This window comes from Bacteroidales bacterium (assembly GCA_012517825.1).
GTDB lineage: Bacteria > Bacteroidota > Bacteroidia > Bacteroidales > JAAYUG01 > JAAYUG01.
This window is the reverse complement of record JAAYUG010000008.1, coordinates 1-40,978: the sequence shown is the minus strand read 5'-3', so window position 1 is coordinate 40,978 and position 40,978 is coordinate 1. Positions and strand designations below refer to the sequence as shown.

The 40,978-nt window shown below is 47.8% G+C and carries 37 protein-coding genes and 3 tRNA genes; 10 read left to right on the top strand and 30 right to left on the bottom strand.

The genetic code is table 11. The features are described 5' to 3' along the window. Positions 1–622 (top strand): universal stress protein (locus GX419_00775; protein NLI23224.1); only part of this gene is annotated, 622 nt, incomplete at its 5' end. A 25-nt stretch (positions 623–647) separates the two neighbouring features. Here GX419_00775 and GX419_00770 read toward each other — a convergent pair. Beyond that, positions 648–1,226, bottom strand: coding sequence for a VTT domain-containing protein (locus GX419_00770; GenBank protein ID NLI23223.1), 579 nt, complete (start codon positions 1,224–1,226; stop codon positions 648–650). Between the two features lie 84 nt (positions 1,227–1,310). Here GX419_00770 and GX419_00765 point away from each other — a divergent pair. Next, a tRNA-Thr gene (locus tag GX419_00765) sits at positions 1,311–1,384 on the top strand. Positions 1,385–1,390: 6 nt separating this feature from the next. Next, positions 1,391–1,463: transfer RNA gene (locus GX419_00760), tRNA-Gly, on the top strand. Between the two features lie 65 nt (positions 1,464–1,528). On the opposite strand, the gene GX419_00755 is transcribed toward GX419_00760, so the two are convergent. Both GX419_00755 and GX419_00750 read right to left on the bottom strand, forming a co-directional pair. Next, on the bottom strand, positions 1,529–2,962 hold the full coding sequence (locus GX419_00755) for an aminotransferase class V-fold PLP-dependent enzyme (GenBank protein ID NLI23222.1): 1,434 nt from the start codon (positions 2,960–2,962) through the stop codon (positions 1,529–1,531). Then, positions 2,959–4,095, bottom strand: a complete 1,137-nt coding sequence (locus GX419_00750) for a VCBS repeat-containing protein (GenBank protein NLI23221.1) — start codon at positions 4,093–4,095, stop codon at positions 2,959–2,961. Before GX419_00750 ends, GX419_00755 begins: the two co-directional genes overlap by 4 nt. Positions 4,096–4,217: 122 nt before the next feature. On the opposite strand from GX419_00750, the gene GX419_00745 reads away from it, so the two are divergent. After that, on the top strand, positions 4,218–5,408 hold the full coding sequence (locus tag GX419_00745) for a Gfo/Idh/MocA family oxidoreductase (protein NLI23220.1): 1,191 nt from the start codon (positions 4,218–4,220) through the stop codon (positions 5,406–5,408). Positions 5,409–5,647: 239 nt separating this feature from the next. On the opposite strand, the gene GX419_00740 is transcribed toward GX419_00745, so the two are convergent. Beyond that, entirely contained in the window at positions 5,648–6,982 is a 1,335-nt protein-coding gene (locus tag GX419_00740; protein NLI23219.1) for a tetratricopeptide repeat protein, read from the bottom strand. Positions 6,983–7,084: 102 nt separating this feature from the next. Further along, positions 7,085–9,577, bottom strand: coding sequence for a DNA gyrase subunit A (gyrA, locus tag GX419_00735; protein ID NLI23218.1), 2,493 nt, complete (start codon positions 9,575–9,577; stop codon positions 7,085–7,087). A gap of 301 nt (positions 9,578–9,878) precedes the next feature. Between gyrA and GX419_00730 the strand changes: the two genes are divergently transcribed. Continuing rightward, positions 9,879–12,428 (top strand): ATP-dependent Clp protease ATP-binding subunit, encoded by a 2,550-nt coding sequence (locus GX419_00730; protein ID NLI23217.1) that lies wholly within the window; start codon positions 9,879–9,881, stop codon positions 12,426–12,428. 14 nt (positions 12,429–12,442) lie between these two features. On the opposite strand, the gene rimO is transcribed toward GX419_00730, so the two are convergent. From rimO to GX419_00635, 19 genes are all read right to left on the bottom strand, one after another. After that, complete coding sequence (rimO, locus tag GX419_00725) at positions 12,443–13,789, bottom strand: 30S ribosomal protein S12 methylthiotransferase RimO (protein NLI23216.1); 1,347 nt, start codon at positions 13,787–13,789, stop codon at positions 12,443–12,445. Beyond that, positions 13,789–14,739, bottom strand: coding sequence for a signal recognition particle-docking protein FtsY (ftsY, locus tag GX419_00720; GenBank protein ID NLI23215.1), 951 nt, complete (start codon positions 14,737–14,739; stop codon positions 13,789–13,791). Before ftsY ends, rimO begins: the two co-directional genes overlap by 1 nt. Before the next feature lie 69 nt (positions 14,740–14,808). After that, a complete protein-coding gene (locus GX419_00715; protein ID NLI23214.1) occupies positions 14,809–14,961 on the bottom strand; it encodes a DUF4295 domain-containing protein in 153 nt (50 codons plus the stop codon). A gap of 10 nt (positions 14,962–14,971) precedes the next feature. Next, entirely contained in the window at positions 14,972–15,154 is a 183-nt protein-coding gene (gene rpmG / locus GX419_00710) for a 50S ribosomal protein L33 (GenBank protein NLI23213.1), read from the bottom strand. Positions 15,155–15,166: 12 nt separating this feature from the next. Continuing rightward, positions 15,167–15,409: a 50S ribosomal protein L28 gene (locus tag GX419_00705; GenBank protein ID NLI23212.1), complete on the bottom strand. Its 243-nt coding sequence runs from the start codon at positions 15,407–15,409 to the stop codon at positions 15,167–15,169. Between the two features lie 165 nt (positions 15,410–15,574). Next, positions 15,575–15,907, bottom strand: a complete 333-nt coding sequence (locus GX419_00700) for a 4a-hydroxytetrahydrobiopterin dehydratase (GenBank protein ID NLI23211.1) — start codon at positions 15,905–15,907, stop codon at positions 15,575–15,577. After that, entirely contained in the window at positions 15,894–16,715 is an 822-nt protein-coding gene (gene larE, locus GX419_00695) for an ATP-dependent sacrificial sulfur transferase LarE (GenBank protein NLI23210.1), read from the bottom strand. Before larE ends, GX419_00700 begins: the two co-directional genes overlap by 14 nt. A gap of 56 nt (positions 16,716–16,771) precedes the next feature. Next, a complete protein-coding gene (locus tag GX419_00690; GenBank protein ID NLI23209.1) occupies positions 16,772–17,944 on the bottom strand; it encodes an iron-containing alcohol dehydrogenase in 1,173 nt (390 codons plus the stop codon). Beyond that, entirely contained in the window at positions 17,938–18,246 is a 309-nt protein-coding gene (locus GX419_00685) for an antibiotic biosynthesis monooxygenase (protein ID NLI23208.1), read from the bottom strand. The genes GX419_00690 and GX419_00685 overlap by 7 nt, the downstream gene beginning before the upstream one ends. 51 nt (positions 18,247–18,297) lie before the next feature. Then, a complete protein-coding gene (locus GX419_00680) occupies positions 18,298–18,936 on the bottom strand; it encodes a hypothetical protein (protein NLI23207.1) in 639 nt (212 codons plus the stop codon). Further along, on the bottom strand, positions 18,908–19,426 hold the full coding sequence (locus tag GX419_00675) for a hypothetical protein (GenBank protein ID NLI23206.1): 519 nt from the start codon (positions 19,424–19,426) through the stop codon (positions 18,908–18,910). Before GX419_00675 ends, GX419_00680 begins: the two co-directional genes overlap by 29 nt. A gap of 10 nt (positions 19,427–19,436) precedes the next feature. After that, a complete protein-coding gene (locus GX419_00670) occupies positions 19,437–20,471 on the bottom strand; it encodes a low specificity L-threonine aldolase (GenBank protein ID NLI23205.1) in 1,035 nt (344 codons plus the stop codon). Positions 20,472–20,634: 163 nt separating this feature from the next. After that, positions 20,635–21,105 carry a V-type ATP synthase subunit K gene (locus GX419_00665; GenBank protein ID NLI23204.1) on the bottom strand — a complete coding sequence of 157 codons (471 nt, stop codon included), beginning with the start codon at positions 21,103–21,105 and terminating at the stop codon, positions 20,635–20,637. A gap of 4 nt (positions 21,106–21,109) precedes the next feature. Next, the gene (locus tag GX419_00660; protein ID NLI23203.1) at positions 21,110–23,104 is read right to left on the bottom strand and encodes a hypothetical protein; all 1,995 of its coding nucleotides are present in this window, start codon (positions 23,102–23,104) and stop codon (positions 21,110–21,112) included. An 8-nt stretch (positions 23,105–23,112) separates the two neighbouring features. After that, on the bottom strand, positions 23,113–23,715 hold the full coding sequence (locus GX419_00655) for a V-type ATP synthase subunit D (protein NLI23202.1): 603 nt from the start codon (positions 23,713–23,715) through the stop codon (positions 23,113–23,115). Between the two features lie 15 nt (positions 23,716–23,730). Continuing rightward, positions 23,731–25,053, bottom strand: a complete 1,323-nt coding sequence (locus tag GX419_00650; protein NLI23201.1) for a V-type ATP synthase subunit B — start codon at positions 25,051–25,053, stop codon at positions 23,731–23,733. Beyond that, positions 25,053–26,807, bottom strand: a complete 1,755-nt coding sequence (locus GX419_00645) for a V-type ATP synthase subunit A (GenBank protein NLI23200.1) — start codon at positions 26,805–26,807, stop codon at positions 25,053–25,055. Before GX419_00645 ends, GX419_00650 begins: the two co-directional genes overlap by 1 nt. An 18-nt stretch (positions 26,808–26,825) precedes the next feature. Then, entirely contained in the window at positions 26,826–27,680 is an 855-nt protein-coding gene (locus tag GX419_00640; GenBank protein ID NLI23199.1) for a DUF2764 family protein, read from the bottom strand. A 3-nt stretch (positions 27,681–27,683) separates the two neighbouring features. After that, positions 27,684–28,298, bottom strand: coding sequence for a hypothetical protein (locus tag GX419_00635; protein ID NLI23198.1), 615 nt, complete (start codon positions 28,296–28,298; stop codon positions 27,684–27,686). A 157-nt stretch (positions 28,299–28,455) separates the two neighbouring features. Here GX419_00635 and GX419_00630 point away from each other — a divergent pair. From GX419_00630 to phoU, 4 genes are all read left to right on the top strand, one after another. Further along, positions 28,456–28,528: transfer RNA gene (locus tag GX419_00630), tRNA-Lys, on the top strand. A gap of 950 nt (positions 28,529–29,478) precedes the next feature. Beyond that, on the top strand, positions 29,479–30,816 hold the full coding sequence (locus GX419_00625) for a hypothetical protein (protein ID NLI23197.1): 1,338 nt from the start codon (positions 29,479–29,481) through the stop codon (positions 30,814–30,816). A 144-nt stretch (positions 30,817–30,960) separates the two neighbouring features. After that, the gene (locus GX419_00620) at positions 30,961–31,773 is read left to right on the top strand and encodes a phosphate ABC transporter ATP-binding protein (GenBank protein NLI23196.1); all 813 of its coding nucleotides are present in this window, start codon (positions 30,961–30,963) and stop codon (positions 31,771–31,773) included. Positions 31,774–31,816: 43 nt separating this feature from the next. Next, positions 31,817–32,545 carry a phosphate signaling complex protein PhoU gene (gene phoU / locus GX419_00615; GenBank protein ID NLI23195.1) on the top strand — a complete coding sequence of 243 codons (729 nt, stop codon included), beginning with the start codon at positions 31,817–31,819 and terminating at the stop codon, positions 32,543–32,545. Between the two features lie 14 nt (positions 32,546–32,559). Here the strand turns inward: phoU and GX419_00610 are convergent, their stop codons facing one another. Genes GX419_00610 through GX419_00585 form a run of 6 tightly spaced genes read right to left on the bottom strand, consistent with a single transcriptional unit; the run spans position 32,560 to position 38,206 of the window. Then, positions 32,560–33,303, bottom strand: coding sequence for an outer membrane lipoprotein-sorting protein (locus tag GX419_00610; protein NLI23194.1), 744 nt, complete (start codon positions 33,301–33,303; stop codon positions 32,560–32,562). Between the two features lie 3 nt (positions 33,304–33,306). Beyond that, positions 33,307–34,584, bottom strand: coding sequence for an FtsX-like permease family protein (locus tag GX419_00605; GenBank protein NLI23193.1), 1,278 nt, complete (start codon positions 34,582–34,584; stop codon positions 33,307–33,309). After that, the gene (locus tag GX419_00600) at positions 34,581–35,753 is read right to left on the bottom strand and encodes an ABC transporter permease (GenBank protein NLI23192.1); all 1,173 of its coding nucleotides are present in this window, start codon (positions 35,751–35,753) and stop codon (positions 34,581–34,583) included. The genes GX419_00605 and GX419_00600 overlap by 4 nt, the downstream gene beginning before the upstream one ends. A gap of 12 nt (positions 35,754–35,765) precedes the next feature. Then, positions 35,766–36,461 carry an ABC transporter ATP-binding protein gene (locus tag GX419_00595; GenBank protein NLI23191.1) on the bottom strand — a complete coding sequence of 232 codons (696 nt, stop codon included), beginning with the start codon at positions 36,459–36,461 and terminating at the stop codon, positions 35,766–35,768. Between the two features lie 5 nt (positions 36,462–36,466). Then, a complete protein-coding gene (locus tag GX419_00590; protein ID NLI23190.1) occupies positions 36,467–37,612 on the bottom strand; it encodes a hypothetical protein in 1,146 nt (381 codons plus the stop codon). Positions 37,613–37,615: 3 nt separating this feature from the next. After that, positions 37,616–38,206 carry a TetR/AcrR family transcriptional regulator gene (locus GX419_00585; GenBank protein NLI23189.1) on the bottom strand — a complete coding sequence of 197 codons (591 nt, stop codon included), beginning with the start codon at positions 38,204–38,206 and terminating at the stop codon, positions 37,616–37,618. Between the two features lie 235 nt (positions 38,207–38,441). Here GX419_00585 and GX419_00580 point away from each other — a divergent pair. Then, positions 38,442–40,978: carbohydrate binding family 9 domain-containing protein (locus GX419_00580; GenBank protein ID NLI23188.1), on the top strand; the 2,537-nt coding region annotated here is incomplete at its 3' end.

The following is a 40,978-nucleotide window of genomic DNA, read 5'->3' as shown; positions in this document are numbered from 1 at the left end:
GGAAGCCGGACCGGTAAACATTCCGGTCAAAAAGTTCGTCCTCCCGGGTATTCCGGAAGATGAAATCACTGATTACGCCCAGGAAAATGAGTATGATCTCGTTGTGATGGGTACCCGCGGGAAAAGTGCCCAGAAAGTTGCCATTTTTGGAAGCGTTACCATTTCGGTAATGGAACATATCCGGATTCCCCTTCTGGTTGTTCCGGAAAATTTCCTTCCCATACAACGGGAAATTCCTAATAATCTTCTGTTTGTAACAACCTTTGAAAAACGCGATCCTCATACACTGGAGCACCTGATGCGCTTTCTTACTCCTGTTTCCAACCTGAAGATCTTCCTGGGGCATATTGAAACCGAAGAATCCGATGAATGGGACGATATCCGTCTGAAAGGCCTGGCTGACCTGATCCGTACTAAATACAACCGTCCCGATGTGGAGGTTTGCCGTTTCAAAGAAAAGGATCTGCTGAAAGAACTCGATGACTATATTTCGCGTAACAAAATCAATGCCATCGCCATGACTTCACAGCGCAGAAGCCTCATTGCCAAGCTTTTTACCTCCGATCTGACGAGAAAAATCCTCTATCATTCCACTGTGCCTCTGCTGATTTTCCACTCGTGAAACAGTTCAGCTTCCACCGGGACATTTACAATATATTGGCCTGCCATATAACAGGCGCATAGGCCGCAAAACGCAGGATACGAAAAAGGGTATATAGAAAAAATTTTCCGGGAGGAAAATGAACCGACCCGACGAGCATGCAGGTGCCTGAATAGGGGAGAGGCGTCAGTGCGGCTACAACGATCAGCAGGGGTCCGAATCGGTGAAGTTTCTCGTCCAGCCCTTTCCAGAGCCGATGGAACAAAAAATGGTAGAGTCTGGTTCCGTGCAGGTACTTCCCGATATAATAGGCCACCACACCGGCAAAATAGGAAATCACCGTCAGATAGAAAACGGTCAAAACAAATTCCCAAACATCGCCGTTGCGCAATCCCCAGATCATAAAGATTTCAGGCGGTATCAGGCCAAATATCTGTTCCGAAGCGTAAAACAAAAGGTACATCAGAGCAGGGCGCGCTGCCAGAGGATCAATCCATGCCAGATAATGCTTGTCAACCTGCTTTTTTATCAGAAGGAAGGCGACCACTATAACGCCCAGCCATACCAGCCCTCGGAGCAAATTGGTGACCAGAAAACGGGTTTTATCCTGCCGGAACAGTTTCATTAAATGCGGGTTCAGAAAAGAGAAATTCGTCGGTCTGTCAAATATAAAAAAAGAATTTTTATATCTTTGTGCGCCGGAATTTGTGCCTCTTTAGCTCAGCTGGTTAGAGCGGCGGTTTCGTAAACCGCAGGTCGGGGGTTCAAATCCCCTGAGAGGCTCAGTATGCGGGAGTAGCTCAGTTGGTAGAGCATCAGCTTCCCAAGCTGAGGGTCGCGGGTCCGAGTCCCGTTTCCCGCTCTTAAAAATCAAGGACTTACAGTTTTATAACCGTAAGTCCTTTTTTCTTTTTTCCGACAGGCCTGCTATTCGGTTAATTGCTCTGCAAGGCTTCGAATGACCTCCCAGGCTTCTTCAACATGCCGTTGTTCTGTGTAGGTCTGCCCGACAACCAGCCGCAATGTATACCGGCCCTTCAGTTTGGTATGGGATAGGTAGATTTTCCCTGTTTTGTTGATTTGCTGGAGCAGACGTTCATTCAGACTGTTCATTTCTTCATCCTGGAGGGCTTTTTTCGGAAGAACCCTGAAGCATACCAGATTGATGGTGCGCGGGGCCATTATTTCAAACCGGGCATCATTCCTCAGTTTATTTTCAAACCATGCCGCCATGGATATATGTTCCCGCAGACGCTGCTGAAGGCCTTCCAGACCATAATACCGCAAAACAAACCAGAGTTTTAAAGCCCGGAATCTTCGTCCCAGGGGTATGCCCCAGTCGCTGTAATCATTTACCTTCCCCTGAACCCGTGTACGGAGGTATTCCGGCAGAATGGCAAAAGTATTCACCAGGGCTGACCTGTCCTTTATAAAATAGGCGGAACAATCGAAATTGGTAAAAAGCCATTTGTGCGGATTGAATACGATGCTGTCGGCTTTTTCAATGCCCTGTATCATCCAGCGGTATTCAGGAAGGATCAGGGCAGAACCGGCCATGGCTGCATCCACATGAAGCCAGACGTTCTCAGAATGGCAGATTTCAGCAATTTCAGGAAGGGGATCAATGGCAGTTGAACCGGTTGTTCCCAGGGCGGCTACTACACAAAGGGGTGTATATCCCATGGCCCTGTCTTTTGCAATGGCTTCCTGCAGGGCAGCCGGATCCAGCCGGTAGGCTTCATCCACCGGCAACCTGACCAGGTTTTCCCTGCCGATTCCGGCTATCTTAACGGCTTTCTCAACCGAAGAATGGGCTTCCCCGGAACAATACACCCTGAAAACCGTCTTGCCCGAAAACCCCGATGCATTGATCTTCCAGTCGGAATATTTTTCCCGTGCGGTGAGAATGGCACATAATGTAGACGAAGAGGCGCTGTCCTGGATGACACCTTCAAAGGAGGAGGGAATCCCTGCAAGATCCCGGAGCCATTCCATCATGCGCTGTTCCAGTTCAGCCGCGGCAGGCGAGGTTTCCCATTTCATGCACTGGGCACCGAGAGCGGCGGTCAGCATTTCTCCCAGAAAGGACGGTAGGCTCGAATTAGCCGGGAAATAGGCAAAAAACTTCGGGCTTTGCCAATGTGTAATACCCGGCAGAATCATTCTGTCAAAGTCCTCCAGAATCTGCTCCAGGGATTCTCCCTGTAAGGGAGCCTCCACCGGCAGCCGGTTCAGAAGATCGCCCGGTTCAACCTGTGACCTCACAGGGTATTCTTCTATGTGTTCATAGTAATCTGCTATCCGGTCAACAATTCTGTATCCCCAGTTGCGGATTTCTTCCGGAAGATTTGTTGTTTTCATTTGTCCTGCTTTGATTCCATCAGCATGTTTCTCAGATAATAATTGGTAGTGCCGTGCCAGGGTTTTCCGACAATATCGATGTCGCCATCGCCGTCAACGTCGCCTGCACGTGCATCAAAGGATTCCTGATCGACCAGGATTTCGTGCTTTTTCCATTGTTTCCCAAATCCGTCAAGATTCTCATAGATGAACGATCGTTTGTGGAAATCTTTAGTACGTGAGCTTCCTCCGACGAATATATCGGGATCGCCGTCATTGTCGAAATCGGCAACTGCAAGCGACTGTATTTCCTGTTGGGTCGATAGGTCTACATTGTTGACATACCATGTGTTGCCCCGTTTGTCCATTTTGGCGCTCCAGATTACTTTGCCATCAGGTACATACGACTCAGCCTGCACTATGTCGGGATCCCCGTCTTTATCCATATCAATTACCCATGCTTTTGAGGAATTCGGAAAGGTGAGGTCCTTAACCACCATTTTCAGACTGAGGTGGGGAACCCAGCGGGAACCATGATCCTGGTTTTCGAACCACATGTTGGTGCGTGCAATATCCAGATCTCCGTCTTCATCAAAATCTCCGCACCCAAGCGGGCCAATACCACTCCGCACCCCGTCACCAATCCTGGTTCCCTTCCACGATTTAGTGGGAGCCGATGAAAAATCATACCAGTAAATCCCTTTGGTATCGTTCATCATCACTACATCGGGTTTGCCGTCGTTGTTGATATCAGCGCTGATGCATTCGTGGGCGGGTATAGCTTTGCTGGAATATTTGACCCACGTTTTATTGGGATCTCCGGGATTTTTATACCAGGTTCCGCCCGAAATCTGGTCCACAAGACCATCCCCGTCAACATCCAGGGCAAGGCCGCCTGTTTCGGTAGCAGGTGCAAGGCCAATTACGTGCTTTATCCAGTGGTCGGGTCCCTGGTACTCAAACCACCAGACGGTATCGGCCGTACCAACAATCCAATCCAGGTCTCCGTCTTTATCTGCATCGGCCAGCGAAGTCTGCGCCGACAGTTCATCCGTTGTTCCAAGGGTATAAAACTTAAATTCAGGAAACTGACAAAATACTGAATATGTGTTTATTACAATATTCAATATAATGTAATAGATTAATTTTTTCATGGTACTTTAGATTGAAAAAATTTCTGGAACTGGATATTTTGCCTGTACAAGTTTAGGAAAAAATCTGCTTATCTATACCTGTTATTTTGGTATGATTCTTTATCTTGCTAAAAAAAAGTCCTATGGCAAACGTTGCAATGTTAGGCACCGGATTTATCGGTGATTTTTATACGTATTCGCTTCACGGAAAGCGGAACCGCGACCGGGTTGTAACCGTATGGTCGAGAGATGAAGAACGGGGAAAGGCCTTCGCGCGTAAACATGGGATACCCAGATGGACCACCAGCATGGAAAAAGCCGTAGGGGATTCCTCCGTTGACTTAGTGGTGGTTGCCTTGCCGAATCATCTGCACAAGGAAGCGGTGCTGCAGGCGGTGCGCGCAGGGAAAGGGGTTCTGTGCACCAAACCGCTGGGCCGTAATGCAAACGAAGCCCTGGCCATGCTGGAAGCAGTTGAAAAGGCCGGCGTTTTTCATGGTTACCTCGAAGACCTTGTTTATACGCCAAAAACACTGAAGGCTCTTGATGCGGTTAAAAATGGCGCCGTAGGTAAGGTCATCTGGGCCCGTTCGCGCGAAACCCATCCCGGACCCCACAGCGACTGGTTCTGGACAAAGGAAATATCGGGCGGCGGCGTGCTCCTTGATATGGGCTGCCATTGCATAGAAATTGCCAGAAACTATATTGGCAAGGATATACGCCCGGTGGAAGTACTTTGCTGGGCCGATACACTGGTAAAACCCATTGAGGCCGAAGATAATGCCCTGGGATATATTCGCTATGAAAACGGAGCTGTAGGACAATTCGAGGTCAGCTGGTCGTTCCGCGGTGGTATGGACCTCCGCGATGAGGTGATGGGCACCGAAGGAACCATCTGGGTGAACAACTTCCTGCGTACGGGCTTCGAAATCTTTACTGCCGCCGGGAAAAAAGGCTATGTGGCCGAAAAGGCCGAAACCGAAAAAGGCTGGATATTCCCGGTGGGTGACGAAGTGGTCGAGCTGGGTTATACCGATATGTTCAATGATATGTTTACCGCCTGGGAAGGAAATTATTCCTGCCGCGAAACGTTCTACGACGGTTACGTGGTCAATGAAATCATGGATGCCTGTTACCGTTCTGCCCGCAGCAAAAAATGGGAACCGGTTACCCTGCATTCATGGCGCGGCAAAGAAAAGGCTGAACCCATACTTTCCCTCGAAGAATATGATGCGTCGTACTGGCTGATTAAAAAGGAAACTATGCCCGACGGCTCCCGGAAACTTATTCTGAAAGAAAAAAAATCCGGAACCATCATCCAGAAGATTGTCTGAACAGACATCAGGCCGGTTAAACTGCAAAGATTTTATGGAAAAGAAGGTTGGCCAGAAGCTGAAATTTATTGACCTATTTTGTCCTATAATTAATATTATGTTAAATAACAATACTATTTTTATGTAAATTTCATCTGTTCCTCTCCCTGCAACATCTTTACCCGCAAACACCTTCTCACCGGCCTCAAACAAAAAAGGCGGTCTGAAATTCAAACCGCCTTTCCTTTTTTGATACTTTATTACATATTCTTGAGCTGTTCCTTTACCTTTTCATATTTATCCATCATCTTCAACTTGTAATAAATTGGTTGCAAGGTTTCCAGGATATTACGGTCGTTTGGCTGAATTTCGAGGGCTTTTTCCAGATATGGAACACATTTTGCCAGTTCTTTCAAAGCCACTTCCTCCTTCCTGGCTGATTCAGTAGGATCTTTCTCAAAAGCTGCTTCATCGATCAGTTTCTTAGCCTGGGTATAATATAACACACCGAAATTAAAAATAGCATCGTAGTAATTGGGGTCGATTTCCAGCGCCTTCTGATAGGCAGCCTTTGCTTCCTCAACTTTTCCCAGCTTATCATACAGCGTTCCTTCGGCAAAATAGAAGGTTTTGTTATTGGGATCCTGTTGCTTGGCTATAGCCAGGTAATCAAGGGCGGCCTGGGAATCGCCTTTCTTCAGATAGTTGTTAATAAGGGCGATAACTATACGATTGTTATCACGGAAACGCTGAAATCCTTCCTTGAGTACTTCAATGGCTTTGTCGTCCTGACCCGTTTCGGCATAGGAATTAGCCAGAAGCTCGTACAAAAGAGGCTCATTGTAGTTCAGTGCCCTGGCCTGTTCAAAATAGACAATGGCGTTATCGGGTCTGCCTGCTTTCCTGGCAGCAACTCCTGTGTAATACATGATGGATGTATCCTTTACATTGCCCATGGCCGGAGTTTCATTGATCTTCAGCATCATGGCAAAATCGTGATAGGAATTCTGGAAATATTCCTTTGCCTTTTCAGATTCACCGGCTTCTTCAGCCCTCACGCCCTTGTCGTACATATAAGAACCGTCGCGCAGATACTGGTTCTTCAACTCTTCGAGGTTCTTTTTCAATGCTTTGGTAAATTTATTCTCCTTGTCAAGTTCCTGGGCTTTTGCATAGGCATCAAATGCCTTGTCAAGAGGTTTATCGGTCACGGTTTTGGTTTCATCCCAGTCGACCAGCTTACCGTTTTCGAAAATCAGGGTTATTCCGTCATAAATCAGTTTTTCCTGAACAATCCCGTTGGGAAACTGCAGGGTTTCTTTTTTCTGCGGATTAAAGAAGATGAGCTGTATCTGCTTTTCATCAGCGCCTTTCTGAAGGAATTTGATGTTGTTCAGCTCGTAAATCTCCTGAAAGAGAGATCCCCTGCTAATCCATGTTTTTGGATTTTCAGATTTTTTAGGATCCTGGATGTCGGCGTCGCTTTTCTGAACTTTCTTCTCATAGGCGCCGTAATTTACCGTAGGAGCAGTCATTTGTGCCCTGAGTGTCAGGCCGGTAATAACCGCAATCGTCAGAAGGACAAATCGTTTCATATTGTATTCAAATTGTAATGTTGGTTTTGTTTATAAATTTCTGTTCAAAAATCTCGCCAAAAATACAAATCCTGTAACCAAAATCAAAAAAGTATCAAAAAATCAGTTCAATACCGGGCTTCCGTCCTCCGGCAGGTCGGGTTGCGGCAATTCTTCTTCACTCTTGGGAACAACTGCCACGGCCGCCACGCTTTCCCCTTCTTTAAGGTTGATCAGCCGCACGCCCTGGGTTGCCCTGCCCATGACACGAAGATCGGCAACGGCAAGGCGAATGGTTAAACCGGATTTGTTAATAATCATTAAATCTTTTTCATCGGTAACTTTCTTAATGGCAACCAGAGGTCCAGTTTTTAAAGTGATTTTCATCGTCTTGACCCCTTTGCCGCCCCGGTTTGTAATGCGGTAATCTTCGAGCGCTGAGCGTTTGCCGTAGCCTTTTTCTGAAACCACCAGAATATCAACATCCGATTGTTTTGTACACACCATTCCCACTACTTCATCATCCGGACCAATTTTAATGCCCCTTACTCCGGAGGCATTGCGTCCTACAGGCCTGACTTTCTGTTCGTTAAAACGAATGGCAAGGCCGGAACGGACCGCCAGGAGAATATCATGGTTTCCGCTGGTCAACTGGGCATCGATCAGCACATCCCCTTCCCTGATATTGATTGCATTGATACCTGTCTGGCGGGGATGTGAATAAGCTTCAAGGGTGGTCTTTTTTATGGTTCCCATTCGCGTTGCCAGAACAATATAATGGCTTTTTACATAGGATTCATCTTCCAGCGTTTTCACATTAATACACGCCTTAATTTTATCGTCGGGTTCAATAAGGATCAGATTCTGAATGGCCCTCCCTTTGGACGATCTGGACCCTTCGGGAATATCATACACTTTCAGCCAGAAACAACGGCCCTTTTCGGTAAAAAAGAGCATGGTATTGTGTGTTGTGGCACTGAAGAGGTATTCCACGAAATCTTCCTCCCTCGTATCGCTTCCTTTACTGCCCTTCCCTCCCCTGCTCTGCGTACGGAATTCGGTCAGGGATGTACGTTTGATGTATCCCATGTGCGTCAGGGTAATCACCACAGGTTCGTTGGCGATGAAATCTTCGGGATTGAATTCATCGGCATCGTGCGTTATCTCAGTCCTCCGGTCATCCCCATATTTTTCCTTCAGTTCAAGCAACTCATCCTTGATAATCTGCATCCGCAAAGGCTCTTCACTTAACACTCTCTGCAAGTAGGTAATCAGTTTTACAAGCTCATTGTGTTCTTCACGGATTTTATCGCGTTCCAGACCAGTCAGGCGCTGGAGGCGAAGTTCAAGAATGGCTTTTGCCTGGGCTTCACTGAGACCGAACTGGGTCATCAGTCCGTCGCGCGCAATGTCAGGCGTGGCCGATGAGCGAATCAGCTGGATTACTTCATCGAGGTGGTCGAGGGCAATCAGCAATCCTTCGAGTATATGTTTCTTCTTTTCGGCCTGATCGAGTTCGAATTGCGAACGCCTGACAACCACATCATGCCGGTGCTTGACAAAATATCCGATCAGCTGTTTAAGGTTCAGCAACCGCGGGCGACCGTTGACCAGAGCAATGTTGTTGACATTGAAAGCTGTCTGCAACTGTGTGTACTTCAACAGGTTATTCAGAACAACATTGGCCACCGCTTCCTTTTTCAGGATGATAACAATACGAAGCCCGTTCCGGTCAGACTCATCGTTTATATACGATATTCCTTCAATTTTCTTTTCATTGATAAGGGCAGCCGTTTTCTGAATCAGTTCTGCCTTGTTCACCAGATAGGGTATTTCGGTTACCACAATCCTGGCCCTTCCGCTATGGGTCGTTTCGATTTCGGTGCGGGCCCGTATGGTTATTTTCCCACGACCGGTTTCGTAAGCTTCCCTGATTCCCCTGCGGCCGATAATAATGCCGCCGGTCGGAAAATCAGGCCCTTTAATATGCTGCATCAGCTCGTCGGTGGTAATATCATTGTTGTCGATATATGCCACAATAGCATCCACCACTTCGCGCAGATTATGGGGAGGCATATTGGTAGCCATCCCTACAGCAATCCCTGAAGCCCCGTTCACCAGAAGAACCGGTAACCGGGTAGGAAGAACTGTTGGCTCCTCCAGTGAATCATCAAAGTTGAGCTGAAAATCGACCGTATTTTTATCAATGTCAGCAAGGGTTTCTTCGGCAATTTTCTGCAACCGGGCCTCTGTATATCTCATGGCTGCCGGACTGTCGCCATCCACACTGCCAAAGTTGCCCTGCCCGTCAACCAGGGGATAACGAAGCGACCATGGCTGGGCCATGCGCACCATGGCATCATATACCGATGAATCACCGTGGGGATGGTATTTACCGAGCACCTCCCCTACTATACGTGCCGATTTCTTATAGGGCCGGTTGGAAAACAGCCCCAGTTCAGACATTCCATACAGAACCCTTCGGTGAACCGGTTTCAGCCCGTCACGAACGTCAGGAAGAGCACGCGATACGATAACCGACATCGAATAATCGATGTAGGCGGTCTTCATTTCCTCTTCAATGTTAACTCTGATAATTTTTTCGCCTTCACTCATTGCTTCCTATCCATATTTTTGTTTTCCCGGTGAGCCCTCCCCTGTAACTGAACAGGAAACAGCCCATACCAGACTTATTGATCACTCATCCGGTGTAATCCGTTTTATCCTTTGCCGGTTTTTTTTCCGGTCTTTTGCCAACCATCATGAAGAATCACAAATTCCTGTTTGGCGGCACGAAGATAATGAAATTCCGTGAGCTTTTTCAGCGATTAATTGTTTATTATTAACACGATATGTTTAAAAATCGTCCTCATTTTTAGCTATCTTTGCATATATTTGATGACACGAAGGAGTAAATATGGATTCTAAATTTTCACAACGTATTAAAGATGTACTGAACTACAGCAGGGAAGAAGCCATCCGCCTGGGAAACAATTATATAGGCCCTGAGCACCTGGTGCTGGGCATTCTGCGCGACGGAGAAGGGATGGCTATTGAGGTTCTGATCAACCTGGGAGCCGATTTGTTCGAGCTCAGAAAGGCCATTGAAAAGAAAATTCAGTCGGAACGCCCCTTGCAAACCGGTGAAGCAGAAAATCTTCCCCTGCTGAAATCCTCAGAGCGCATTCTTAAGCTGATATACCTCGAAGCCAAGGCATTGAACAACAAGACAATTGACACGGGGCACCTTTTACTGGCCATTCTCAAAGATGAAGATGGCCTGGCCACCCGCATCATGAACGAAATGGATATCTTCTACGACAATGCCCGTGAAGAGCTGCAGCATCTGCAAATTGAAGCCAGTTCCGATTTTTCCAATGATGACGACGACGAACGGACTCCGTTTGGTACCTCACGTCCGGGGCCGGGAAGTTCATCAAAATCTTCCTCCGAAACTCCGGTTCTCGATAATTTCGGGGTGGATCTGACCAAAGCCGCAGAAGAAAACAAACTTGACCCCATTGTTGGCCGTGAAAGGGAAATTGAACGGCTGGCACAGATACTGAGCCGCAGAAAGAAAAACAACCCGGTACTCATCGGTGAACCGGGAGTGGGAAAATCGGCTATCGTTGAAGGACTTGCCCTGCGCATTGTCAAACGGAAAGTCTCGCGTGTACTCTTCGGGAAAAGAGTGGTAACCCTCGACCTGGCTTCTATCGTTGCCGGCACCAAGTACAGGGGACAGTTTGAGGAACGTATGAAAGCCATCCTGAATGAGCTTCAGAAAACACCCAATGTCATTCTGTTTATTGACGAAATCCATACCATTGTTGGTGCGGGCGGCGCTTCCGGTTCGCTCGATGCCGCCAACATGCTCAAACCGGCCCTTGCACGCGGTGAAATCCAGTGCATCGGAGCTACCACCCTGGATGAATACCGGCAGTATATCGAAAAGGACGGAGCCCTCGAACGAAGATTCCAGAAGGTTCTGGTGGAACCTACTTCGTACGAGGAAACCATCGAGATCCTTAACAATATCAAGGAGCGTTACGAAGAACATCATAATGTCATTTATACGCCCGAAGCCATCGAAGCCTGTGTGAAGCTTACCATGCGCTATATCAGCGACCGCCACCTGCCCGATAAGGCTATCGATGCCCTGGATGAAGCCGGTTCACGCGTACATATTTCCAATATCAGGGTACCCGAGAAAATTCTTCACCTCGAGAAAATCATTGAAGAAACCAAAAAGGAAAAAATCAAGGCAGTAAAAAACCAGAACTTTGAAAAGGCTGCCAGTTTCCGGGATAAGGAAAAACAACTGCTCGAGGAACTCGAGACAGAAAAACAGAAATGGGAAAAAGAACTGAGCAAAAACAAAGAAATCGTTGATGCCGATAAAGTGGCCGAAGTGGTGGCAATGATGACCGGTGTGCCGGTTCAGCGCATTGCCCAGACGGAAGGTACCCGGCTCCTGCATATGGCGGAAGAACTCAGGGGAAAAGTGGTTGGGCAGGATGAAGCCATTGCCAAGGTTGTCAAGGCTATTCAGAGAAACCGGGCCGGACTGAAAGACCCCAATAAGCCCATCGGAAGTTTCATCTTCCTTGGCCCTACCGGCGTAGGGAAAACACAGCTTGCCAAGGTCCTTGCCAAATACCTGTTCGATTCGGTGGATAACCTGATCCGGATCGACATGAGCGAGTACATGGAGAAGTTCTCCGTCAGCCGCCTGGTAGGAGCTCCTCCGGGATATGTAGGGTACGAAGAAGGCGGACAGCTTACTGAAAAAGTGCGCCGTAAACCTTATTCGGTAGTCCTTCTGGATGAAATTGAAAAAGCCCATCCCGACGTATTTCATATCCTCCTGCAGGTGCTCGACGACGGACAGCTTACCGACAGCCTGGGCAGGCGCGTGGACTTCAAGAATACCATTATTATCATGACGTCCAACATCGGTACGCGCCAGCTGAAAGATTTCGGACAGGGCATAGGATTCAGCACTTCCAACAATGCGGCCAAAATGAACGAATATGCCAAAGGCGTCATCCAGAGTGCTCTGCGGAAAACCTTTGCCCCTGAATTCCTTAACAGGGTGGATGATGTGGTGCTTTTCAATACGCTTACCAAAGAGGATATTTACAAAATCATCGATATTGAGCTGGCCGGCCTCTATGAGCGTATCAATCAGCTGGGGTACAAGGTTAAAGTTGCCGACGAAGCCAAGGACTTTCTGATTGAGAAAGGATACGACATCCAGTTCGGCGCCCGCCCTCTGAAACGCGCTATCCAGAAATACCTCGAAGACCCGATGGCCGAGGTTATTATCAAAGCCGTCATCAGGGAGGGAGATACGATTTTTGTCAGCTATACCAAGGACAAGGACGAGCTTGATATTACCGTCCATGTGGGCGAAACCTCAGAAATCAGGGAGGGAGCCGGAAAACAGGAAAGCGAAGGCGTTTAATAGCGTAGGTTTCTTCAACGCCTCCGGCCTTGCAAAGGATTTGACCCATCCACCAAAACTGCTTCCAGGTCATAGGCATCGGCACCGGTAATGAGAACCGGAACAAAACTTCCGGGCATCAGCTTTTGCTCCGAAACAACAAATACTTCATTGTCAATCTCTGGTGAATCTCCTGCTGTCCGGCCAATGTATCCGTTTTCTTCCTTTCTGTCAATCAGAACAGTAATTTTTTTGCCGATCATGGCCTGATTTTTCTCCGTGCTGATATCCCTCTGAATTTCCATAATCCTCTGCAGACGTTCCTGTTTTACCTCCCCGGGAACTTCATCTGCATAATGGATACCGCCATAGGTTCCTTCTTCGTGTGAATAGGAAAATACGCCCAGCCTTTCAAACCTTACTTCCCGCACAAAAGCTTCCAGCTCGGAAAATTCCTTTTCTCCTTCCCCGGGATGACCTACAATCAGAGTGGTGCGCAGGGTAAGATCCGGTATTTCATGCCGGAGATAACCGATCAGGTTACGGATGGCTTTTCCGCTGGTTCCCCTCCGCATCCTCCGCAGCACTGTGTCGCTGATATGCTGAACGGGAAGGTCAAGATAACGGCAGATTTTTTCATGATTCCTGATTATCGGAACAATCCGCTTCGGAAATCCTGCCGGATACAGGTAGTGCAGTCTTATCCATTGAATTCCGTCAATTTCCGTCAGTTTTTCCAGAAGTGCCGGTAATTCTTTTCGTCCGTATAAATCCACTCCGTACGAACTCAGGTCCTGGGCGATCAGGATCAGTTCCTTCATTCCTTCCGATGCCATAAAGCGGGCTTCCTTCAGCAGGTTTTCTATCGGTACCGATGTATGCTTGCCACGAATCGCCGGAATGGCACAGAAAGCACATCGCCTGTCGCATCCCTCCGAAATTTTCAGCCAGGCATAATGAGCTGGATTGTGGAGATATCTCTCCCCTCCTGTCAGCTCCCTCTGAAGATCCAGACCAAAGTAGCGGATAATATCAGTTACATTATTGACGCCAAAGTATTCATCTACTTCAGGGATTTCCTGCTCCAGTTCTTTCCGGTACCGTTCCGACAAACATCCCATTACAACAAGCCGGCGGATTTTTCCCTGCTCTTTGGCACGGATGGCACGTAATATGACATCTATGCTTTCCTGTTTGGCATCATTGATGAATCCGCAGGTATTGATAATCAGATTGGGCAGGGCATCCAGGTCGGCATCGTATTGAACATGGATTTGATTTGCGCGCAGGCGGGCTGCAAGATGCTCGGAATCAACTATGTTTTTCGCACATCCGAGGGTAACGATGTTTATGCCGGAAGACCGCAGCGGATTGGTTTTCATTATTTTTTTGGTTCAAAGAGCGACTGCACAAATTCTACTCGGTCGAAAACCTGCAGGTCTTCAATTTTTTCACCTACCCCGATAAATTTAACCGGTATTTTAAACTGGTCAGAAATGCCGATTACCACACCTCCCCTGGCAGTTCCGTCGAGTTTGGTAATGCAGATTCCCGTCACTTCGGTAGCTCTGGTAAACTCTTTTGCCTGTTCGAAGGCGTTCTGGCCTGTTGAACCGTCAAGAACCAGAAGCACCTCGTGCGGAGCGTCAGGGATAACTTTCTGCATGACCTTCCTGACCTTCGAAAGTTCGTTCATGAGGTTAATTTTGTTGTGCAAACGCCCTGCCGTATCGACAATGACCACATCGGCTCCCCGGGCTTTTGCCGCATTCAATGCGTCGAAGGCCACAGAAGCGGGGTCAGCGCCCATTTGCTGACGGATGAGTTCCGCTCCCGACCGCTCGGCCCAGATGGCAAGCTGGTCGATGGCTGCCGCCCTGAAGGTATCGGCTGCACCAAGTAATACTTTTTTCCCTGCCCGGGTATAATGCCAGGCCAGTTTCCCGATGGTTGTGGTCTTCCCTACCCCGTTCACACCCACCACCATAATCACATAGGGAACGGAAGGAAGCGGAGAAGCAAAATCCGTTGCACTGCCCGCCGGATTCTCGGCAAGCAGGGCTACTGTTTCTTCCATGAGAATGCGGTTCAGTTCATCAATGCCGGAAATCTTCTCACGGGCCACCCTCTCTTCCAGCCTTCGGATGATGCGGATGGTGGTATCTACTCCCACATCCGAGGCGATGAGCACTTCTTCAAGGTTGGCCAGTACTTCGTCGTCAATATGCGATTTACCGGTAATTGCCCTGGCAATCCGCTGAAAAAGGGATTCCCTGGTTTTGTCGAGCCCCCTTACGAGCGACTCTTTCCTCTCTCTGCTGAAAAAAATCATACCCGGTGATATAAGACAAAAAAAGCTTTCTTTTGCCAAAGAAAGCCTTTTCTGCAATGTGAATATCAGTTATTTGGATGCAAAAAAATCTTTTACGTGTTCCTTATGGACAATTTCTTCCCTGAAGGAATACTGTCCGTCGGGCGATTTTACCATTTTGATAACCCGGGTATATTCCTTACCGGAACCGGTCTTCAGCGTAGCAACAACTTTCTTTGCCATAGTGTATCAGTTATTTGATTTCCCTGTGAATAGTATACTTTTTCAGAATCGGATTGTACTTCTTCAGTTCGAGGCGGTCAGGGGTGTTCTTCCTGTTCTTGGTAGTAATATACCTCGAAATGCCGGGTAATCCGCTATCTTTATGTTCGGTGCATTCGAGAATGACCTGAACCCTGTTTCCTTTCTTCGCCATATCGTAATTCGTTTAAATTGTGTCAATAAAACCTTTGGCACGTGCATCCTCAAGCGCAGCACGCAGACCCTTCTTGGCAATTACACGCATGCCGGCAGCAGAAACCTTCAGCGTTATCCAGCGGTTCTCATCTTCGAGAAAGAAACGCTTGGTGAGAAGATTGGGTTTAAATACTCTTTTGGTCCTGCGCCTGGAGTGAGAAACATTGTTCCCTACCATCTTCTTCTTTCCTGTAATCTGGCAAACTTGTGACATGATTATACCCTTTTTCAAATGCAGGCGCAAAATTCAGTTTTTTTTTTGAAAAAATCAAATGATTTTTAACAATTAACTGTTCATTGTGTTGATAATCCCGCCGGGACAAGCTGAAACAAATCGGTATTTTGCTCACAACTAACAGGTAACCAATAGTTTAAACATTTATTTACTGAGGAGCAGATCCGTTTTGGCAGCAAGAATAAAATCATTTTCTGAAAGGCCATCAATGGCATGGGTCCAGATTTCCACCACGGCCTTATCATAGTAAATATGGATTACCGGATGATGCCCTTCGGTTTCTGCCAGTTCAGCAAGCTTTGTCACAAAATCAAAGGTGTGGCGAAAGTTCACAAAATAAAACGTTTTAACCAGATGATGCTGGTTAACAACTTCCCAACCGGGAGAGATTTCAGCCTTCAGACGGGAAATTTCGGAAGAGGCAAGAGGCGGCATACCTCCCTCGCAGGGCAGGCATTTCTTATCAGTTAGTTTCATGGTATTCTTTTTTATGCGATTTGCTCAGTTTTCCGGGCTGATAGCCTTCAAGGTCAACCGATATGGTGGTATACCCTATTTCTTTGAAGAACTGCAACAGCGGAATGCGAATTTCCGGGCTCAGCAAACGGTCAACTTCCGAAGGATCAACTTCGATTTTTACCGATTTTCCGCTATGCCTTGCCCGGATATTATGAAACCCGAGGCTGGAAAGATAGGTTTCAGCCTGATCCACCATCTTCAGTTTCCATAGTTCAATTTTTTCGCCAAAAGGGAAACGGCTCGACAAACAGGCCAGTGCATCTTTATCCCAGGTAGGTAAACCCAGGGAACGTGAAAGCTCCCTGATTTCGGCTTTGGTAAGGCCGGCTTCCTGTAAAGGACTTCTCACTCCCTTTTCGCGTATTGCCTTTAGGCCTGGCCTGTAATCCGACAGGTCATCCATATTGGAGCCGTCCACCATATTTCGGTACTTCCCCGATGCCGCTATCTCCGCTATGCGTTCAAAAAGTTCGCTTTTGCAAAAATAGCAGCGGTTTACAGGATTGCTGGTGTAATCAGGATTGTCCATTTCATTTGTATGGATAATCTCCAGTCTCGCTCCTATCATTTCGGCCGTTTCAACTGCCCGCTGATATTCCCTCGAAGGAAAACTCGGACTGACGGCCAGAATGCCTATGGCATCGTTGTTTAAAACATCAAACGCAGCTTTCAGCAGAAAAGTACTGTCCACGCCTCCGGAATAGGCCACGGCAACACTGCCCATATCTTTCAGAATGTTCTGCAGTGTTTGATATTTTTGTTCCAGGGTCATGCAATTTAAGATTAAAAGATATTTTAGTGTAAAAATAGTACAAAAAAATTTCAAAACCTCTTCAAAAGAAGTTCGCTGATTTCATTCTCTGAAAGAGGTACAGGATTGTTCTTGTTCTCCGTACTTTTGGCTGACGAAACCAGGATCTCTTTTGTAATGCCGAGTGCACTGAGCCGTGGCAATTGTAATGATGAAGTCAGGTTGTCCAGAAATTCCGGCAAAATTTCTGCACAGCGCCGGGGGGAAATGTTCTGCTCTCCGGAAATTAGCTCTGCCAGCTGAATGTACTTCTTCATTGCTATGGACTCCGGTGCGTTTTCCAGCAATTTGCTGATGGTAATCCGGTTTGCCTCAGCCATGATGGTACCACAGAGAATTCCGTGGGGTATCAGCGCCAGACCTCCCAGTGCGGAGGCAATGCCATGAACAGTCCCCAGCCCGGCATTGGTAAGTGTAATGCCCGAAATATAGGCCGCATACAACATGGCACTTCTCCCCTCTTCGGAACGGGGTTGGCGGTAAACCTCCGGCAGGTAATGAAACACATCCCGTATAGCCGGCAGGGCAAGAGCATCGGTAAACGGATTGGCTGCCAAGGAAACATAGGATTCGATGAGCTGGGTGAGGCAATCCATTCCCGAAGCGGCGGTTATTTCCGGCGGACAATCATAGGTTAATTCCGGGTCCAGCAGGGCGGCATCGGGAACAAAATTGTCGTGGCGCAAGGATTTCTTGAACCCTTTTTCTCCCACTTCAGAAAGGACGGCATTTTTGGTGGCTTCGCTACCGGTACCCGCTGTGGTGGGCATTGCGATGAAGGGTATTTTTGTACCGGGATGCTGTTTTGTGCCCACTCCTTCGAGATAATGCATCACCGTTTCTCCTATGGGAAGCATTGCTGATATTGCTTTTCCGGTATCCAGAACACTGCCTCCCCCGATAGCTACCACAACCTCCGGGCGGAAGGGAATGTTGTCATGAACAATCTGGTCAATCAAAGAGGGTGAGGGCTCCCCTTTCACAGAATAATGGGCAAGGTGAAAGCCTTCCTTTGTCAATGCAGTTTCGATTTCGTCCAGAAAGCCTGAGCGCCGAAGGGATGCGGAACCGGTGACAAGCAAAACATTCTTTCCGAACCGGCCGGTAAGGGAAACAACCTTTTTTCGGCTCCCGGGACCAAAGGTCAGAAAAGGTATTCTGGCTATCTGAAACGGTTTTACCATTTTGAACGGTCTGACGGGCAAATTACCCTGTGTTTTACGCCTTTGCGCGGAGATTCCATCCAGTTTTCCACAGCGGCCTTCCATTCCTGATAATGTGGGGTATTTTTATGAGCTGCTGCGGCTTCTTCGGTATCCCACACTTCGTAAAGGAGAAACCTGGTGGGATCATCAAACTGTTGCAATACATCAAAACGAAGGTTGCCGGGTTCCGTTCTGGATCCCTCATGATTTTTTCTAGTTATTTCAATGAATTCAGGAAGATGTTCCTGCTTCACGTGAACATAAACACAGTTGACGAACATAGGCTTTTCATTGTTTGGAATGTGGTACGAAATTAACAAAAAGCGTTTTGTTTAAAAATTCAGACAAACGAAATACCCGAAACCCGCATTTGCCTTTCGGGTTCCATTACCGAAGCCCGGTATTACATAGGGTTCCATAGACGCCGGATGACCCGAATACAGAAGCACACGTCCTGCCACCGACCAGCCAATAAAGAAATGCGGAAACACCTCCGCACGGATCCCCGCCCTGGCCTCCAGCCAGTGACTCCCAAATGAAACCTGACTGATCTCGGTTGCCATGGCCGGCCAGTATCCGGCAGGAATCTGCACCTCCTCAGCCCGATAATGCATGGACGAATAAGCATACCGTAGCCCGATAAGAATCTGGTCGTTGCCCGGAAACCTGTCCCGTCCGAGCACATTAAAATCCACCCCTCCCCTGGCAAACCACCCCGCGGAAGCATACCTGAAATTGGATCCATCGTATTTTGCTGACGAAATACCCCCCTCCGCAACAGCATACCTGTTCTTCCCTATACGGTAACTGCCGAAAAGTTCAACCGCATTCTCCTTACTGCCATATATGCTTTCGGCAAAAGGCAGAATATCCAGCCCTACCCATGCCCGCCGCAGTGTATCCTTCTGGGTTTTTGCAGGCAGGCAGGAAAGAATCAGAAAACTAAAAATACAGATGGATATTCGTACCATGATCGGTTGTTACATCAGATTGTATGATGCGCAGGGAGTCAGCCAGGTTGCCCCGTAAAAAAACCTGAATCAGCCTGTAATACATTACAAAACCACACTCATAGGAAAGCAGATGAGGTTGCCTCGTGCACACCACCATAAAGGTATCAGCGGCATTCCTGCATGAAAAAACAAATCCGGTTGTATCGGATGAGGGATTCAGCGGCAGCGATACCTTGCTGACGCGGGCCGAATCGTACAGCAGGGAATCGGAGCGCGTCAGGCCGTACACGGTAAGATCGGGCAGTGTGGTATCATGTTCGGTTTTGGGAAAGGTGGTCCGGAAGGAAACCACCAGATAAACATCCCTGGATTGCTTGCAGGCATTGTCACCTGTACAGGAAACGTCCAGAAAGCAAATACCAGATGCAATCAAAAAAGCAGTCAGTAATCCTTTACCGTTCAGGAGGCGGGCATGTTGAAAAAAAAGACGGATATTCATCCGGAGCATACGGCGGTTTTTATTTTCTGCTATCCATTGTTTTACGCAATATTTCAGCAAAGCCGAGCACGTCTTCCTCGGTGGTATCCCAGGAGCACATCCACCTGACTTCTGACCGCATTTCATCCCAAACATAGAAAAAATATTCCTTTTGCAGAAGAGGAATCACTTCAGGAGGCACAATGGCAAAAACACCGTTTGCCTGCACGGGCTGGGTAATTTCGATTCCCGGTATTTTCCGCACTTCCTTTTCGAGTAACTGCGCCATGGAATTGGCATGTTCTGCCAGGCTTTTCCACAAATCATTGGTCAGGTAAGCATCGAACTGCGCCGCCATATACCGCATTTTTGAGGCAAGCTGCATCCCCTGTTTCCGGATGTATTTGAAATTTTCTGCCAGGCGGCTGTTGAGAAATACAATGGCCTCACCATACATAAGGCCGTTTTTGGTTCCGCCAAATGACAGGATATCCACTCCGGTGCCGGCGATCATCTCTCCGAAAGAGCAGGAAAGCGAAACAGCCGCATTCGCCAGCCGTGCTCCGTCGACATGCAGCATCAGGCCGTGTGCATGCGCCATATCGGCCAGTTCCCTGATCTCCTGCAGGGAATACACCGTGCCCATTTCCGTTGCCTGGGTAATGGAAATGACGCCCGGCTGGGAATGGTGTTCAAATCCAAATCCGTGAAGATACCTGGCAACCTGATCGGGTGCTATTTTGCCGTTTCCGGTAGGAATAGAAAGAATTTTGCATCCGGTAAACCGTTCGGGAGCTCCGCATTCATCAGTATGAATATGGGCCGTTTCAGCGCATATAACGGAATTAAAAGGCCTGGTGGCGGCAGTTAAACCCAGCACGTTGGCGGCGGTTCCGGTAAAGACAAAAAAGACCTCACACGAAGCGCCAAAGATTTCTTTCATTTTTGCAACGGCACGTCCGGTATACGGATCGTCACCGTAAGCAATGCAATGCCCTTCATTGACCCTCTGAAGGGCATCCATAACCAACGGATGCACGGGGGCATTGTTGTCGGAGGCAAAACCACGCTTCATAAACAACAGGATTTATTTTTAAAGGTTCGGGGTTTTCTGTGTTCCGGGCTCAGGGTTTTGATGGAATTGTGAATTTTTGATGTATTGCACAGGCCGGTAAAAAGCACAAAAGCCGGAATCCAGGTATTTCCCTGCATACCGGCTTTTTCTGCCTTGCAGATTCTCAAAGTTTTGCGCTGATAAGGAAGGTAGCAGCAAAGGAAATAATAGCATACAGCTCGGGGAACACAGCAAGAATCATGGTGTTTCCGAACACATCGTTACCGCTTCCTATGGCAGCAATACCGTTGGCGCAGACCTGGCCCTGCTTGAGGGCTGAGATCAGACACACAAAACCCTGGGCGAGACCCGCCGCAAGAATGGCAATTGCTGTACCCATAGCCATCTCAGGAGTGATTACTCCCTTATTCAGAATAATGAAAAAACCGGCAAACCCATACAACCCCTGGGTACCCGGAAGAGCACTCAGCAACATATAGCTTCCGAAAGCATCCGGATTTTTTTTCAAGGCCCCAATGGTAGCATTGCCACCCATAACAACTCCGATGGAACTGCCGATTCCTGATAAGCCAACCATCAGTGCCAGACCAATGTAGGCAATAATAACAGGTGCATTTGATACTACAGCATTCATAGAATTATGTGTTAGTTGATAATTTTGAAAATGGTTTATATTCTTTTCCGCCACCGGCAAAACCGGCATTTTTGTAAAATTCCACAAAGGTAAGACGCATGGGATGGACAAAGCTTCCCAGAGCCGAAAGCAACAGGTTCAGCGTATGCCCTGCCGCCAGAAGAAGGAGGAAAAACAGCCATCCGATGTAGGGAATATTGAGCAATTGCAGCGAGATGGCGTTGAAAACAAATCCGAGGATAGAACTTGACATGGCCAGCGCAAACAGACGGATGTAGGAAAGCAGATCGCCGAAAATACCGGTTACCACTCCGTATGAATCCCAGATTCCGAGTCCCACCCGTGCAAAAACGTTTTTGTCAGGATTATTGAAAAAGAAAACAAGCACCGCTCCTGCTCCCAGGCAAGCGTACATAAAAGGTTTAACTGCTTCCTGGCTGAACCATCCTGCTTTACTGCCCAGCATAAAAAAGGCAATGCTCAGGATAATCCATATCCATCCGAAGGTTGACAGGGCATATTTGAACCCTTTCTGGATAATCAGATTGGCCGCTCTGAGGCACATACCGAAAACAATCTGGATGGCACCCAAAATGAGGGATAGAGTGAAAATGCCCATGGAATCGAGCATGATAAAACGGAAATAATTGATAAAACGGTAATCCGATTCCGCATACCGCGTAAGGATGCCCTTGTATTTGTCCAGAGCTTCAGGCCCCAGCGTATTCTGCAGGGCGGCTATGTATTCATCCCTGGCTGAAAAGTGCTGGTTGACAAGGGAAGTCATTTTCTCCAGAATTTCAGCCGGAATGTTCTGCTGCCTGAAAACCTCAAGAGAATGGGCAGTGATGGTATATCCTGTGTCGAGCAGATTGAGGCCGAAAAAGGTACCTGTAACAATTCCCATCAGAACAGTGGCTGCACCGAGGAACTGCGCCAGAGTAACCAGCGAGCGCATTTCCGGTTTCAGACGTTTCTTAAAAAGCGTTGCGGCAATGAGTATCAGAAGTCCGTATCCTGCATCACCCAGACAGAAACCGAAAAAGAGCATGAAGAATGGTGCAAAAAACGGCGTCAGGTCCAGTTCATGGTATGCCGGCAGGGAGAACAGCTTGCCGATCGGTTCGAACAAACGGGCAAACTTATTGTTCTTGAGAAGAATTGGCACATTCCTGTCGGCCGGATCCACTTCCTCACGGAAATAGAAAACCGGGGTACTTTGAAGATATTCGGTTAGTTTACTTTCGCGGTCTGCCGGAACGTATCCTTCCAGCACGACCACCTTATCGGATGCTTGCGGGGTACCTGCCTGCCGGGCCATATAATACTGGTATTCGGAAGCAATCTCCCGGTATGCCTTTTCCAGAAGAGGTATACCCTGCACGGCCTCATCAAGGCGCTTTTCAATTTCTGCTTCCCGTTGTTCCAGCATCTCCATTTCCCTGCGCAGTTCCGAAAGACTCCGGTGCGGGAGCCGCGGACGGTCGGCTTCAATCAGGATTTCTTCCCCTGGTTTGTAAAATACCACAAAATGAAGCTGTCCATTAACATTGCTGATTTCAGCTATGTGGTATTTTTCGTTCCATTCGGGCTGAAACCGCCGGGCCGGACAAATAAAAAACGCCGTTTGAATACCGGCTTCTGCAAGCCTTTCCAGTGATTTCCAGTCGAAATCACCCCAGGGTTCCAGACTGTCTGTATCTTTCTTAATCTGCTGTTTCCTGATCCGTATGGTATCACGCTCTTCCAGGAGAGCGGCTATCTCATCGGCCAGAGCAAAGGCATTCTCAAACGAAACCGGGGCAGATTCTCCGGGCTGCCTCTTTTTCAGCAACCGGATGATCTTATCCAGCTGGTTCATTTTTCTGAAAAGCTCCCGCAGTGTCTCATTATCCTCTCCTGTTGGCCGCCAGTGAATGTGCAGTACGCCGAGATCCTGCAGTTTTTTCAGGAACTCATCGTATTCCCGGTGATAAATCAGGAACGAATATTTCAGCATGGGAATAATCATGACTGAACCTCCACTTGCATTTGACGTTGCTTAATGATTTTCTGAGCCGATTTGGACAGGTTTTCCTCGTCTTCCATAAAGCGCTTAATCTTCCTGATGGCATCCTCATAACCGGGAATCTGCACCTTTTCGTACAGGTTCACTTTCTGTGTCGTCTTCTTCCGGGCGTAATCGAGGAGTTCCATTTTGGAACGGAAAAATTCCTTTTCGATGGCAATGGAAGCAAGCTCCTTGAGGATTTCAATACCATCAAGAAACCAGGAAGGCTGACTGAAAAGATGAAAGGGACGGGTTTCGAAGAGAATTTCTTCCAGCACGGGCGTCTTAACGCCGGCAATTTTTTTAATGGAAAGGCGGACATCCTTTATGGCAATCAGGTCGGGGCGAAACTCGCTCCACAACCGTGCCATATGGTTGTATTGTGCAATCCGTGCTTCCAGTTCATTTTCGAGCTGCTGCATCCGGTCTTTTGCCCGCTTCACTTCCATCCTCAAAGCCGATTCCTTGTTCTGAAGGGTGGGCAGTGCACGTTGTCTGATGCGCAACTGCTTGTTCAGTGCCTGAAGTGCCGTTTTATTATACTGAAATTTAATAGCCATGGCAACTCCTGCTTATCAGTTCTTAGGCCAGTATTTTTCAACAAATTCGTTTTTAACACCCACTTCCGATTTGGTAAAGTGCCGGCTGAAGAGGTTCCAGGCAATATTGAGCATGGTAGTGGTATCGACATTCACATCAATGGCCAGCAGGCTTTCGGAGTATTCCCTGGCAAAGCGCAGGCATCGTTCGTCGTAGTCGGTGAGGTCGAAGCCGTTTTCCAGTTTGGTACGTGCATTGGCGGCATCGGCATACAGACGAACAGCCGCATTCATCACCTGGGGATGGTCTTCGCGGGTTTGTTTTCCAATCACCAGTTGTTTCAGACGCGACAGCGACCGGAAGGGGTCGACGATTACTTTACCGATTTCGGTATCGCGCCGCAGGAAGAGCTGACCTTCGGTAATATAGCCGGTATTATCGGGTATGGCATGGGTGATATCGCCGCCTGAAAGTGTGGTAACAGCCACGATGGTGATGCTTCCTCCGTCGGGGAACTGAACCGCTTTTTCGTAAATCTTGGCCAGGTCGGAGTACAATGAACCGGGCATACTGTCTTTCGACGGAATCTGGTCCATACGGTTCGACACAATCGAAAGGGCGTCGGCATAGAGGGTCATGTCGGTCAGCAGAACCAGTACCTTTTCTTTCTTGTCAACGGCAAAGTACTCGGCGGCAGTCAGCGCCATATCGGGTACCAGAAGCCTTTCTACAGGCGGATTTTCGGTGGTATTAATAAAGGCCACTATGCGGTCGAGTGCTCCTGCATTTTCAAACACATTGCGGAAGAACAGGTAGTCGTCGTTGGAAAGTCCCATGCCTCCCAGCACAATCTTATCGGCTTTTGCCCTGAGGGCCACCAGTGCCATTACCTGATTGAACGGCTGGTCGGGGTCGGCAAAGAAGGGGATCTTCTGCCCGGTAACGAGGGTATTGTTCAGGTCGATACCGGCAATACCGGTGGCAATAAGTTCAGAAGGCTGTTTGCGCCGCACCGGGTTCACCGAAGGGCCTCCGATCTGCCTTTCCTGCCCCAGAACAGCTCCGCCTCCGTCGATGGGTTCGCCATAGGCATCCAGAAAGCGGCCGGCCAGGTCATCGCTCACCCTCAGCACAGGAGGATGCCCCATGAATACCACTTCGGCATTGGTAGGAATGCCTTCGGTGCCACTGAATACCTGCAATGTAACCTGGTCGTTGATAATTTTTACCACCTGGGCCAGACGGCCATGCACCAGGGCCAGTTCATCATACCCTACTCCTGTTGCCTGGAGGCTGCAGGTTGCCTTGGTAATCTGGGTGATTTTTGTGTATATCTTCTGAAAAGCTTTCTTTTCCATCACGCTATTTTTCTTTCGTTGATAATGGCATGCAATTCTTCTTCATACTTTTTGAACTGTTCCGACTGGAACTCGGAATAGTTCATCTGCTTAAACTGGTTGATAATCCGTTTGAAGAAGGTACCCACCTCTTCGAATGTTTCAAACTGGAAACGGGTATGGTACACTTCGAGCACCTTGTTGAGCATATATTCCTGACGCGGCAGGGGGGTTGACTGGTCGATCCTGTCAAACGCATCCTGCTGAAGGATTATAAAGTCAACAACTTCGGCTTTCCAGAATTTCTCGTGGTAATCAATGGGTACACCATCGTCGCCGAGGATGTTGATCTGTTCAGCCACTTCCCTTCCGCGCTGGAGAATATCGCGGGCCAGAAGCACATTGGAAAGCCAGTTTTCTGCAATATGGTGTTTGAGGTATTCCTGCACCTCTTCATATTCGAGGTACTTGGAATAGCTTTCCAGAGGGTCAATGGCCGGATACCGTTTGCTGTCGGCCCTCTGCTGTGAGAGGGCATAGAAACAGCGCGCTGCCTTCTTGGTAGATTCCGTTACCGGCTCTTTGAGGTTCCCACCGGCAGGAGAAACCGTACCAATAAAGGTAATGGAACCGGTTTCGCCGTTGTTCAGATACACAAAGCCTGCACGGGCATAGAAGTTGGATATAATGGCCGGCAGGTCCATCGGGAAGGCATCCGGACCCGGAAGTTCTTCCATACGGTTCGACATTTCGCGCAGTGCCTGTGCCCAGCGGGAGGTTGAGTCGGCCAGCAGCAGGATCCGCAGGCCCATGGAGCGGTAATATTCTGCAATGGTCATGGCGGTATAAACCGAAGCTTCCCTGGCCGCCACCGGCATATTGGATGTATTGGCAATGATGGTGGTACGTTCCATCAGTTTTCTTCCTGTACGGGGGTCTTCCAGCTCAGGAAACTCGGTAAACAGTTCCACCACCTCATTGGCACGCTCACCGCAGGCGGCAACAATGACCATGTCGGCTTCGGCCTGTTTTGACAAGGCGTGCTGAAGCACGGTTTTTCCGCAACCAAACGGACCGGGAATGAATCCGGTACCTCCTTCCACAATCGGGTACAGGGTATCAATTACCCGTATCCCTGTTTCCATCAGTTTGAAGGGTCTTGGTTTTTCGCGATAGGCCTTGATGGGGATTTTCACCGGCCACTTCTGCACCATGGTAACAGGATGTTCCTTGTTTTCGCTGTCGACCAGTACGGCAACGGTTTCACTGATGCGGTAATCGCCCTCAGGGCGCAATTCCTTCACCTTGTAAGTTCCCTGAAATTTGAAAGGGACCATAATTTTGTGGGGAATCCAGTTTTCTCTTACCTCCCCGATCCAGTCGCCGGCACGTACAGTCTGCCCTACCCTGGCCAGAGGAACATAATGGTAGATAGTTCCCTCATCAAGGGCCGGGGTATATTCTCCGCGCTGAAGAAACACGCCGGTCATTTTGTTCAGGTCGTTCTGCAGTCCGTCATAGTTTTTCGACAGAATGCCGGGTCCCAGGGTAACTTCCAGCATATGACCCTGAAATTCGACCGGAGCACCCACTTTCAGATTGCGTGTGCTTTCGAAAACCTGCACATAGGCCAGGTCGCCGATGACCTTAATGACTTCGGCCATCAGCAAAACCCCGTCCAGGTTAATATAGCAGATTTCGTTCTGCGCAACAGGGCCATGGGTTTTGACAATGACCAGGTTTGCAATAATTCCGGTAACATTTCCTTGCGTCAACATATCTGATTCTATCGGTTATTTTTTACGGTGAAATTCATCGGGCAACTGATATGATTTTTCCATCTTTTCCAGCAATTCGCGGAACAGGCTTTCGCCGGCGGGTCGTTCAAGGCGGAACCAGCGCAGGGCGATCATTAACCGGAGCAGGTAGCCAAGGATCTTCTCTATATCAAAATAGTGGAAGAAAACGGCCTCGTCGATAAATTCCCAGCGGAGCCAATCCAGTTTTTTCTCTCTTTCCAGCAGGTCGGGCAATTCACAAATCTGCAGGATTTTTTCAATCTGGTCCAGTTCGGAAGCCAGGCCAAAATCGCGGGCCGGGTTGCGCACAAGCTGACTGTTAACGGGATTATCGCCGATCAGCTCCGGGGCGATTTCCCTTCCGAAGCGCCGGCAATTCACTGCCGTTACAATGTTCCGAAGGGTCAGGTCAAAAGCCGACCATTTCTGCAGAAAATCGTTGGGCGCTTCAGCCATCATGGCGTAATACCCTTCCAGAAGCATCCGCTCCGGGTCGAGCTGTGACCGGTCGGTATTTTCATCGTACCAGCGCCTGATCAGGCTGGCAAGGTAGGGTTCAATACGCGAAGGTTCCGGGATGATGGCATCGAGGTTTTGTACCTCGGCGGCAAAATCTTCGGGCGCATAGTTTCCGAGTACATCAAAATCGTCTGAGCCGTCTTTCAGGAAGCGGATCAGGTTCTGATGGTCGTACGGAAGAAAAACCATATGAACCAGCCGGTAATCAGCGGGGTGCAGTTCTTCCTTCAATTCCTGCCGGAAGGTTTCCAGGGTCTGGGTAATCTTTCCTTCGTCAAACAGCAAATCGGGCAGTCCTGCAACGAAACAGTGGTATTCTCGCCGGAACATGTCCTATTTCTCAAATAAATAATCCATTAACCTTGGCTTGAGATAATCCCGCAGGAAGTTCTCAAATACTTCATCGGTAAAGCTGATCCGGAAGGATCCGTCGGCCGGGGTAATTTCAAACCCTGATGTGAGGTTTTCGTCGAATTTCAGTTCCAGTCCTTTCTTAAGCAGGTCGGTCGCTTTGGAGAGGAAATATTCACGCAGTTCTTTTTCGCGTGATGCCGGCAAAAGAACAACCAGGTCGGTTCGTCCGGATTTATCGGGCGACCAGTTGGCGGCAACGGCCAGAAGAATGTCGCGGATAAAGGCCGGATCGTCGGGAATTCCTTTGACAGCCTGGGAGGTAACCTTTTTGCTGATCAGGTCAGTAATTTCCTGTCGCAGGTTGTTCATTGCCTGCCGCATGGAAAGCCGAAGCTCGGCCATAGTATTTTCGCGCATTTCAGCGGAAGCTTTTTTGGCTTCTTCAAGAATGCGGATTTCTTCGGCCCTGGCCTTTTTTATAATCTCTTCTGCCTGGGCTTTGGCAGCCGAAATGATCTTCTCTGCTTCCTGATTGCCCTTCTCAAGGCCTTCTCTGTAAATCTTTTCCGTAAGTTCCTGCAGTCGGTTGTCCATGAAAAATGGTTTTAAAATCGGGGGTCAAATATACCATAAAAAGATTTTATGTTATGATTGTAACAACAAAAATAGGAGATGATTTTTGTCATCCCCCCAGAAAAAATTTTTAAATTTGAATATTGTTTATACATTTGCACCCCGAAAAACGGAACCCGATTCAGTAGCTCAGCAGGTAGAGCACATCCCTTTTAAGGATGGGGTCCTGGGTTCGAATCCCAGCTGGATCACGTGAACAAAAGAAAAAGGCCTGTAATGCAAACAATTACAGGCCTTTGTTTTTCTCCAGGATACAATTTTATAGTCAATCCTCTTCAACACCTCCGGTGTTGAAAAACTTAGCGTTCTACCCACCATGGCTGCCACCATGGACATTGGAATTCGAAACCTCCGGTTTCGCTTTAGTTTTGCTTCGAATTCCATAAACAAGGTTGACTTAAAAAGGAAAGCTAATAACTAAAGCATAAGCAATAGGTTCATACCTTTTCTTAAAAAAAATTCCTTTTCTTAAGGATAAGCTACTGCGCGCAGGCAAAGGCTAAACAGGGTAGACAGGGCAGAGCGGGTAGGCTTTTGTTTTGCCTTTCCTACATCAAAAAATTTTTCAGAACCAAATTCCATAAAAAAAACTGAAAGGGCGATATTATTGCAGAATCAAGCCACAGAACCCCGAAGGGGCGATATTATAAACGTAATGCCACCCCTTCAGGGTTTTTGTTTTTCTTTTTTGTTCATTTTCTGCAATAATGCCTTGCCTTCAATATTGGATCAGAATTGTAAAACATTTCAATATGTGAATCAAAACGTGATAGTAAAAATTCGGATAATACATATAACAGTGATAAAAACTAGGGTATTGCGGGCTGACTTGCAAAGCCGGCCTCCGGCAAATCCTGCTGGTACGCATTGAAAGCGGCCCGCCGGGCACATTGCTCAGCAAAAAATGTGCAATGTGGATTCAAACCTGATTGTATAGTAAAAATTAAGCGCCTTTCCGCATGGTGCATTTTGCCAAAACGGAAAAATGCAATTAAACACCTGACAAAACCATTTCAATGTTCCCTTCCAGCCTCGTCGGGCTTACAACAAGCCTCTGAGCTTAAAAATTAATGTTACACTAATAAAGATTTAACATGCAGTTAATATTCAGGCTTGTTATTTGCAGAAACATTAAAGCAACATGAATCGAATCTTTATTTTAACTGCTATCATCGCTGTCCTGCTGTGGCCTGCCGGCATGAAGGTCAATGCACAGGATGATAAAACAGCCGACAGCCTTTTTAAATCAATAGCCAGAACCGATGAAACCATCCGTTTACTAAAAAAGATTCAGTTTTCGGGCTATCTGCAAACGCAGTTTCAGGTAGCCGAAAAGGAAGGGATTAAATCCTTCGCCGGTGGTGATTTTCCTGAAAACTCTGACAGCCGTTTCATGATACGGCGCGGAAGGGTGAAAATGACCTGGTCGGGAAACCTCTCGAAATTTGTTACACAGATTGATATAACCGAAAAAGGAATTGCCCCGAAAGACGTTTATTTTCAGCTTACTGACCCCTGGATCCGCACTTTTGTTATAACAGCCGGCTTGTTTAACCGTCCCTTCGGAAACGAAATTACCATGTCATCCAGTGTCAGGGAATCGCCCGAAAGGGCCAGGGTTTACCAGACCCTCTTCCCCGGAGAACGGGATGCCGGCATCATGCTTTCAGTGCATCCCGGAAGCCGCTCAGGCCTGAGCTGGTTCAAGGCGGATGCGGGCTTCTTCAACGGAACCGGCATCGCTTCTGATTTCGACTCCCACAAGGATTTTATCGGCCGTGTTTCCGTGAGCAAGGGAAACGCCTGGACTCTTGGACTTTCCTACTACAACGGACGCTGGCAAAGCGGAACGGAAAAATATTTTAAAGACCTTACAACCACCGACGACGGTTTCAGGGTTTTTCTGCCCGATTCAACCGGCAGTCTGTATTCCGGCAGGCGGATATATTATGGCATGAACGGACAGGTATCAGTAAAGACCGTTCTCGGAACAACCCTTGTGAGGGGGGAATACCTGACCGGCCTCCACGGAGGCACATCGGAAACCACCGTCAGTCCCTCCTCTCTGCCAAAAGATAAAGCCGTCAGCAAAGCCGACCCGGTTACGGGCATTGTCACTACGGTTGCTCCTCCCCTTCCGGCCATGGAACGTCCTTTTGCCGGCGGACTTGTTTACGTTGTGCACACCATCCTCCAAACCAAACACCAGCTCGTTTTTAAATACGATGTGTATGATCCGGATACCAGGGCCAGGGGAAAGGAAATAGGAAAACCGGCCGGTACAGGCACCTTTGCCACCCTCTCTCCTGCCGATATCCGTTACGATACCTATGGATTCGGCTATATCTTTCACTACGATACGAATCTGAAAATGATGCTGTATTACGATATCGTAAGAAATGAAAAAACAGCCCTCTCAGGATATACCGGAGATCTGAATGACAATGTTCTCACCATCCGGTTGCAATATACGTTTTGATTGGGCACAATGAACACTCTTTTATACTGTATCTGCGAATATTTAACAATAGATTAACATTGGTTTAATACTGAATTTTCAAAGGAAAGGTACTTTTACCCTGTTTTTTATTCGACTGGTAAAATCTCAGAAATGCAAAACGTAATGTTCGTTACCGAAGAAGAACAAAAAGAAAAGAATACCTTCCTGCGCACGACTTCTGTACCGCCTGTTCTGGAGACCAGGAACCTGAATCTCTACTATGGGGAATTTCATGCGCTGAAAAACATCAGTTTTAAGGCCGAAAGGAATACGGTTACCGCCCTTATCGGCCCTTCCGGATGCGGAAAGTCGAGCTTTATCAGGCTGTTCAACAGAATGAATGACCTGATCGACGACGTCCGGATTGACGGAGAGATTTATCTGGAAGGACAGGATATTTACGACAGAAGCATTGAACCCGATGAACTTCGTAAAAAGGTTGGCATGGTTTTCCAGAAACCCAATCCTTTTCCGAAATCCATTTTCGAAAATGTTGCCTACGGATTGCGGGTGAATGGCGTCAGGAACCATAAGTTCATTGAAGAAAAGGTGTATGAGTCACTGGTAAAGGCTGCACTCTGGGACGAAGTAAAAGACGATCTGGGAAAATCAGCCTTTGCCCTCTCCGGTGGCCAGCAGCAGCGTCTTTGCATAGCGCGTGCCCTGGCCGTTGAACCTTCCGTTTTGTTAATGGATGAACCTGCCTCAGCCCTCGACCCGATTTCAACCGCAAAAATTGAGGAATTGATCCATCACCTGAAGCAGAAGTATACCATCATTATCGTGACACACAACATGCAACAGGCCTCCCGTGTAAGCGATTATACGGCCTTTTTCTATCTGGGCGAACTGGTTGAGTATAATACCACAATCAATATTTTCACCAATCCCAAAGATCCGAAGACACAAAATTACATTACCGGCCGGTTCGGATAAGAAGATACCTTTTCTGATTACTTATAAAATAAAAACAGCAAAAATGCCGATCAATCCCGAACAATACGTACCTGAACATCCGGAGGTTCCGACCCATCTCGACCTGGAACTCGGAAAGTTGAGACAAAACCTGCTTGGCATGTGGAACCTGGTTATCAGCCAGGTGAGCAAGGCAGAAGAAGCCCTGAATTATCATGACCGGAACCTGGCCATGGAAATCAAAGCGAACGAAAAAAGGGTTGATGCTTTTGAACTGAACATTACCCTGGGGTGCGAAAACATCCTGGCACTTTTTTCCCCGGTAGCCGCTGATCTGAGGTTTGTACTCTCCGTGCTGAAAATAGCCTATAATCTGGAACGAACCGGAGATTATGCCAAGACCATTGCCAACATTGTGCTCGATCTCGAAAAGCCACTCCCCCCGGAGGTTATAAAGAAATCAGGGGTTCCTGCCATGTTTGCCGTGACATTGACCATGCTGCATGATATACAGCGTGCCTTTGAAACCGGTGATTCAACCCTTTCACGCGTAGTGTTCTCGAAAGATGAAGAACTCGATACCATCAACAAAGGAGCCTACCATACTTTTACCGAACTGATCCGGGAGAACCCGGAAGAGATTCCTGCCCTTCTCCACCTTCTTTCGGTAGTAAGAAGGCTGGAGCGCATCGGAGACCAGTCGAAAAACATTGCAGAAGAAATTATTTTCTACCTCGAAGCCGACCTCATCAAACACAATAAAAGCAAAAGAAAACCGTCTCAGGAAATCTGAGTTCGCCGAATCCGCTATTTTTTCAGATTGGATTTTGAGAAGATGTAATCCGGTATTTCCACGTTGAAGCGGATGTCGTCGATGATAAATTCTGTCCCTTTGCCCTCTTTCAGCATATCCCTGAATTCAATCTTCCGGGGAAACCATCTTCCTCCGATGTTTTCGACCTGAGAAAGAGTGGTTCGTTTAAGAAGTTTTCCCGATTTCGCGTACATTTCTTCCTTCAGAGGAATGTAGCGGGCTTTGTCGACCCACAATTTCCGCATCTGGTAGTTGATGTCAGGCGCCACGGCCCGCAGTTCGAGCACCCAGCAGGGTCTGTCATCCAGTGTTTCTTCCCCTGCGATGGTTGCCTGGTATTTTTCTGACAGGCGGGCATCTTCCATCAGGTCTTCGTAGGAAAGATCGGAACCCATTACCGACTGGCGCAGCATATGGCCTGATATCTGAATGATTCTGTCGGTCTCAGGCGAATAGATCCACAGCTGTTTGTCCAGTTTCAGCATCTTGGTACCTTTTTCACGTGGCGGGGACAGGTATTCCGAAAACGATTTCGATTCGCCTGCTATCCAGGTCTTAAGTTCAAGAGTACGGGAATTTCTGGTTCCGTAAATAATCATCCGGGATGTGAACACCCGGGTTTCCGATACCATATTTTTATCAATGCGGTTGAGAATTTCATGGGCATCCGGCTGTTGTGCCGGCAATATTCCTGAGCCAAAACCGCTCATTAACAAAATAATCCATGGTGTTTTCATATGCTATGATTCGAATTCTTTAAACAGGTTTGCTGTCTGCCTCCGGTAAATTCCGATACCCGAAAGGGCTGTTCCCAGAAGGGTTGAGAAAATTCCGGGGATAAAGCCGATATAGTAGGCGGGCGGAGTTATACGGGCATGAAAGTTGGTACTCATCAGCAAGGTCATTCCTTTCATTGACGAGGTCATATCGATTCCTTTTGTCTGCAGAATCCACGCAAGGAAAAGCCCCATAAGGGTTCCGGCGAAAGATCCGGCCAAACCGATAAAAAAGGACTCAGCCAGCATGGATGTATAGATATGCTTTTTTTCTTCACCCATCGCAAGGCGAATGCCCACCTCGCCGTAACGGCGCAAACCTCCCAACAGGCCGGCATTCCACAAAACCAGTGCCATGGCAAACACAAAGACAGAAATAATAATCGCACTCATCATAGACGACATGGTAAGCAGTACGTTCATCAGTGGCTGGTCATTCATAGTCAGCATAACAGGATAAAAAAGATCACCACCTGCAGGAGGATAGAGAGTTTCGAAACGTTTTTTCACTTCTTTGGCGTATTCAGTATCATAACCTGAAGCGGTGAAGAAGCCAAGAATTGCACTGGCCGCATCCTCCATATCGAGCAGATACTGAGCATCGCGGATGTCAGCAATCATGAAACCGCGATCGAGAGCCGGAGAACCGAATGAAACAGTCCCGGCAAGAGTATAGTTGACAAACGACATGCCTCCCATCATCGTGGTGGCAATACAGGTTATTTTATTGCCCGGTTTCAGTTTGATTTTAGAACAAAATTCATCGCTCAGGAGAATCTCTCCCGGTTTTTCCGGCAACCGGCCCTGACGGATGGCAGAAAGGAGGTTCAGCCTTTGGGGTTCTTCGCTCCCCGGGGTAAAAAAATCGATACCCATTCCGGCGGCAGGACCCTGTGCACGGGTTTCACCCAGACTGTCGGGCACATCGATTAGTACCCCGAACCGTATCCTTTGCACCCATGTAATAGCGGGAAATTGCTGTTGCAATGTCTTCAGAATTGTGTCGGTGCCTGTAATTGCATATTCGTTGGGAGTCTGATTATGCTTATCGGCAAAACCTTTTGTCATAACGCTGACATGCCCGTATTCGAAACGGGCGTTCATTTCAATCCCTTCACCCATAATTCCGGTAATCCAGGCATGCAATACCACGGTGAGCATTGTTCCAAGGGCCACTACCAGCATTGGTATCAGGCTTCTCTGCCTGTCTCTCAAAAGACCTTTTATCAGGAAACGTATCATTGTATTTTTCCTTTTAAAGCATCCGTAGGACTCATTTTTGCTATTTTCCGCGCCGGCAGGAAACTGACAATGGTGGTAACAATAACCACAATCAGAATGGTTCCAGCCACCAGCCCTGCGCTGTAAACAGGCACGATTCTGCTGGCCATGGATATTCCGAAATCACCGGAAGAAACAGGAAGTGATAGTCCTTTTACGGCCTGAATAGCCAGCAACGGAACTCCGTAAAGTGCACCGACAATAACAGCCAGAAGGGAGTGCATGGCACCTTCAACTGTAAAGAGGCCAACCACCTGCCAGCGGGTCATGCCAAGGGCAATATACGTACCGATCTCTTTCCTCCTTCGAAAAATGGACAGCACCTGCGTGTCAAATATGGCCAGCATGGCCAGAAGCATGAGGATGATCCACAATACCGCTCCGCCTGCGGATTTGGTTTTAATAATATCATCAACACTCTTCAGCAGTTCTTCCCTGGGATGGAATACCCAATTCCCCCCGGAAGGAAGCATGCCGGAAGGTGCTGAAAGAACAAGAAAGGTAGCTTCCCCCGGCATCAGAAGCATTTCCTGCAGACGGGAAAGGGGAATCCAAACCTGGCCAATGTCAACAGAAGGAACGGTGGTTTGAAAAATTCCGACAATCTGAATTTCTGCCGCATCAAACGTACCGTTCACATCCCTCCAGCGGATGGTCAGTATATCACCTTCCTTAAGACGCGCGTTACGGGCCATCTCACTGCCAACAAGAGCCGGAATAGCTGAAAGCGCCGTATCGAGTTTTTGGGATGGAATGGCCAAAATATGTTGACGTGGATCTATTCCCTTGATAAGAACCGGAAGCATTCTGCCATCGGGATACAACGTTCCCTGAGAGACAAGTACTGGCGTAAGTTTTCCTTCTGCTGCCAGCTGCGCAAGTTCCGGAGTAAGGGAATCATGGGCATCGGTTAAAGTAAACGGATCATACGGGTCATACCGTTCGTGCCAGAAATGACCTCCTCCGGTTTCCCACATAATCATGTCGGTTTTGGCCTGCTGTTCCCACCCATCCAGAAAACCTTTATGCCAGATAATCACAACGTATGAAAAGGAAAGCACTATGACGTTGAGCCAGGTTCGCAATCCGGCTCCGGTCAGATTTCTGTAGGCAAGTCTAAAAGCCAGCATATGTTTTCCTCCTCATTTAGGGGTTACGATTTCATCGGCGGCCAGCCGTCCGTCGTCAAGTCTCACCCTGCGTCGCACATAGCCAATTACTTTCTCATCGTGTGTGGCAAAGAGAAAGGAAGTACCCAGTTCACGGTTCAGAAGCTCCATGGTCTGAAGAATATGGTGCGAGTTGGCTGCATCCAGATTGGCCGTGGGCTCATCGGCCAGCACCAGAAACGGTTTTTTTACCATCGCCCGTGCAATGGCTACACGCTGGCACTCCCCTCCTGACAGCTGTGCCGGTCTGGAATCAGCTTTGGAAGCAAGGCCTACCCATTCGAGGGCCTCTGCCACCATCTTCCTGCGTTCCTGTTCTGTCAATCCGAGCAATAGCAAGGGAAATTCCACATTCTCGTATACCGTATATACCGGTAGAAGATTGTACGTTTGAAAAATAAAGCCAAGGCTTTTCTTCCTTATGTCAGCGGCTTCCTTGGGCGTCAGTTTTCCGACTGATTTTCCCAGTACAAGTACTTCCCCTTCAGAGGGCACATCCAGTGTACCTATAATGTTCAGGAGGGTAGTTTTTCCTGAACCACTCGGGCCTATTATTCCGGTAAATTCCCCTCTCGCAAAGGAAATGTTTATATCGCGCAAGGCGGTAAACTGGTTGTTTCCCATAGGGTAATGCTTGGTTAGCCCTTTGATGTCAATAAGTATATCCATACGTTTCAGAAATTATATACTACCATAAACTGAATACCTTTTCCTGCCATTAGGTTATGTCTCGTCTCGCTGTGAAATATTGTGAAACTCTGCGGATTCCAGAATGCCATCCAATACAGCGACCATTTGTCATACTGCCTATTGAAGCTGATGAACCGATAAAAGGATTTGTGGCTCCAGTCGTAGAAAAAAATACCGGCTACACGGTCCAGCACTCCCAGCGGATAGGAAAGAGTAAGAGCCGTAAAGGATGTGTTGCCGGACGAAGCAAATAAATGACCGGAGGTCTGGATCAGAAGGTGCTCCAGTACCAGCCCGAGGCCGTTTCCAACGGCAAATGTGTAATCCATACCAATGTTCATATACTTTTCCCATTCGGGAACCAGAGGAGAGAATCTGCCCGTTTTCTTCACCACGATTTCTCCGCTGATGCCTATGCCAAGGTCCCATTTCCCGTCGATTGCGAACCGATTTTCGTGAACAAAGGACCTGGTAACAGGAACGGAATCATAGGTCCACTGTGAACAGTCGGCTAACCGGCGATGGCAGGTGAATGCCACTTCTCCGGGGCCTGCAAGCAGCTGCAACCTTCCTCCTGCTTCAGCAGTTTTTTCCTTTGTTGGCAGATATTCCCATCCCTTAGTCTTTCCGTTTCCATATATGCCCCAGAGCCAAATCCCAGCGTTGTTGCCGAAATAATATCGCCCCAGAAGGGCATAAACACCATCGGAAATTTGCAGAGGATCGCGCGGATCCACCTGGTCGAACCACATCAGAGGACGGAGGATTGAGGCAGACCCGAAATTGATTTTCTGAAGCCCCAGGCGCAGTTCCAGCCCCGGAGTTGAATAACGAACCCAGACCCGGTAGGGTCTGATTCCGGCAACGCCATCCTGGTATGCATTCCCGGTAAACGTGGCACTGGTATAAAAATTCCCCGACACTTCTGCATCAAAGCGATGAAGCGAATCCAAACTGCCTGTAATTGACAAGGCGGGAAGGGTTCGCGCCCCAAACTGATAATAAAATGGCTTCTGTAAATTTACCATTCCCCAACCTGCCGCCTGCCCGTTCAATTCGGCAGTAACCGCCTGGCCTGCTGCCTGCAACGAGAAACATACCATACATAATACTGCCAGTTCCTTTCTCATTTCTCACCTGTGCTTACGCCTGGGCATAATTCCGTAAAAAAAGTATTCCGACAAATCCTTGATCATTTCGGATGGATGCTGGTATAACGCAGCAAATTTCTCATCAGTAACCAGGGAAGTCAGATGATTTACAAGATACAGCAGCACATTCGCACGGATGTCAGACCGGATTTCTCCATTCTTTCGGGCAACTTCAAAATCATGGAAAACCATTTCCATTGTTTTCTCCGTCCATTCCCTGACAAACCGAATCAGTTCAGGGTCACCTGACTGATAAATCTCCTGCAGAAATTCCGTGCTCAGATCCCGGGAAACTTCAATCTTTAACCTGATAATGGCCTCGATTTTTCTGTCGAACGATCCCCTGCTGTCCATTGCTTTCCGGTATTTCAGTCGCGACTGCCGGAAAATATCTTCCAGAATCCTGATGGCCAGATGAATCTTATTCGGAAAATATTTATAGAAAGTCATACGGCTGACACCTGCTGCATTGCAGATATCTTCCACAGTAACTCTTCTGATGCCATATTTCCAGAAGAGTTCCTGTCCCGCCTGCATCAGTTTTGCTTTTTTGCTCTCTGAAACCGAAGGCATATTTACATTTTTGATACAAATATACATTTTTTTTCATAATATACATATTTTATATATTTTTTTTATTTTAATAAACATCATTAAATAAACACCAAAATACAGTATGAAGAATGCTCTATGACCAGGAAATGGAAAGAAATGTTTAACCAAGCAGAAAATTGTGCATACCAGAAAACTATGGCACCATAATTCCATTATTTTTACGGCTTATTTTAATAAGGTGAAAAGGCAAGGAATGATACTCCCGAGGTTAATTATATCGTTGCTATTAGCGGAAACCATCGTGTTTACGCCTCATGTCCGTTCACAGGATACAACAGGGTACCACAAACGGATTTATGTTACCAAGCGTCTTCAATCGGCTCCTCCCAGGATCGACGGGAAATACAATGATGCCTGCTGGGATGAAGTTCCCTGGTCGCAGTGGTATGTTCAGCATATGCCGGTGGAAGGAGGCACTCCTTCGGAAAAAACCCGCCTGAAAGTACTTTATGACAACAGAAACATGTATGTACTGATAAGGGCCTATGAACAGGATCCTTCCAAAATCAGGCGTTTCATATGCCAGAGGGATGCACTATTTGAAGGCGGGGATATCGTGGGGATTAATTTTGACAGTTACAACGATCACAAGACCGGTTTCGAGTTTGATGTTACGGCCGGAGGGACCCAGGTTGACCTGTTGCTGAACAACGTTAACTACATGAATCCGGATTTTAACTGGAATGCCGTATGGTACAGCGGTGTTTCGGTAGATGATTCCGGCTGGTGTGCTGAGATGCGGATCCCTCTGAGCCAGTTGCGGTATAGCTCCGATTCGGTGCAGGTATGGGGGATGCATGCATGGAGGTGGATTTCCCGAAATATGGAGGAAGACCAGTGGAGCCTTATTCCCAGGAACACCAATGCTTTTATTCATAATTTCGGACAGCTTCAGGGCATTCGCAATCTTCCGAGAAACCGAAGGGTGGAAATCATGCCCTATGCGCTTGGATCCCTGCGAACCAATAAGCCGGCAGAAGGCAATCCGTTTACAGGCTCTTCATGGTCAGGTACATTTGGGGCCGACGGGAAAATCGGAATCGGAAGCAACTTTACCTTCGATTACACTTTTAATCCTGATTTCGGGCAGGTGGAAGCCGACCCTTCCGTCATGAATCTGACGGCATTTGAAACTTTTTACGAAGAAAAACGTCCTTTTTTCCTGGAAGGAAAAAACATTCTTTCCTTTGAAACCGGATCGGATGAGGATCTGGTATTCTATTCGCGACGGATCGGAAGTGCCCCTCCCTATGCGGCACCGTCTGATTCGGGAATATTTACCGAAACCCCAGGAAATACCTCAATACTGGATGCATTGAAAATCAGTGGGAAAACAGCAAACGGACTGTCGCTCGGTATCCTTCAGAGCTTCACCTCGCCTGAATACTCCAGCATTTTTAGCGGCGGTCAATACTCATACAGGATGGCATCCCCTCCGACCAACTATTTTGTAGGACGCATTCAAAAAGATTTTCAAAAGGGAAACACCTCGATAGGCGGCATTCTGACCTCGGTAAATCGTTTTTTCTCGCAGCAGCATCTTGATTTTCTCCCGAAGCAGGCATACACGGGAGGCCTTGATTTCATTCACTACTGGAAAGAAAGAGAATATTTTGTAACAGCCAATTTTGTTGCAAGCTACATCAGCGGAAGCCAGGAAGCCATGCTGCGTCTGCAAAGGTCGTCGGCAAGGTATTTTCAGCGTCCTGATGCCAACCATCTTGCTCTCGATTCATCCCTTTCTGTGCTGAGCGGTACCGGCGGCATGATCGGAATCGGAAAAGAAGGGAACAGCAAACTAATTGCCGGCCAAAGAATATATTGGCGCTCACCGGGTCTCGACCTGAACGATATCGGCTACATGAGAGAAGCTGATGTAATTGGTAGCCAAAGCATGGCAGGATACAGGGAAACCAAACCGGGCAAGATTCTCCGAAGTTACAGCGTCACGCTGTCGCTCGATTGCGCATGGGACTTTGCCGGAGTCCCTGTCCGGGGGAGATCAGAAATAGAGACCCAGTTTGTATTCAACAACAAATGGACAGCCCAGTTGCACCTGAACCGCTTTTTCTCCGCCATTGATAATCGTTTGCTGAGGGGCGGATATGCCTTGAAAACCGACCCCTATTATCTGGTTTTTGCTACGGCACAAACTGATGACAGCAGGAACCTGGCATTCAATCTTCAATACAATGGAGCATGGTATACCGACGGATTTTCATCCCGGCAACGTTTTGCTCCCGGGCTCAGAATCCGCTTCTCACCTCAGTTCAGCATTTCATCTCAGATAAACTATGAGGAAAATCAGAATGCCATCCAGTATGTTACATCGTTTGGATCAGAACAGCACCCCATTGCCCTGCTGGGAGCACTAAAACAAAAAACCCTGGGCATAACCATCCGAACAGGTTTTTATTTTACTCCCGATTTTTCGCTTCAATACTACGGAAGTCCTTTCATATCGACGGGCCGATTCGTTGCTTTCCGCGAAGTCACTGATCCTCTGAATGATTCCTTCAATCAGCGGTTTTATCTTTACCGTGATAATGAAACCATAATGACAGACGGAACCTATACCCTTACCCACGGAAGCACTTCCTATTCCTTTCCGAATCCTGATTTCACCATGCTGGAATTTCGTTCCAACTTTGTTGCCCGCTGGGAATATAAACCCGGTTCGGTATTCTATTTTGTATGGACCCATCAGAGAAATGACTTCAGAAACATATT

Bases quoted from the DNA above. Each gene is read 5' to 3' on its own strand.
- GX419_00770 (NLI23223.1), bottom strand. From the start codon at position 1,226: ATGAAACTGTTCCGGCAGGATAAAACCCGTTTTCTGGTCACCAATTTG.
- GX419_00755 (NLI23222.1), bottom strand. From the start codon at position 2,962: ATGAAAACAACAAATCTTCCGGAAGAAATCCGCAACTGGGGATACAGA.
- GX419_00750 (NLI23221.1), bottom strand. From the start codon at position 4,095: ATGAAAAAATTAATCTATTACATTATATTGAATATTGTAATAAACACA.
- GX419_00745 (NLI23220.1), top strand. From the start codon at position 4,218: ATGGCAAACGTTGCAATGTTAGGCACCGGATTTATCGGTGATTTTTAT.
- GX419_00740 (NLI23219.1), bottom strand. From the start codon at position 6,982: ATGAAACGATTTGTCCTTCTGACGATTGCGGTTATTACCGGCCTGACA.
- gyrA (NLI23218.1), bottom strand. From the start codon at position 9,577: ATGAGTGAAGGCGAAAAAATTATCAGAGTTAACATTGAAGAGGAAATG.
- GX419_00730 (NLI23217.1), top strand. From the start codon at position 9,879: ATGGATTCTAAATTTTCACAACGTATTAAAGATGTACTGAACTACAGC.
- rimO (NLI23216.1), bottom strand. From the start codon at position 13,789: ATGAAAACCAATCCGCTGCGGTCTTCCGGCATAAACATCGTTACCCTC.
- ftsY (NLI23215.1), bottom strand. From the start codon at position 14,739: ATGATTTTTTTCAGCAGAGAGAGGAAAGAGTCGCTCGTAAGGGGGCTC.
- GX419_00715 (NLI23214.1), bottom strand. From the start codon at position 14,961: ATGGCAAAGAAAGTTGTTGCTACGCTGAAGACCGGTTCCGGTAAGGAA.
- rpmG (NLI23213.1), bottom strand. From the start codon at position 15,154: ATGGCGAAGAAAGGAAACAGGGTTCAGGTCATTCTCGAATGCACCGAA.
- GX419_00705 (NLI23212.1), bottom strand. From the start codon at position 15,409: ATGTCACAAGTTTGCCAGATTACAGGAAAGAAGAAGATGGTAGGGAAC.
- GX419_00700 (NLI23211.1), bottom strand. From the start codon at position 15,907: ATGAAACTAACTGATAAGAAATGCCTGCCCTGCGAGGGAGGTATGCCG.
- GX419_00690 (NLI23209.1), bottom strand. From the start codon at position 17,944: ATGGTAAAACCGTTTCAGATAGCCAGAATACCTTTTCTGACCTTTGGT.
- GX419_00685 (NLI23208.1), bottom strand. From the start codon at position 18,246: ATGTTCGTCAACTGTGTTTATGTTCACGTGAAGCAGGAACATCTTCCT.
- GX419_00680 (NLI23207.1), bottom strand. From the start codon at position 18,936: ATGGTACGAATATCCATCTGTATTTTTAGTTTTCTGATTCTTTCCTGC.
- GX419_00675 (NLI23206.1), bottom strand. From the start codon at position 19,426: ATGCTCCGGATGAATATCCGTCTTTTTTTTCAACATGCCCGCCTCCTG.
- GX419_00670 (NLI23205.1), bottom strand. From the start codon at position 20,471: ATGAAGCGTGGTTTTGCCTCCGACAACAATGCCCCCGTGCATCCGTTG.
- GX419_00665 (NLI23204.1), bottom strand. From the start codon at position 21,105: ATGAATGCTGTAGTATCAAATGCACCTGTTATTATTGCCTACATTGGT.
- GX419_00660 (NLI23203.1), bottom strand. From the start codon at position 23,104: ATGCTGAAATATTCGTTCCTGATTTATCACCGGGAATACGATGAGTTC.
- GX419_00655 (NLI23202.1), bottom strand. From the start codon at position 23,715: ATGGCTATTAAATTTCAGTATAATAAAACGGCACTTCAGGCACTGAAC.
- GX419_00650 (NLI23201.1), bottom strand. From the start codon at position 25,053: ATGGAAAAGAAAGCTTTTCAGAAGATATACACAAAAATCACCCAGATT.
- GX419_00640 (NLI23199.1), bottom strand. From the start codon at position 27,680: ATGTTCCGGCGAGAATACCACTGTTTCGTTGCAGGACTGCCCGATTTG.
- GX419_00635 (NLI23198.1), bottom strand. From the start codon at position 28,298: ATGGACAACCGACTGCAGGAACTTACGGAAAAGATTTACAGAGAAGGC.
- GX419_00625 (NLI23197.1), top strand. From the start codon at position 29,479: ATGAATCGAATCTTTATTTTAACTGCTATCATCGCTGTCCTGCTGTGG.
- GX419_00620 (NLI23196.1), top strand. From the start codon at position 30,961: ATGTTCGTTACCGAAGAAGAACAAAAAGAAAAGAATACCTTCCTGCGC.
- phoU (NLI23195.1), top strand. From the start codon at position 31,817: ATGCCGATCAATCCCGAACAATACGTACCTGAACATCCGGAGGTTCCG.
- GX419_00610 (NLI23194.1), bottom strand. From the start codon at position 33,303: ATGAAAACACCATGGATTATTTTGTTAATGAGCGGTTTTGGCTCAGGA.
- GX419_00605 (NLI23193.1), bottom strand. From the start codon at position 34,584: ATGATACGTTTCCTGATAAAAGGTCTTTTGAGAGACAGGCAGAGAAGC.
- GX419_00600 (NLI23192.1), bottom strand. From the start codon at position 35,753: ATGCTGGCTTTTAGACTTGCCTACAGAAATCTGACCGGAGCCGGATTG.
- GX419_00595 (NLI23191.1), bottom strand. From the start codon at position 36,461: ATGGATATACTTATTGACATCAAAGGGCTAACCAAGCATTACCCTATG.
- GX419_00590 (NLI23190.1), bottom strand. From the start codon at position 37,612: ATGAGAAAGGAACTGGCAGTATTATGTATGGTATGTTTCTCGTTGCAG.
- GX419_00585 (NLI23189.1), bottom strand. From the start codon at position 38,206: ATGCCTTCGGTTTCAGAGAGCAAAAAAGCAAAACTGATGCAGGCGGGA.